Source organism: Actinokineospora baliensis (assembly GCF_016907695.1).
Taxonomy (GTDB): Bacteria; Actinomycetota; Actinomycetes; order Mycobacteriales; family Pseudonocardiaceae; genus Actinokineospora; species Actinokineospora baliensis.
Map to the genome: position 1 here is coordinate 4,252,253 of NZ_JAFBCK010000001.1, position 57,671 is coordinate 4,309,923.

General features: G+C 71.1%; 45 protein-coding genes and 1 pseudogene (2 of these 46 running past the window's edge). 28 read left to right on the forward strand and 18 right to left on the reverse strand.

Translation table 11 applies throughout. From position 1 onward, the window contains the following. From JOD54_RS19625 to JOD54_RS19635, 3 genes are all read right to left on the reverse strand, one after another. Positions 1–151, reverse strand: partial view of an ATP-binding SpoIIE family protein phosphatase gene (locus tag JOD54_RS19625; protein WP_307860176.1) — the 5' end (the start) only. The gene continues 2,210 nt to the left of window position 1, outside the view; the window shows 151 of its 2,361 coding nt (coding positions 1–151); it begins with the start codon at positions 149–151; its stop codon lies beyond the left edge, outside the window. Continuing rightward, positions 148–483 (reverse strand): STAS domain-containing protein, encoded by a 336-nt coding sequence (locus JOD54_RS19630; RefSeq protein ID WP_204451926.1) that lies wholly within the window; start codon positions 481–483, stop codon positions 148–150. Before JOD54_RS19630 ends, JOD54_RS19625 begins: the two co-directional genes overlap by 4 nt. A 182-nt stretch (positions 484–665) precedes the next feature. Further along, positions 666–4,262, reverse strand: coding sequence for a SpoIIE family protein phosphatase (locus tag JOD54_RS19635; protein ID WP_204451927.1), 3,597 nt, complete (start codon positions 4,260–4,262; stop codon positions 666–668). A 147-nt stretch (positions 4,263–4,409) separates the two neighbouring features. Here JOD54_RS19635 and JOD54_RS19640 point away from each other — a divergent pair, with 147 nt between their 5' ends. The 7 genes from JOD54_RS19640 (at position 4,410) to JOD54_RS19670 (ending at position 18,057) form a co-directional block, all read left to right on the forward strand. Then, positions 4,410–4,868: an ATP-binding protein gene (locus tag JOD54_RS19640; protein WP_204451928.1), complete on the forward strand. Its 459-nt coding sequence runs from the start codon at positions 4,410–4,412 to the stop codon at positions 4,866–4,868. 38 nt (positions 4,869–4,906) lie between these two features. Beyond that, the gene (locus JOD54_RS19645) at positions 4,907–5,725 is read left to right on the forward strand and encodes an oxidoreductase (protein ID WP_204451929.1); all 819 of its coding nucleotides are present in this window, start codon (positions 4,907–4,909) and stop codon (positions 5,723–5,725) included. Positions 5,726–5,800: 75 nt separating this feature from the next. Next, on the forward strand, positions 5,801–6,952 hold the full coding sequence (locus JOD54_RS19650; protein ID WP_204451930.1) for a class I SAM-dependent methyltransferase: 1,152 nt from the start codon (positions 5,801–5,803) through the stop codon (positions 6,950–6,952). A gap of 141 nt (positions 6,953–7,093) precedes the next feature. After that, positions 7,094–11,872, forward strand: a complete 4,779-nt coding sequence (locus JOD54_RS19655) for a hypothetical protein (protein WP_204451931.1) — start codon at positions 7,094–7,096, stop codon at positions 11,870–11,872. After that, positions 11,869–12,999 carry an ATP-binding protein gene (locus JOD54_RS19660; RefSeq protein WP_204451932.1) on the forward strand — a complete coding sequence of 377 codons (1,131 nt, stop codon included), beginning with the start codon at positions 11,869–11,871 and terminating at the stop codon, positions 12,997–12,999. Before JOD54_RS19655 ends, JOD54_RS19660 begins: the two co-directional genes overlap by 4 nt. 7 nt (positions 13,000–13,006) lie before the next feature. Continuing rightward, positions 13,007–16,366: a DUF5682 family protein gene (locus JOD54_RS19665; RefSeq protein ID WP_239573438.1), complete on the forward strand. Its 3,360-nt coding sequence runs from the start codon at positions 13,007–13,009 to the stop codon at positions 16,364–16,366. Then, positions 16,363–18,057, forward strand: coding sequence for a hypothetical protein (locus JOD54_RS19670; RefSeq protein ID WP_204451934.1), 1,695 nt, complete (start codon positions 16,363–16,365; stop codon positions 18,055–18,057). The genes JOD54_RS19665 and JOD54_RS19670 overlap by 4 nt, the downstream gene beginning before the upstream one ends. On the opposite strand, the gene JOD54_RS19675 is transcribed toward JOD54_RS19670, so the two are convergent. The 4 genes from JOD54_RS19675 to JOD54_RS19690 form a co-directional block, all read right to left on the reverse strand. Next, positions 18,054–18,554 (reverse strand): hypothetical protein, encoded by a 501-nt coding sequence (locus JOD54_RS19675; RefSeq protein WP_204451935.1) that lies wholly within the window; start codon positions 18,552–18,554, stop codon positions 18,054–18,056. The two genes, JOD54_RS19670 and JOD54_RS19675, sit on opposite strands and share 4 nt — an antisense overlap. Positions 18,555–18,595: 41 nt before the next feature. After that, the gene (locus JOD54_RS19680) at positions 18,596–19,111 is read right to left on the reverse strand and encodes a hypothetical protein (RefSeq protein WP_204451936.1); all 516 of its coding nucleotides are present in this window, start codon (positions 19,109–19,111) and stop codon (positions 18,596–18,598) included. Between the two features lie 143 nt (positions 19,112–19,254). Continuing rightward, complete coding sequence (locus JOD54_RS19685) at positions 19,255–21,054, reverse strand: chitinase (protein ID WP_204451937.1); 1,800 nt, start codon at positions 21,052–21,054, stop codon at positions 19,255–19,257. A 607-nt stretch (positions 21,055–21,661) separates the two neighbouring features. Then, complete coding sequence (locus JOD54_RS19690; protein WP_204451938.1) at positions 21,662–22,735, reverse strand: alpha-hydroxy acid oxidase; 1,074 nt, start codon at positions 22,733–22,735, stop codon at positions 21,662–21,664. A gap of 384 nt (positions 22,736–23,119) precedes the next feature. Here JOD54_RS19690 and JOD54_RS19695 point away from each other — a divergent pair, with 384 nt between their 5' ends. From JOD54_RS19695 to JOD54_RS19735, 9 genes are read left to right on the forward strand one after another with little or no spacing between them, the layout of a single operon-like run. Beyond that, entirely contained in the window at positions 23,120–24,496 is a 1,377-nt protein-coding gene (locus tag JOD54_RS19695) for a class I adenylate-forming enzyme family protein (RefSeq protein ID WP_307860177.1), read from the forward strand. A gap of 31 nt (positions 24,497–24,527) precedes the next feature. Beyond that, positions 24,528–24,797, forward strand: coding sequence for an acyl carrier protein (locus JOD54_RS19700; RefSeq protein WP_204451940.1), 270 nt, complete (start codon positions 24,528–24,530; stop codon positions 24,795–24,797). 1 nt (position 24,798) lies between these two features. Continuing rightward, the gene (locus JOD54_RS19705; protein WP_204451941.1) at positions 24,799–25,041 is read left to right on the forward strand and encodes a hypothetical protein; all 243 of its coding nucleotides are present in this window, start codon (positions 24,799–24,801) and stop codon (positions 25,039–25,041) included. Next, entirely contained in the window at positions 25,034–26,077 is a 1,044-nt protein-coding gene (locus tag JOD54_RS19710; protein WP_204451942.1) for a beta-ketoacyl synthase N-terminal-like domain-containing protein, read from the forward strand. The genes JOD54_RS19705 and JOD54_RS19710 overlap by 8 nt, the downstream gene beginning before the upstream one ends. Next, a complete protein-coding gene (locus tag JOD54_RS19715; protein ID WP_204451943.1) occupies positions 26,074–26,571 on the forward strand; it encodes a beta-ketoacyl synthase chain length factor in 498 nt (165 codons plus the stop codon). Before JOD54_RS19710 ends, JOD54_RS19715 begins: the two co-directional genes overlap by 4 nt. Further along, on the forward strand, positions 26,568–28,181 hold the full coding sequence (locus JOD54_RS19720) for a class I adenylate-forming enzyme family protein (protein ID WP_204451944.1): 1,614 nt from the start codon (positions 26,568–26,570) through the stop codon (positions 28,179–28,181). Before JOD54_RS19715 ends, JOD54_RS19720 begins: the two co-directional genes overlap by 4 nt. Next, complete coding sequence (locus tag JOD54_RS19725) at positions 28,178–29,452, forward strand: beta-ketoacyl-[acyl-carrier-protein] synthase family protein (protein ID WP_204451945.1); 1,275 nt, start codon at positions 28,178–28,180, stop codon at positions 29,450–29,452. Before JOD54_RS19720 ends, JOD54_RS19725 begins: the two co-directional genes overlap by 4 nt. A 16-nt stretch (positions 29,453–29,468) precedes the next feature. Beyond that, positions 29,469–30,488 carry a 4-hydroxyphenylpyruvate dioxygenase gene (gene hppD / locus JOD54_RS19730; RefSeq protein WP_204451946.1) on the forward strand — a complete coding sequence of 340 codons (1,020 nt, stop codon included), beginning with the start codon at positions 29,469–29,471 and terminating at the stop codon, positions 30,486–30,488. Then, on the forward strand, positions 30,485–31,396 hold the full coding sequence (locus JOD54_RS19735; protein ID WP_307860178.1) for a phytanoyl-CoA dioxygenase family protein: 912 nt from the start codon (positions 30,485–30,487) through the stop codon (positions 31,394–31,396). The genes hppD and JOD54_RS19735 overlap by 4 nt, the downstream gene beginning before the upstream one ends. 403 nt (positions 31,397–31,799) lie before the next feature. Here JOD54_RS19735 and JOD54_RS19740 read toward each other — a convergent pair whose 3' ends face one another. Genes JOD54_RS19740 through JOD54_RS19755 form a run of 4 tightly spaced genes read right to left on the reverse strand, consistent with a single transcriptional unit; the run spans position 31,800 to position 34,965 of the window. Then, positions 31,800–32,564, reverse strand: a complete 765-nt coding sequence (locus JOD54_RS19740) for an ABC transporter permease (protein WP_204451947.1) — start codon at positions 32,562–32,564, stop codon at positions 31,800–31,802. A gap of 9 nt (positions 32,565–32,573) precedes the next feature. After that, positions 32,574–33,527: an ATP-binding cassette domain-containing protein gene (locus JOD54_RS19745; RefSeq protein ID WP_204451948.1), complete on the reverse strand. Its 954-nt coding sequence runs from the start codon at positions 33,525–33,527 to the stop codon at positions 32,574–32,576. After that, positions 33,524–34,702, reverse strand: coding sequence for a glycosyltransferase (locus JOD54_RS19750; protein WP_204451949.1), 1,179 nt, complete (start codon positions 34,700–34,702; stop codon positions 33,524–33,526). Before JOD54_RS19750 ends, JOD54_RS19745 begins: the two co-directional genes overlap by 4 nt. Beyond that, entirely contained in the window at positions 34,699–34,965 is a 267-nt protein-coding gene (locus JOD54_RS19755; RefSeq protein WP_204451950.1) for an acyl carrier protein, read from the reverse strand. The genes JOD54_RS19750 and JOD54_RS19755 overlap by 4 nt, the downstream gene beginning before the upstream one ends. Positions 34,966–35,135: 170 nt before the next feature. Here JOD54_RS19755 and JOD54_RS19760 point away from each other — a divergent pair, with 170 nt between their 5' ends. The 12 genes and pseudogenes from JOD54_RS19760 to JOD54_RS36040 form a co-directional block, all read left to right on the forward strand. Next, positions 35,136–36,494 carry a condensation domain-containing protein gene (locus tag JOD54_RS19760; RefSeq protein WP_204451951.1) on the forward strand — a complete coding sequence of 453 codons (1,359 nt, stop codon included), beginning with the start codon at positions 35,136–35,138 and terminating at the stop codon, positions 36,492–36,494. After that, positions 36,491–37,423, forward strand: coding sequence for a 3-oxoacyl-[acyl-carrier-protein] synthase III C-terminal domain-containing protein (locus JOD54_RS19765; protein WP_204451952.1), 933 nt, complete (start codon positions 36,491–36,493; stop codon positions 37,421–37,423). The genes JOD54_RS19760 and JOD54_RS19765 overlap by 4 nt, the downstream gene beginning before the upstream one ends. A gap of 17 nt (positions 37,424–37,440) precedes the next feature. Beyond that, positions 37,441–37,758 carry a phosphopantetheine-binding protein gene (locus JOD54_RS19770; RefSeq protein WP_307860179.1) on the forward strand — a complete coding sequence of 106 codons (318 nt, stop codon included), beginning with the start codon at positions 37,441–37,443 and terminating at the stop codon, positions 37,756–37,758. Then, complete coding sequence (locus tag JOD54_RS19775) at positions 37,758–38,600, forward strand: hypothetical protein (RefSeq protein WP_204451953.1); 843 nt, start codon at positions 37,758–37,760, stop codon at positions 38,598–38,600. Before JOD54_RS19770 ends, JOD54_RS19775 begins: the two co-directional genes overlap by 1 nt. Continuing rightward, a complete protein-coding gene (locus JOD54_RS19780) occupies positions 38,597–39,244 on the forward strand; it encodes a 4'-phosphopantetheinyl transferase family protein (RefSeq protein ID WP_204451954.1) in 648 nt (215 codons plus the stop codon). Before JOD54_RS19775 ends, JOD54_RS19780 begins: the two co-directional genes overlap by 4 nt. Further along, the gene (locus JOD54_RS19785) at positions 39,241–40,128 is read left to right on the forward strand and encodes a class-II aminoacyl-tRNA synthetase family protein (RefSeq protein ID WP_204451955.1); all 888 of its coding nucleotides are present in this window, start codon (positions 39,241–39,243) and stop codon (positions 40,126–40,128) included. Before JOD54_RS19780 ends, JOD54_RS19785 begins: the two co-directional genes overlap by 4 nt. After that, on the forward strand, positions 40,121–41,188 hold the full coding sequence (locus JOD54_RS19790; protein ID WP_239573439.1) for a thiamine pyrophosphate-dependent dehydrogenase E1 component subunit alpha: 1,068 nt from the start codon (positions 40,121–40,123) through the stop codon (positions 41,186–41,188). Before JOD54_RS19785 ends, JOD54_RS19790 begins: the two co-directional genes overlap by 8 nt. 20 nt (positions 41,189–41,208) lie before the next feature. Next, the gene (locus JOD54_RS19795) at positions 41,209–42,186 is read left to right on the forward strand and encodes an alpha-ketoacid dehydrogenase subunit beta (protein ID WP_204451956.1); all 978 of its coding nucleotides are present in this window, start codon (positions 41,209–41,211) and stop codon (positions 42,184–42,186) included. A 2-nt stretch (positions 42,187–42,188) separates the two neighbouring features. After that, the gene (locus JOD54_RS19800; RefSeq protein WP_204451957.1) at positions 42,189–43,589 is read left to right on the forward strand and encodes a condensation domain-containing protein; all 1,401 of its coding nucleotides are present in this window, start codon (positions 42,189–42,191) and stop codon (positions 43,587–43,589) included. A gap of 120 nt (positions 43,590–43,709) precedes the next feature. Then, complete coding sequence (locus tag JOD54_RS19805; RefSeq protein WP_204451958.1) at positions 43,710–45,530, forward strand: FAD/NAD(P)-binding protein; 1,821 nt, start codon at positions 43,710–43,712, stop codon at positions 45,528–45,530. 8 nt (positions 45,531–45,538) lie between these two features. Beyond that, positions 45,539–46,864 (forward strand): class-II fumarase/aspartase family protein, encoded by a 1,326-nt coding sequence (locus JOD54_RS19810; RefSeq protein ID WP_204451959.1) that lies wholly within the window; start codon positions 45,539–45,541, stop codon positions 46,862–46,864. A 26-nt stretch (positions 46,865–46,890) separates the two neighbouring features. Further along, a pseudogene (locus JOD54_RS36040) lies at positions 46,891–47,091 on the forward strand (DnaJ family domain-containing protein); the annotation flags it as partial. 103 nt (positions 47,092–47,194) lie between these two features. Here JOD54_RS36040 and JOD54_RS34310 read toward each other — a convergent pair. The 7 genes from JOD54_RS34310 to JOD54_RS19845 form a co-directional block, all read right to left on the reverse strand. Next, positions 47,195–49,804 (reverse strand): NACHT domain-containing protein, encoded by a 2,610-nt coding sequence (locus JOD54_RS34310; protein ID WP_239573440.1) that lies wholly within the window; start codon positions 49,802–49,804, stop codon positions 47,195–47,197. 25 nt (positions 49,805–49,829) lie between these two features. Continuing rightward, the gene (locus JOD54_RS19820; protein ID WP_204451961.1) at positions 49,830–50,759 is read right to left on the reverse strand and encodes a TAXI family TRAP transporter solute-binding subunit; all 930 of its coding nucleotides are present in this window, start codon (positions 50,757–50,759) and stop codon (positions 49,830–49,832) included. Then, a complete protein-coding gene (locus tag JOD54_RS19825; RefSeq protein ID WP_204451962.1) occupies positions 50,759–52,102 on the reverse strand; it encodes a sensor histidine kinase in 1,344 nt (447 codons plus the stop codon). The genes JOD54_RS19820 and JOD54_RS19825 overlap by 1 nt, the downstream gene beginning before the upstream one ends. A 1-nt stretch (position 52,103) precedes the next feature. Beyond that, complete coding sequence (locus JOD54_RS19830) at positions 52,104–52,763, reverse strand: response regulator transcription factor (protein ID WP_204451963.1); 660 nt, start codon at positions 52,761–52,763, stop codon at positions 52,104–52,106. A gap of 2 nt (positions 52,764–52,765) precedes the next feature. Beyond that, positions 52,766–54,052, reverse strand: a complete 1,287-nt coding sequence (locus JOD54_RS19835; protein ID WP_204451964.1) for an MFS transporter — start codon at positions 54,050–54,052, stop codon at positions 52,766–52,768. A 101-nt stretch (positions 54,053–54,153) separates the two neighbouring features. Beyond that, positions 54,154–56,664: a BREX system ATP-binding domain-containing protein gene (locus JOD54_RS19840; RefSeq protein WP_204451965.1), complete on the reverse strand. Its 2,511-nt coding sequence runs from the start codon at positions 56,662–56,664 to the stop codon at positions 54,154–54,156. A 70-nt stretch (positions 56,665–56,734) separates the two neighbouring features. Further along, positions 56,735–57,671, reverse strand: the 3' portion of a protein-coding gene (locus JOD54_RS19845) for a condensation domain-containing protein (protein ID WP_204451966.1). The gene runs 767 nt beyond the window's last position; the window shows 937 of its 1,704 coding nt (coding positions 768–1,704); its start codon lies beyond the right edge, outside the window; its stop codon occupies positions 56,735–56,737.

The window sequence follows — 57,671 nt, forward strand, 5'->3', positions numbered from 1 at the left end:
GCAGCCGAGTCACCACCGCCCGCGCCGCCGCGCTGAAGTCGACCGCCAGTTCCGCCAGTCTGCGCAGGTCGGCGGCGGTGCGGACCATGTCGGAAAGCCCGAACCGGGTGATGTCGTAGGTCCGCGCGTCCGGCACCCGGTCCGGGCTCACGGCCGCGGGACATCGTCGGCGATGGTGAACAGCCGGTCGAGCGCGGTCGCCGAGATCGTCGCCGACACCTGGGGCCGCAGCCGGGCCAGGGTCAGCGCCCCGCCGCCCGCCACCGCGGCCTTGTGCAGCCTGACCAGGGCGCTGAGCCCGCTCGAATCGCAGAACGACAGCTCGCCCAGGTCCAGTACCACCGGCCGACCGCCGGCCACCACGGCCTCGGTCGCCCGCACCAGCTCCGGCGTCGTCCCGAAGTCCAGTTGCCCGACCACCGACACCACCACGGTGGCCGCCCGGTCGTCCACGGTGATCGTCAGCAGTGCCGGATCACTCACCCCAGGCTCCTTCCACCCGCTCGTCGGGTGCAGATCGTAGCCCGCGAGAACCCCCAGCACGCAGTGCGCGCGTATGTGACCTGGCTACCCGGGGTGAACCCCGTCGATGATGGCACTGACGGCGGTGTGCAAGGGCTGGGTCGCGCCTTTAGGAGTCGCGCCTAGGGAGTACAGCCCCCACGTCAGTGCTCCGCCCTATAGGCGACTACCGCCACGTCGTCGTCGTACCCCGATGCTGGGCGTAGGTCGTCGAATACGCGGTCGATTACGGTCGCCAGAGGGACGTTCGGGGCTGCTTGGCGCGACAAGCTGAACCGCAGTCGGTCGAGGCCCACGTCCCACGGCTCGTCCCGGCGCTCCACCAAGCCGTCGGTGTAGAGCAGGACTGTCGATCCTCGCGGTAGCTCGGTGAGTGCGTTTGTCCGGTTCGTGTTCGGCATTACCGCCAGCGGCAGGGAGCCTGCTGCGTCCAACACGTGGGTATCCCCATCGGTTGTCACCACGACTGGGGGCGGATGCCCTGCCCGGCTGTACCGAAGCGTGCCATTGGCCGGATCGACGATCCCGCAGAACACAGTCGTACAACTTGCCCCGGGCACATCTTCCGCGTAGGCGTCCAATTGGGACAACGCTTGCGCGGCGCTGTCTGCCTGCTGGAGCAATGCCCGACAAGCACTGCGGAGCTGACCCATCACTGCTGCCGCCGCCAGCCCGTTGCCCACGCAGTCACCTACGACGATCCCGATCCGCCCCTGTGGCAGTTGAACCACGTCGTACCAGTCGCCGCCGACCTCCAAGGGGAGCACCGCGGGCTCGTAGCGCACAGCCAGCCCTATAGGCAGGTCGGTTGGGCCCAAGAGGGCGTGTTGCAGGGTCAGCGCCACCCCGCGCGTCTCGTCGAAACTACGAGCCCGTGCCGTCGCCAGCGCCAAGTGCTGTGACATCAGTGCGAACAGGGACCGGTCCGCCGGGTCTGGTGCGGACTTCGGCCGTACGACCAACACAGCGTCCGCTGCGCCTAGGGCCGTGACCAGTGCCAGGCCCGTCTCATCGCGCAGCACCGCCACCGCGCCCGCACGGCGACGCATGGCATCCGCGATGGCCTGCCTCAGGTCGGGCGACCACTGCTCCCACCCCACCGCGGTCGGATGTGCCACCACGCGCGGGTCAGGCGACCCCGTCCGCCACAGCACCACCGCCGCCGACCACGCCCCGAACGCGTCAGCCAACGCGGGCAGGCCCGCCCCGAGCACACCGTCGACGTCAACCGCGGACGCCAGCGCCGCGGTGTAGCGGGCCAGGGTGGCTTCCCGGTCGGCTGCGGTGACCCGGGCCGTCACGTCGCGGATGGTGCCGACCGACATCCGCGCCGCCCCCGTGCGGTCCGGCAGGGTCGCCACCAGCGACGACACCCACACGCGGTGCCCGTCCCGGTGCCGGATCGGGTAGAGGAACTCGCCCTCGCCCTGCCGCAGGAACTGCGCGTGCACCCGCCCCTGCCGGTGGCGGTCCTCCCCCTCGGACAACCACGGATAGGGCCAGCGGAACGGCAGCCCGCTCACCGGGTAGCCGGTGATCTTCCCGAACGCGGCGTTCGCCTCGATCACCGTCCCCTCGGCATCGGCCAGGTAGAACCCCTCTTGCAGGGCCTCCACGAGCGTCTTGCGGAACCGTGCCGCGCGGGTCCGCAGCCGGGCCAGCTCAAGGGTGGATCGGACGCGTGCCACCAGTTCAGCGGGCGAGAACGGCTTGGGCAGGAAATCGTCGGCGCCCGCGTCCAGGGCCTCTATCGCGGCGTCTTCGCCTGCCCGTGTCGACAAGAACACAACGGGTAGCTCCGCGGTCGCCGGATCGGCGCGCAACGTGCGAACCAACTCGAAGCCGTCCATCCTCGGCATCATCACGTCGCTAAGAACCAGGTCAGGGGCCTCTTCGGCTATCCGGGCCAAGGCCGCCGTACCGTCCTCGGCTTGCGCAACGTGCCAGGTCGGGCTCAACAGGGCGGTGACGAACCGTCGCAGGTCCGGGTTGTCGTCGACGACCAGGACCGTCGGAGCGTCCTTCGGGGCCTGTGGCACCGGTTCGACAGCGGCGTCCGACCACCGCAGCGCTTCCGTCAGGTGAGCCGTCCGCCCGGCCGGGATCGATACCCCGGCCTCGGCAGCCACATCTCCATAGGGGATGCGAACGTGGAAGGCACTACCCACCCCCACGGCTGAGATGACGCTAGTGGAGCCACCGTGCAGCTGGGCGAGTTCGTCCACTAAGGCCAGCCCGATCCCAGCCCCCTCGAACGAACGCCCTCGCCTGTCGGTGACTCTATGGAACCGCGTGAACACCTGAGGCAGCTCTTCCGGTGGCAGCCCCACGCCCGAATCGCGAACCACTAGTTCAACGTCGTCGCCTAGGTCGACCAGTTCCACCTCTATATGCCCGGCGAAGGTGTACTTGACCGCGTTCGACAACAGGTTCAGCACGACCTTCTCCCACATGCCCCGGTCCACCGCGACCAACCGGGGCAATGCAGGGCATCTCAGGACCAGCGATAGGCCTGCCTTGCGCACAGCGGGCGCGAAGGACGTGGCCACCTCTTCCGTCAACGCCGACAGGTCGGTCCACCTGAGATCCGGGGTAAGAGCCCCCGCCTCCAACCGGGCCAGATCCAGGAGGTCCTCAACGAGCCTGCGCAACCGTTCCGCGTTGCGCAGGACCACCTCGGCCCGCTTCCGCTGCGTAGGCGCCAGAGGCGTCGCCTGGTCGGCCACCGCGTCCGCGGCTTCCCCCGCGATCAGCGTCAACGGTGTTCGGAACTCATGGCTGACATTGGCGAAGAAGTCCGACTTGATGCGGTCCAACTCCGCGAGGTCCGTGATCTGCCGCCGCTGGTCCTGGTACGCCCGCGCGTCCGACACCGCCGCCGAGATCTGCCCACCCACCAACACCAGGAAGTCGTGGTAGTCCTTGTCGAACTCCCGGTGCTCGGACACCCCCAGCACCAGCACACCGGGGGAGTCCCCGCCGCTGCCCGGCTGCAACGGCACCAGCAGTTCGCGGCTGCCCCGCCGCACCGACTCCCGTGCCTCCCACGCCGCCGCCACCGCGGCGCCCCGCTTCTGGTCCTGCGGGGCTTGCCCGCACTCGGCGGCCACGAGCAGCTCGCCGTCCGCCGAGACGAGGTGGAACCGGGTGTAGGCGATCTCGGCGGTGTGCTCGGCCAGCACCCGCGCCGCCGCCGAGCACACGGCCTCGACCGAGTTGTCGGCCGAGCGGGGCAGTCCACCCAGGTCGCGCAGCGCCGCGAGCCTGCGCGCGGCCACCACCCGCGACGTCGTGTCGGTCGTCGTGCTGAACACCCCGGCGATCCGCCCGTCGCCCTCGCGCACCGGGCTGTGCGAGTAGGTCCAGAACGTCTCCTCGGCGAACCCGCGCCGGTTCATCACCAGCCGGTGGTCGTCCACCCAGGTACCGGAACCGGTCCGCAGCACGTGGTCGATCTCCGGGCCGATGGTCGGCCAGACCTCGGCGAACACCGCCCGCCCCGACACCCCGAGGCCCCCGGGGTGCTTGGTGCCCGCCAGCGGCGCGAACGCGTCGTTGTAGAGCACCGTCAGCTCGTCGCCCCACCACAGCAGCATCGGGTGCCGCGACTCCAGCAGCAGGCCGACCGCCGTGCGCAGCGCCTCCGACCAGCCAGAACGCGGTCCCAGCGGCGTCGTCGACCAGTCGAAGGCCGCCACCAGCCCCGCCATCTCCCCGGCCACCGGCTCGTCGACGCGCACACCGGTGACCTTGCCCCATCACCGCGGTGGACGCGACCTCTTCCCCCGGTCCGCCCAGCCCGTCAGGATGAACCCGCGGTAACGGATACATTGCCGGAGGCGACTCGTTCGATGACGTGTGAATGGCGTGACCAAGGGGGTAGCACGGTGCCGACCGCTCCGGGCGCAGGCGAGGCGGGTGTGCCGACCGCCGTCTCGGCTGTGGCCTCGACCGAGGGCGACGTGCTCACCGTGCGCATGCCACCCCGGTTGGACCTCCTGGTCACCGTGCGCAACCACGTGCGCGGCTGGCTCGCCGACCACGGCGTCGTCCTCGAGACCGCCCGCAACATCGTCATGGCCACCGACGAGGCCATGACCAACGCCGTCCAGCACCGCGTGCGCGTGGACTCGGCCGAGGGCGCCGTGATGCTCACGGTCCAAGCGCACTCCACCGCCATCGTCGTCACCGTCGCCGACAACGGCCCTTGGCAGCTGCCCGTGCAGGGTCTCCCCATCGACGGCGGGTTCAACCTCCCGCTCCTACGCGTTCTGGCCGACGAGGTGCACCTGCGCCACCAGGACGGCAGGAGCACCCTTGTAGCGCACTTCCCGCACCGCGGCTGACCGCACGCGCGCGGCCCGCTCCGGGCATAGTTGGCGCCATGAGCGTGCTGCGAAGCGTCAAGAGGGTCGGATACGGGGCGATGCAACTGGCCGGGCCAGGCGTCTTCGGGCCGCCCGCCGACCCGGAGGGCGCCGTCGCCGTCCTGCGCCGCGCCGTCGAGCTCGGTGTCGACCACATCGACACCTCCGACTACTACGGCCCGTACGTCGTCAACGAGCTCATCGCCCACGCGCTCAAGCCCTACCCGGCCGACCTGGTGATCGTGACCAAGATCGGGGCGCGTCGCGACGACACCGGCAACTGGCTGCCCGCGCTGGCACCCGACGAACTCCGCTCCGCCGTCCACGACAACCTCACCCGCCTCGGTGTTGAGCGACTCGACGTGGTCAACCTGCGCGTGATGGACGAGTCACCGCTGGAGGAGTCGTTCGCCGTGCTCGCCGCGCTACGCGAAGAGGGCCTGGTCGGCGAACTGGGCGTCAGCAACGTGACGCTCGCCCAGTTGGAAAAGGCTCGTGAGGTGGCCCCGGTCTCTTGTGTCCAGAACCACTACAACATCACCGAGCGCGGCGACGACTCCTTGATCGAACGCACCAATGAGCTGGGCATCTCTTATGTGCCGTTCTTCCCCCTAGGCGGATTCCAACCGATCCAAGCCGACGTTCTGCACACCGTCGCTTCCCGCCACGGCGCCACCGACCGGCAGATCGCGCTCGCCTGGCTACTGGCTCGTTCACCGAACATCCTGCTCATCCCCGGCACGAAGACACCCGCGCACCTGGAACAGAACCTGGCCGTCGCCGACATCGCCCTCACCGCCGAGGACGTGGCCGAACTCGACGCCGTCGCGGGCTGATCCCGGGGGCGGGGCACCGGCGGTCGCGTCGTCACTTCGTGGTGATTTGTCGGCCCCCGCTGATATCCTGGGCCGGTGACGGGGCAGAAAGCCGACTGGGGCGCCTTCGGGCGGCGTTACCGGACGTTCTTCCGCAAGCGGGCCGAGGTGCCGTTCCGCGTCGAGCCCCCCACCGGGGACGGTCGCACCCTGGGCTCCGGCGACCCGGTGTTCACCCTGATCGCCAACAACAGCAAGGGCATGGCCGCGCTGAACTCCCTGGACCAGGTCCAGGTCGGCCTCGCCTACCTGGCGGGCCACCTCGAGATCGAGGGCGACTTCCTCGCCGCGATGTCGGTGCGCAAGTTCTTCGGGGACTTCCACCCGCTCTCCTACGCCAACCGGTTCCTGCCCGCGTTCGTGCGCGGCAAGACCGAGCACGACCGGCGGTCCATCACCGCGCACTACGACCGCGACCCCGAGTTCTTCCTGTCCTTCTTGGACGATCGGCACCGCTGCTACACGCAGGGCTCCTTCAAGTCCGACGACGAGCCGATCGAAGACGCCATGACCCGCAAGATGGACATGGCCATCGAGCAGTTGGGACTCAACCCGGGGGACAAGGTCCTCGAGGTCGGCGGCGGCTGGGGCGCGTTCGTCGAGTACGCGGGCCGCAAGGGCATCGAGGTCACCACGCTGACCCTGTCCGAACCGTCGGAGCTCTACCTCAAGGGGCTCATCGACCGCGAGGGCCTGCCGTGCCAGGTGCTGCGCCAGCACATCTACAAGTACTCGCCGGGCGTCAAGTACGACGCCGTGGTCAACATGGGTGTCACCGAGCACCTGCCTGACTACGCGACGTCATTGCGCAAGTACGAGGAGCTGCTCAAGCCCGGCGGCCGGGTCTACCTCGACGCGTTGGCGATGCGCGCCAAGCACCGCACGTCGACCTTCATGAGCCGCTACGTCTACCCGGGTGTGTCCAGCCCGCTGCTGCTGCACGACTACCTGCACCAGGTCGCGAAGTCGCCGTTCGACCTGACCTCGGTGGACGACGAGCGGCACAACTACTACCTCACCTGCAAGATCTGGGCCGAGAAGCTCGACCGCAACCGCGAGCACGTGATCGGCAACTGGGGCGAGCCGCTGTACCGGCACTTCCGGTTGTTCCTGTGGGGTTCGGCCGCGGGCTTCAACAGCGGTCTTGTGCAGGCGTACCGCTGGGCACTGGAGCTGCCCGCTCGCTGATCAGGTCCGGTCGCGACCGGACCTGTGGACAACCGCACCCGCACTGTCGGTGCCCACCGCTACTCTTTGGCGTGCGTGGGGGGCGTTCCTCCACTTCGGACCGAGTTGTGGAGGGTACGGGGCAGTGGGGGGAACAGTCGCATGAGCACGGACACCGCGCTGCTGGCCGCGGGGGCGGTCCTGCCGAGCGCGAGCGAGGGCGCCGATCGGGACGACCTGCTGGCCAGGAGCTACCGGCACCCCGCACTCGACGACCGCGTCGTCGTGCGGCTGGTGCCCGGCGTGCTGGCCGAGGCCGAGGACCTGACCGCGGACTACCTGGGGTTCGCCCCGCCGGAGAGCAGCACCCGGGTGGGCACGGCCCGGCGGGTCGCGCTCGGCTTCCCGGCGTGGGCGCTGGTGCACGACCCCGGCAACGCGCACCACGCGTTGGCCCTGGTCAAGGAGATCGAGCGGCTGGACAGGGTGGCCAAGTCCAAGGCCGGTGCCGCCAAGGACGGGTTCACCGACCTGGCCGCGATGCTCGGCCGATCGGCGCCGCACTTCCTGCCGACCTTCTTCGAGGAGGCGGCGCGGATCTTCTTGCGGCACGGCAACGCCAACTACGCGTCCACGATGTTCAGCAAGGCGCGCGAAGCCGAACAGGTCCACGACCTCGCGGTGGATCCAGACCGGGTCCGCGCGGTCTTCTTGGAGTTCGCCTTCGCAGGCGTGCTGCCCGCCAAGGCGTTGTCCGCGTACGCCAAGGAGCTCGCCCGCCGTTACCCGCCCGCGGAGGCGTACGAGCGGTTCCGCACCCTCTGCGTCGAACGCGTCAAGGGCGGGTTGCCGCCGCATGCCGGGATGCCGGAAGACCTCCGGCGCTTGGTCAAGGCGGCCGCGCTCGACCCCCGCGCCGAGGACGAGTCGGTGCTGCGCGCGATCCTGGACACCACGGCCGTGGCCCGCGCCGCCGCCGGGTTCTGGAAGTCCTATCGCGACGCACTGATCACGCTGACCAGGAACGACTCAGCGGTCCGGGATCGGTTGTTGGTGCTCGTGCCGCGTCGACACGGCACCTTCGACCCGTGGCTCGACATCGTCACCGCCGGTGGTGCCACCGCTGTGTTCACCGGCGCCGCGGATCCGGCGGCACCGATCAGCCCGGCGCGCTGGCTCAGCGAGGTCATCAGCGCCCGGTGGGCCGAGTGGCGGGCGCCGGAGCGCACCCCGGCCCTGCTCGACCTGGTCGAGGCGATGGCCGCGCGACTGGTCGCCGACGGGGAATCCGTCACCGTCGTCGCCCGCCGCGACGACGTCGAACTGGACCTGCTCGACCTGTTGATCGCCTGCGGGGTGCCGATCAACACCGGCGATCTCCCACTCGACATGAACGTCCGGGGGTGGTTGGTCGACACGACCCCGGGTCGACGTGACCTGGCCGCGGTGGCGGGCAGCGATCTCGCCGAGCGCCTGGGCACCGAGGTATTCGGGTACCTGCGGAACCACTCGCGTGGCGGCGTCACCGATGCGGCGGTGCTGCGCGGTGCTCTAGAGGTGCCGGGGCTGCGGGCGGCTCTCAAGGACTGGATCACCACCCGCGTCGTCAAACCCGGACACACAGTCCTCGCCATCGGTGCCACCGTGAGCGAGTTGGCCGTGCTGGGCGTCCCCGAGGCGTTCGCCGACGCCCCTGAGGCGGCGGACTCCCTGGCCGCGGTCGACGTCGAGAGCGCACTCCTGCACACGCTGCGGGCCGGGGTGTTCGACGAGCTCGGGTGGGAGGCGTTGGACCAGGCCGTCGTCAGCTTCCCGGTCACCCAGGACGGCAAGCGCGCGGTCGAGGTGATCGGCGAGGGGTGGCCCGCGGTCGTGCTGGGGCACGAGAGCCGCGTCGTCGTGGTCGGACCGGACGGTGTCCTGACCGAGCACCTGGCGCAGATCCCGGCTGCGGCACGGGCGACGTGGCACTCCTCGATCAAGGGGGCGTGGTTCGACAGCGCGCTCCTCACCTACTGGCTCGGGCCGGACAAGAACCTGGCCTACTGGAGTGACGACCCGCGTCGGCACTTCACCCCGGGAGAGCTGAGCGCGTGGGGTGGGCACACGATCGCCGCGTCGATCGCCCTGCCCGGCGGCGGGAGGTTCACCGGTCGACGAGCCGTCCACCCCGGCGACACGCACCTCTCCGACCCGCGGATGACCTTCGGCGACGGGACCACGGTGTGGTGCGCCCGGTGGAGCAACGGCTGGGAGTGGTTCCAGGTCGACCCGAACACCGGCACCGCCGGTCGGGCCAGCCTGCCCGCCTTCCTCGACGACTTCGCCGAGGCGGGCGCTCAACTGGATCTTCACCAGTGCGACCTCCGGCCGACGGCCCCGGGCACCGAGGCGAGTCCTCTGGGCGCCGCGGGCGGGCTGCACGGGTGGCGGTTGCGCCGGGAGGAGAACGGGTCCTGGACGGGGGAGGGCACCGACGGGCGACGCGTTAGCTCGGCTGTTGCCGTGAACGGGCTCCTGGAGGTGCCCGGCGGCAGGCTTGCCGTGGTGCGCAGTCATCGGCTCATGACGCTGCGCGACGCGGAAGACGTGGCGGTGGCCACGATCATCGACGGCGAGAACCACCCTGACTACGCCGCGGGCACGCCCCTGGTGGTGCCCTTCCTGTGGTGGCACCTCTTCCGCCCGCGTGACTTGGCGGGTTCGGCCGCGCTGCGTGCGGTGACCATCGATGCCGTGCGCGCAATGCTGGCCGCCGCGGCCGCCGAAGTCGGGACTGAGGCCGCGCCCGACAATCAGACTGCCTATTGCGACATCGTGGCGGGCAAACGCGATGCCGTCGCCATGGCCGTCCTCGCGGGCTTGCCCGGTCTCAGCCATCCTGGCCTCCTCGCGGGGGTTGTCGGTGTGGTCCGCGCCGCCGCTCGCCACCAGGTCGGGCTGCGCGCGTTCGGTGACCTCGCTGTCCAGGCCAGGGCGCTCGGGGACTGGTTGGGCGCGGCCGCTCCCGTGGTGACCGATGACGAGGTCAACACCGCGCTCAACTGGTTCGGTGACTTCCAGGGGGGACGCCAGACCGGGGCTGCGGCCACGCTGCCCGCCGTCATCGACGCCTTGCGCGCCGCCGCGGCCCAGCCCAGCCCGGTCGCTGCGGCCCTGCCCGAGTGCACGAGCACGGCGTGGCTCAGCTTCTTGCCGCACCTCGGTGCGCTGGCGCACCGGGCCGCCTCGCCGTTGACGCCGGAACCTGACCGGGCCGCGCTGGGGCACGTGCTGCGGTGGACGGCCGACAGCGGCATCCTCGACCGGCCCGGCCACTGGCGGACCCTGTCGATCAGGGTGCCGGTCCAGGAGACCATCACCCGCAACGCCGTGACACCGGTGCCCGGCGGGTTCCTCGACGTGGTCGACGGCGGCTGGTATGGCCGCCCGGCCACCGTCATCCAGTTCGCCGCCGTCCCTGGCGACTTCGCGATGCCCGCGACGTGGTCAGCCGAGCGCGAGTGGGTGTTGCCCGCGACCCCGGATCGCGGGTGGATCCACCGGTTCCTCGACACCCTCGCCGCTCGAGGGCCGTTGTCCTGGCGACCGGAGACCGCGGCGGAACTCGTCGAGGCGACCGGGATGGGCAGCGCGGAAGCGGCCTACCTGCTCGGGGGCATGCCGGGCGTCAGCACATGGGGCCGGACGTTCATCAGCACCCAGGACCGCACTCTGCTCGGCCTGTCCGCTCCCGCGGCGAACGCGGCGCGGGAGCGGATGCGGCGCCTCGACGAGGACGTCCGCGGTCGGTTGCTGGCCGCGTTGGTCCCCGCGGACCCCGAGGACCTGTGGACCGCCGGGCCGGATGTCGCGGCAGCGGCCCAGGTCTGGAACGAGGTGGTGGGTCGGTCGCGGCCCGTTGACGACGCCATCCTGGTCGACGCGGCCAAGCTGCTGGTGCAGGCTCCGGTCGAGCAGGTCGTCGGTTTGCTCAACCCGGCCGGTTCGAGTGCCCTCACCACCGACGCGGTGATGCGGCACGCGGGACGGCAGGTGGTCAGCCAGAACCCGGACGGCTTCGGCGTCAACGACTTCGACGCGGTACCCCGCGTGCTGCAGTGGCTGGCGCAACGCCTCCCGGCCGGGTCGCCGCACCGGGCCACCCTGCCCGAGGCGCTGGCGTTGGCCAAGCAGCGGGCGAGCCACCCGGACTTCGGGATCGCCCTCGGCGGCGCGGTCGACGAGGCCGACCTGCGCGGCCTGCTGGGTGCTGACCTGCCGCCACCCGGGGAAACCGGCAGGATCCGCGACTGGCTGGGCGTGTACGTCTCGGAGCGCTCCCACCACTACCTCGCACTGTGGCCCGGCCGCCTCAGCCCACAAGATCGGGATCAGTTGGTGGCGGTGGTCGAGATGACCGGTTCCCGTGAGGTCCTCGCGGCCTGGGACCTGCTCGGCAGCGAGGGGTTGACGGCGGCCTGCGCCGTACCACCGACGGGTGGCCCCGATTCCCACTTCCAGGACCCCGGCTTCTCGGTGCCGCACCTGGTGGACGAGGTCGCGGGCAAGCACGGCCTGGAGCCGGACGCGGCCACCGTCTACTTGCAACTGTTGGCCTTGCCGGACCCGACGGACGCCAACGTGGCGCGCTGGACCGGGTGGAAGCCCGCCCGCTTGCGCGCCGCGCGGACGGCGCTCGCCGAGACCGACCTGGTCCTCACCGCCAAACGAGCTCGCGCGGGGCGGTCGCTGTTCCTGCCCGGCGGGTGGCTCGCACTGCCCACACCCCACGTGCCCCTGGAGACCTGGAAAGCCCCCATGTTCGGCTTCACTGACATCCCCACCCGGGTGATCGCCGCGAGAGAACCGATCGCCGACCTCTTCGCCCGCGCCTGGCGCCGCGTGCTCGACGGTGACGCGCCCGCCTACGAGGAACTCCGGACTGGACGGCGCCGATGAGCAGGCAAGTCGATCCCGCCGAAGACGCCTACCGCGACGAGTTGGCGTTCCTCGCCGCCTACGACGACGGCCGCAAACCGCCGGGCTGGCGGCTCACACCCCGTGCCGCGGTCACCTTCATCATGGGCAGCGACCCGCTGACCCTGCCCACCCCCGTGGCCGGTCTCCCCGCGCGGTTGGCGATCAGCCAGAAGTTCGTCGGGGAACGTGCGCTCGTGGAACGCGCCGTGATCACACTGGCAGGCGAGCGGGGCCTGTTGCTGGTCGGCGAGCCCGGTACGGCCAAGTCGATGCTGTCGGAACTGTTGGCGGCGGCCGTGTCCGGCACGAGTCAGCTGGTGGTGCAGGGGACGGCTGGCACCACGGAGGACCAGCTCCGCTACGGCTGGAACTACGCGCTGCTCCTCGCCGAGGGGCCGAGTCCGCGGGCGCTGGTCCCGTCCCCGGTCCTCACCGCGATGCGCGACGGTGGCGTCGTGCGCGTCGAGGAGATCACCCGGTGCTTGCCGGAGGTCCAAGACGCGCTGGTGTCGATCCTGTCGGACCGGCGCATCGCCGTGCCGGAGCTGTCCGGCACGGACGACGCGACCGTGCACGCGGCTCCCGGCTTCACGGTCATCGCGACGGCGAACCTGCGCGACCGGGGCGTGTCCGAGATGTCCGCGGCGCTCAAGCGCCGGTTCAACTTCGAGGCCGTGGGCCCCATCGGCGACCTCGGAGCCGAGATCGCGCTGGTGCGCAGGCAGGCCACCGCCGCGCTCGACCGGGTCAACGCGACCTTCGCGATCGACGACGTCGTGCTCGAGGCGTTGGTGACCGCGTTCCGGGACCTGCGCGCGGGCACCTCGGTCGAGGGGTGGGCCGTGGAGCGGCCCAGCACGGTCATGAGCACCGCCGAAGCCGTCTCCGTCGCGACGTCCCTCGGTCTGGCCAACGCCTACTTCTCCAGCGACCGCGACCCGCTGTCGCTGCTGCCCGGTCACCTGCTCGGGGTCGTTCGCAAGGACGATCCCGCCGACGCGGCCCGGCTCCTGGCCTACTGGGACGGCGCGGTCCGCCGCCGCGCCGAGTCCGGCACGCACACCTGGCGCCGCCTCTGGGACTTGCGTGATGTCCTCGACCAGTGATGTAGCGATGCTCGAGGAGCTTGTGGCGCACCGGGTCCCGCACCTGATCGGCGTCCGGCACCACTCGCCCGCACTCGCCGCGGTGGTGCCCGCGTTGTTGGCCGCCGCCGAGCCGGACGTGGTGCTGATCGAGCTGCCGGAGGAGCTGGGGGAGTGGTTGCCGCACCTGGCGGACCCGGGGTTGGTGGCCCCGGTTGCGCTGTCGGGTGCCGATCGCGACGGCGGCGGGCTCGCGTTCTACCCGTTCGCCGACTTCTCTCCCGAGCTGGCAGCGATCCGGTGGGCCTATAGGGCAGGAGTGGAAGTAAAGACCTGCGACCTGCCGCTGTCACGCCACGGCGACGGGTACCGCAGACGGCAGGCCAGGCCGACGCCCTTGTCCGATGCGTTGCGCGGCAAGGTGACCGGCCGCGACGGTGACGACCTGTGGGACCGGCTCGTAGAGGCAGCGGCCCCCGGGCAGTCGCCAGAGGCGGTCCGGCGCGCCGCGCTGTTCGTCGGCTGGGCGATGCGCGCGGAGGGGCCGGTCGACCCGTTCGACGCGCGTCGGGAAGCGTGGATGCGCCAGGTGATCGCGGAGACAAGAGGCACGTGTGCCGCCGTCATCGGCTCGTACCACGCGGCGGGGCTACTGGGCGGCGACGAGATCGCCCAAGAGCCGGCCAGCTCGCGCGAGACGATCACCTCGCTCGTGCCGTACACCTTCGCCATGCTCGACGAGCGTTCCGGGTACCCGGCGGGCATTCGTGATCCCGAGTGGCAGCAGGCTGTCTTGTCCGCGGCCGGTGATCCCGCCGAGGTGGAAGCCGCCGCGGCGAGCGTGATCGTGCGGATCTGCGTCAGGGTGCGCGAGCTCGGCCACCACGCCGGGCCCGCCGAAGCCCGCGAGGCGCTCCGACTCGCCGTCGACCTCGCGCGGCTGCGCGGACTTCCCGCTCCCGGCCGGGGCGAGGTGGTCGAGGCCGTGCAGACCGTGCTGACGCACGCCGAACCCCTGGGGCGTGGCCGGGTTGTCGCCAAAGCCGCCGGGGATGTCCTGGTCGGGCGGCGCACGGGCGGCCTCGCACCGGGTACGCCCAGGTCCGGTTTGGCGCCCTCGGTGGAGGCACTGCTCGCCCAACTGCGACTTCCCGGCCCGGCCGACCGAGACCCGGCAGATCTCCGCCTGGATCCGCTGCGCTCCGAGCGGGACGCGCGCCGCGAGGTCACCCTGCACAGACTCGCCCTGCTCGGCGTGCCGTACGGGGAGCCGACAGCCACCACGGGAGTCGGCGGCGCCGATGCGCTCACCACCCGCTGGCGGGCCACCTGGACCCCGGCCACCGCGGCAACCCTCCCCGTCGCCGGGCTGTGGGGCCCGACGCTGGCCCTCGCCGCCGGAGGCCGACTCGGCGCGCGGCGAGCCGATCGCGACGGTCACACCGCCCAAGACGTCGTCACCGACCTCGCCGACGCCGCGCGCTGCGGGCTCGACGACGTGCTCGCCGACATCCTCACCGACGCCGCCACCATCCTCCCCGCCTCGGCGACCCTGCCCGACCTGCTCTCCGCGCTGGACCTGCTCGACCGCCTCCGCGCGGGCCACCTGCCCGGCATCACCGGCGACCCGGTACCGCCGGACCTGCCGCGCGCGCTGGAAACCGCCGCTGTGGCGCAACTCGACGGTCTGGCGGGCTCGCAGTCCCCGGCCGACGCCCGATCCCTGGTCGAACTCGGGCAACGCCACGACGCCCACGGCACCGGTCTGCGCCTCGGCGTGGCTCTGCGCGGCCTCACCGACCACGGCGCCCCGCTGATCGCGGGTGCCGCGGGGGCGACCAGAGTCCTGCTCGGCCTCCTCCCGCCCCAGGACCTGGGCGACCGTGCGGCCTCTCTCACCGACAACGCCACCACCGCGTCCGGCCGCGACACGCTGCGCGGGTTCCTCACCGGTGTGCTCGCCGCCGCGGAACCGCTGCTGGAGGCGCCGGAAGCTCTGACGCCGCTGCTCGACCGCGTCGCGACCCTCACCGACCGCGAGTTCCTCGACCGGCTCCCCGCCCTGCGCGCCGCGTTCGCCACGGTCGGCCCTACTCCCAGGCAGCGCATCACCGCCGTCGTCGAGCAGCACACCGGCACCCGGATCGACACCGCGCACGACCCCGAGTTGTTGGCCCGCTGGGTCCGCGCCGAGCGGGCCGCCCTCGACGTCCTCGCCGCACACGGCCTGCGACCGGGCGCACCGGTCACACCGATCCCCGCTGAGTCCGAGCAGCGGGCCAGGGCGGGCGACATCGACCCCACGACCCGGTGGCGGCTGGTGTTGGGATCGCGCGATGAGCAGACCGATGGCGCGAGCAGGCGGTACGCCGCGGCACTGGACGAACTGTACGGAATGGACAGTGGAGAGGGTGCCGACCGGCACGGGGTCGGGGCGGGCCGGGGCACGCCGTTCCCGAACGCCCGCGACTGGTCGGTCGAACTCGGCGAGCTGTTCGGCGAGCGCGTCCGCGAGGAGGTCTTGGCCGCGGCGGTCGAAGGCGGTCGGGTGGAAGCCGCCCTGCACCTCGACCCCGATGCCGTGCGCCCGTCGGTCGAACTGCTGCGCGACGTGCTGTCCCTCGCCGGTGGTCTCCCCGAGGCCACCCTGGCGCGGTTGCGGCCCCTGGTCGCCCGCATGGTGCGGGAACTGGCCGCGCAGCTCGCCGTCCGGCTGCGGCCCGCGCTGACCGGGATCCAACTCCCCGTGCCCAGCAGACGTCCAGGTGGTGGCCTCGACCTGCAGCGCACAGTGCGCGCCAACCTCGGCACCGCTCGCCGGGGTGCCGATGGTCGGGTGGTGGTCCTGCCGGACAAGCCCGTTTTCCGCACCCGCGCCCGCCGGACCAGCGACTGGCGGCTGGTGCTCGTCGTCGACGTGTCCGGCTCGATGGAGGCCTCCACCGTGTGGTCGGCGCTCACCGCCGCCGTGTTCGCGGGCGTCCCCTCGCTGACCACCCACTTCCTCGCCTTCTCCACCGAGGTCATCGACCTGTCCGAGCACGTGGCGGACCCGCTCGCGCTGCTGGTGGAGGTGCGGGTCGGTGGCGGCACCGACATCGCGGGCGCCCTCCGGCACGCCCGCACCCTGGTGGCGGTGCCCGAACGCACCATGGTGGTCGTGGTGAGCGACTTCGAGGAGGGCGGGCCGGTCGGTCCCCTCTTCGCTCAGGTCAAGGAGTTGGTGGCGGCCGGGGTCACCGTCCTCGGGTGCGCCAGCCTCGACGACACCGGTACCGCCAGGTACTCGGCCGCGATCGCGGGTGGGCTCGTCGCCGCCGGGATGCCGGTGGCGGCGTTGAGCCCGCTGGAGTTGGCGCGGTGGGTGGGGGAGAAGGTGCGCGGATGACCCTTCCGCCGGTGGCACCCGCGGTGGTGCCGGACGTGTTGGACGCCTTGCCGCCTCGGTTGCGCAAGCGGATCGACGGTGCGCTCGAGCGGGCGAGCACGTGGGTGGTCGAGGCCACCGAATCGGGCGCGCGGGCGGTGCTCGACGCCGACACGACACTGACGTGGACGCTCCACAGTGGAGTGTTGATCGCTGCCGACGACCTGGTGTGCGGTTGTTTGCTCGCGCCCAAGTGCCTGCACCGCGCGGTGGCGGTCGCCGCTGTCCCCGTGGGCGACGTGGGTGCTGTGGACGATGTGCCTGTCGCCGTCGAGGAAGCCCCTGTCGCCCAAGGGGATCCGATCCGCGATGAGGAACGTGCGGCTGCCGTGGTGCTGTGGGCGGCGTGCGCGGAGGTGCTCCGGGTTGGGGTGACCGCGAGCGGTGCTGTGGTGCGCGGTGAGGTCTTGCGCGCGGTGCACAGCGCGCGGATCGCGGGTCTGCACCGCGCGGCGGCGGGTGGTGTCCGGATCGCGACCGGGCTCGCCGAGGCCAAAGCGGGGGCATCGTCCTTCGACCGGGAGACCTTGGCCGACGACCTCGTCGAGGTGATGCTGCTGTGCCACGACCTGCGCGACGGCGTTGGTGACCCGGTCCTGCTGCGGGGGACCGCGCGGCGCGAGTACCAGCCGATCGGGTCGCTGCGGTTGTACGGCTTGTGCACCGAGGCGATCGTCTCCGACACCGGACATGCCGGTGTCGTCACCCACCTGGTAGACGCGCAACGGTCACTGTGGACGGTCAACGCCGTGCTGCCGGGTGGTCAGGAGCGGGTGGCTGTCGCGGCGAACGGGCCGGTCGCGCTGGGGGAGACCGGGCTGACGCACCGGGAACTCGGCCGTGCGGGTCTGGTGCTCACCGGGGCCACCGCCTCCGCCGACCGCAGGCTGGGCGCGGGCAGCGGCGTCCGCGCTGTCGCCGCCGCGGGCGGCGGGTGGGACGAGCCGCCCGTCTCCGAGTTGTGGGAAGAGCCGCTGGCCGCCCAACTCGCCCGCGAAGACCTCTTGTTCCTGTCCGGCACCGTCGTCGGGGCGACCTCCACGGCCCTCCGCTTGCGACTGGCCACCGGCGACATCAACCTCCTCGGTGCCACCGAAGCCGCCCGCGACAACCTGCGCCTACTGGCCGAACGCCCGGGTATGTCCCTGCGGGTGATCGCCCGCCTGGCGCCGGACCAACCCACGACCGCGGTCGCCATCGCCGCCTTGGCTCCCCTGCACCGCCCAGGTCACGTCGACCTCACGCTGGACCGCTTGCAACGCGCCCACCTGCCCGACGGGGAACCCGGCACCCCGCTGCCCGCAGCACGGCCCGAACCAACCCCGTCGAGCCTGGTCGCGACCGTCGTCCAGCGCGTGGTCATCGGCGGCCGCGCTGTCGCCGCCCTGCCGTCCACCGCGCGCGACGCGGGCAGCCTCGCCCGCCTGGGGTTGACCGCCACGGCTGGACTCCTCAACGACCTCGCTTCGACCGCGCGCGACCGTGAGCGTGACGCTTTCGGCCGGGTCGTCCCGGATGCGACGGACGCGTTCCCGACCGCGTGGTTGACCGCCGCCGTCCACGGTAGGGAGTTCACCCGCGCCCAGGCCCGGCTCAGCTGGCTCTTACCCGACGACCAGGACAGTCCTCACCCACGACCAGCACCGTCCTAACCCACGACCAGCACGGTGAGGACGCCCGCCAGGGCCAGACCGGCCGCGACCGCGGAAGCGACGAGCGCCCAGATCACGGCCACCCCGATCCGCCACTCGTCGTCCCGAACGGCCAGGTAGACCAGGTATCCGCCCAAGCCGACGAGTGTCGCCAACGCGCCCGCGATGAACACCAACTGGACGGCGGTGATGCCCTCGCTCGGCACGAACACCTGGTCTCCGACCCGGCGGGCGGTGAGCTGGGCACCCCTCTCGTGGCTCTCCCGCGCCGGGTCGAGCACCACCGTGCCTGAGGGCGCGGTGCTGCCGTCCGGGCGGAACGCACCGGTGCACCGGTGCACGTCCCCATCGGGGGTCGACCGGCTCGTGCACCTGTCGACCTCGAACACGCCCGGCTCACCGTCGTACCCGGACGCCGTCCGGACCCCGCCCCAGGCCAGGACGAACAACACGACCGCGGCGCCCACCAGCACCACCGCGGCCACCACCTGCGCCACCCTCAGCACCACACCCCCCGTTCTCGCACGGGGAGTATGTCTCATCCGACGAGGTAGAGGACCACTGCCAGCACCAAGACCGGCACTCCGACCCCGAGCGCGGTCGCGAACCCCCGCCCCAGGGCCTCCCAGGTCCGCCACGGTTGCCGCCGCACCGCCTGCAACCCGATCGACACGGCGATCACCACCAGCGCCGCGACGCAGATCAGCAACGCGCTCAGCAGCAGCACCAGCCGCCACACCTCGCGCTGGCTGGCCGTGGTGCCCTCGCGGTACACCGTGACCCGCTGGCCCTCGTCGATGCCGTGCGGGTCGGCGACGCTGACCCGGGTCAGCGGCGCCAGTGCCCCGTCGGGGGTGAACTCGCCGAGGCAGCCCCGCGGTCCCGCTTCGTCCTCGTCCGCGCACTGGTCGACCGCGACCGTTCCGCGCTCACCGGAGAACCCCGACATCACCAGCGCGCGCGGTCCGAACAGCAGCACCAGGCCCACCGCGAGGGCGGCGACCACGAGCGCCACGCTCGCCTGGGCCAGTCGCCGTCGCCGCCGGTGCGTCATACCTCCATGGTTACCACGGCACGCCGACGAAACCGCGCCCGTCGCCGAAGATCGTCGTGCGGTGTGATCACACCGGTATTGGCCCACGACAAGGTGATGGCCCCTCTCCGGGCACGAGGAGAGGGGCCATCACCGGTGCGGGACTACGGCAGGGAGTTGAGGAACGGCCGGTGCGCGTTCTGGAATTCCCAGTTGTAGTAGCGGTCCCAGTTGATCGACCAGGTCATCAGCCCGCGCAGGTTGGGCGACGCCCCGCCGCGCAGGGTGTAGCCGCCGCAGTTCTGGCCCTTGGCCAGGCAGGTCAGCGCCTGCTGCACGGCGGCGGGCGCGGTGTGCCCGTTGCCCGCGCTGACCGCGGCGGGCACGCCGAACGCGATCTGGTCCTCGCGCAGGCCGGGGAAGGTGAAGCCGGTGTTGGACACCGGGAACCCGGCCTTGAGCATGTCGGTCATCGCGATGTGGAAGTCCGCGCCGCCCATGGTGTGGTACTGGTTGTCCAGACCGGTGACCGGCCCGGAGTTGTAGTCCTGCACGTGCAGCACGGTCAGCGCGTCGCGCATCGCGTGGATGACCGGCAGGTACGACCCGGTGCGGTTGTCCCCGGCGCTGGTGCCGCCGTAGAACTGGTAGCCGACCTGGACGAAGAAGGTCTCCGGCGCCATGGTGAGCACGAACTTGGCGCCGTACTTGGCCTTGAGCGCCTTGAGCGCGGCGATCAGGTTCACCACGACCGGGGTGGTCGGGTTGCGGAAGTCCTTGTCACCGGCGTTGAGGTAGAGCGAGTGGCCCTCGAAGTCGATGTCGAGCCCGTCGAGGCCGTACTTGTCGATGATCGCCGACACCGAGCTGACGAACTTGTCCCGCGCCGCGGCCGAGGTCAGCTGCACCTGGCCGTTCTGGCCGCCGATGGAGATCAGCACCTTCTTGCCCTTGGCCTGCTTGGCGCGGATCGCGGCGGTGAAGTCGGCCTCGCTCTCCACCGACGGGCACTCCGCGACCGGGCACAGGGTGAACCGGATGTCGCCGGAGGTCACCGAGGTGGGCTCGCCGAAGGCCAGGTTGATGATGTCCCAGGTGTCCGGGACGTCGGCCATCTTGATGTAGCCAGAGCCGTTGGCGAAGCTCGAGTGCAGGTACCCGATCAGCGCGTGCTTGGGCAGGCCGGTGTCGGGGCAGCCGGTGGTCGTGCCGGTGACCTCTTGGCTGCGCGTCGACTCGCCCTTGTCGTTGTACGCGGTCACCGCGAAGCTGTGCGTCGAGCACGCGAGCAGTCCGCTGACCGTGGTCGACGTGCCGGTGACGGTCGCCTTGAGCGCCGAGCCCTCGTAGACCTTGTAGCCGGTGACGGTCCCGGTGGCCGCGCCCCACGACAGCGCGATCGAGGTGGCGGTGACCGCGCCCAGCGTCGGGTTGCCCGGGGTGCCGGGGCCGGTGCCCGGGTTGTCGCCGCCGCCCCCGGGGCCGTCGAGGACGAGGTCGTCGACGTTGAAGGTGCCCGCGCCGTACCAGCCGTGCACGTAGAGCTCGGCCGAGGTCTGGGTGGCGCCGCTGGTGAACGACAGCGACAGCTGCGTGTAGTTGGTGGCCGCGGTCCAGGTCGAGCCGCCGCCGGTGATGCCGAGGTAGACCGGGTTGCCGCGCACCCACGCGGAGACCGTGTACTTGGTGTTGGGCAGGACCGAGACGGTCTGCGAGCAGCGCCCGTTCTTGGCGCCCGCGGCGGTCGAGGCGAGCGCTTGGGTACCGGAGTGCACCGGGGTGGTGACCACGGTCGCGGAGTCGCAGGTCCACCCGGCGGTGGTGCCGGTCTCGAACCCGGGATTGGTGAGCAGGTTGGCCGCCGCCGCGGGACCGGCGGCGAGCACCCCGGCCGCGACCGCGGCGACGGCGGCCAGCCCGGCCACCACCACCCGCCCACGCCGGCGTCGGGGAACGACTGTCATCTCGACAACCTCCATCGCGCGGTGCGCAGGGGGGACACCGCTGCCTATTGTCTAGACCAATCATCCTGGGTTGTCCAGACCTCTGCGGCGCTGGTCGGAGCCGGTCGCGACCGGCTCTCCGCGCGCTTGGGCGGATCATCCGATGACCTCATCGACCCGCGCGCGGGCCCGGTCGCGGTCGGCGCCGTGAAGTCTGAAGTGGACTAGACTAGTGAGCAGGCCACAGTGGACAGATGTGTCGTGTGAGGACAGACAGGAGTGGTGGCCGGATGGGGAAGGTTGGGCCGTTCGGAGGTGTGTCCATTCGGCCTAGTCGCGGGTTGGCGCCTTTTGGCGTATCGACGTCCCGCTCGGGACGGTCATATGCTCACGCGAAAATCGGCGGTCCCGTCGGTGGTCGGAGAACAGGGGAGGGGGTTCGACCATGCGCAACGTCCGCGAGCTCTGATGTCCCGGTAGTACGAACGGGTGCCTGATCGGGGATCGACCCGAGACGGTGTGAGCGGGCGCGGCCGTCGAGCCTGGACGGCCGCGCCCCCTCGGGTGGCAGGGGTTCTGCCACCCGGGTGATCACCACTGCGCCGACCGGCCGACCCGGTTGATCGACTCAGCCCAACAACGACCGGTCCACCCGCGCGATCGACGGTCGGCCGCACAACGCCATGGCCTCGACCAGTTCCTCGCGCAGCAGGGTCAGCACGTGCTCGGCCCCGGCCGCGCCCGAATGCGCCAGACCCCACAGCACCGGCCGACCGACCAGCACGGTCGCGGCGCCCAGTGCGACGGCCTTGAGCACATCGGACCCGGTGCGCACCCCGCCGTCGACCAGCACCGGCAGCCGACCCGCCACCGCGTCGACCACCTCGGCCAGCACGTCCACCGCGGCGGCGACCCCGTCGAGCTGGCGACCGCCGTGGTTGGACACCACCACGGCGTCCACCCCGTGCTCGGCGGCCAGCACCGCGTCCTCGGCGGTGAGAATTCCCTTGAGCACCAGCGGGAGTCGGGTGCGATCGCGAAGCCAGGCCAGGTCCGCCCAGGTGATCGTCGGGTCGAACCGCTCCCGCGAGTGCCGCTCGATCGCCGACACCCCGGCCTCGGCGAGGTGGCTCTCGGCCATCAGCTCCCTGGTCAGGTTCACCGCGCGCACGTGCGGCGGCAACGTGAAACCGCTGCGCAGGTCCCGGTGCCTGCGCGCGACCTTGGGCGCGTCCACGGTCAGCACCAGCGCCGAGTACCCCGCCCGCTCCGCCCGTCCGACCAGCTCGAGCAGCGCGGCGCGGTCGCGCAGCCAGTACAGCTGCATCCACAGTGGACCTGATGCGGCCGCGGCCATCTCGGCCAGGTCGGTGCTGGCGAAGATGCTGGCCACGAACAACGCGCCCGCGGCACCCGCCGCCTCGACCGTGGCCAGTTCCCCTTCTTCGTGCACCAACCTGTGGTACGCCATCGGCGCGACCCCCAGTGGTGCGGCCAACGTCGAACCAAGCAGGTCAACGGTGGTATCGCAGGACTCCACGTCCACAAGAACCCGTGGCCGCAGCCGGATCCGCTCGTAGGCGCGGGTGTTGGCCCGCAGTGTCCACTCCGCGCCGGACCCGCCGTCGAGGTAGCCGAGCACATCGCCCGCGAGGGTGGATTTCGCGTGGTCGGCGTAGTCGCCGACCCGGGTTGGATTCACCAGCGCACTCCAGGGTATCGCCCGAGTTTCCCCCGAGTTTCGCCGCCGCTTTGCGCCGTTCGGGGTATTGGGTCGGCATATCCTGTCATCCGCTCACCGCAATTTCCAGCGCCGGGTCAGATCGGTCACCGACCGCGTTTCCGGGCCTTCTCCCGTGCGCTCCGCGTAGTCATCGCTGAGCCTGATTCGCCTGTGCACACAGTGAGAACGCCTGGTAGTGGGCTTGTTGGCGCGACCGCGATTAGTCCTTTTGGGCGACCTTGACTCCCGTTGAGCCCGTATGCGATTGTTTCAGCCAGTCAGGGCGGCTAATGGACTCTCGCTACGGCGTTCGGCCTAGCAAAAAATGTGAAGGAACCAATGGCGGGCGTAGAACTTCCGCTGGTGAATCAGCCTGCGGTGAACCCGGAATGGGTCGCCGACCTGCTGCTGCGCGGGCCGGGGGACAGCGTGCGGCTGCGGCTCGATCGGCCGATCGACACCGCGGCGCTGCGCCGATCGGTCGCGCGGGCGCAGGACCGGTTGCGCACCGCGGGGTTGGTACCGGGTGGCACTGTCGCATTGCGACTGCCGCCGTCGCTGGCCTACATCGCTTTCCTGCTCGCCGCGTGGCGCGTCGGGGCCCAGGTCGGCCTGATCGACCACCGGCTCACCCAGCACGAGGTGGACGGCGCGCTGGAGCGCCTCGGTGCGCAGTACGTCGTGGACGCCGAGTCGAGCGAGGGCCACCGGCTGTGCGGGTACGCCGAGGTGGTCGCCGGGGTGTCCGCCAGGGAGGGTGGCCGTCCGGCCGCGACGGACCACGCACTGGTGCAGTTCAGCTCCGGGTCGACCGGCGCGTCCAAGGTGATCGCCCGCACGTCCGATGACCTGATCGCCGAGTTGTCCCGCTATGACCGGCTTCCCGAGTTCCCGCGCGCGGGGGAGCGCGTGGTGTTGCTGTCGTCGATCGTGCACGTGCTCGGTCTGGTCGGCGGTCTGCTCAACGCGTTGCACACCGGCGCGGAGCTGGTCTTCCCGCGCAGGCTGACCGGCGAGGGCATCCTGGCCGCCGTCGCCGAGTCGGACCTGCCCACGACCATCATCGGCGTTCCGTTCCACGCCGAACTGCTCACCTCGATCCCCGACCCGATCCCGCTTCCCCAGCTGCGCCGGATGATCGTCGCGGGTGAACTGGTCCGCCCGGCTGTCCCGCCGCGCTTCCGCGAGCGCTTCGGCGTGCCGCTGGGGACGATGTACGGGATGACCGAGATCGGCGTCATCGCCACCGACCTCGACGGCACCCGCTGGCCGTCGGTCGAACCGGCGCACGGCATGGACCTGCGGGTCAGCGGCGGCGAGCTGTGGATCGCCATGCCCGCGTCGCCGTACCTGGGCGCCCAGGACCCGACCCGGTTCGTCGACGGCTGGCTGTGCACGAAGGACGCCGCCGAACTCGACGGCGACCGGCTCACCGTGCTGGGCCGGCTGGACTCGCAGGTCTCCATCGGCGGCCTGAAGGTGGACTTGACCGAGGTGGAGCAGGCGATCGCGGCTCTGCCCGGGGTCCGCGAGGCCGTGGTCCTGCACGACGGCGGGATCCAGGCGTACCTGAGCCTGGTCGACGGCGCGACCGTCGAGCGGGTCAAGGCCGCGCTCACCGAGACGCTCGCGCCGTTCAAGCGGCCGCGCAGGCTGGTGGTGCTCCCGGCGTTGCCCAGGACCGCCACCGGCAAGGTCGTGCGGGCGCCCGCGGCGCTCGCCGCGGCCGAATCCGCTTAAGCACCAACCGCACAAGACAGGGGAGTCAGCGATGAGGGATCAGCTCCGGGAGTTCGTGCTCGACACGCTGCGCGAGATGAACTACGACGTCAGCGAGGTCACCGGGGACACCGACCTCGGCCCGGCGGGCCTGGACCTGGAGTCGTTGGCGCTGGCCGACCTCGCCGTGCAGATCGAGGACAAGTACCAGATCAAGTTCGGCGACGACGACATGGAGTCGCTGGCGCTGATGAACCTCGACGAGTTCGTCGACGCGCTCGCCGGGCGGCTGGCCGCCAGCCCCGCCGAGACCACGTCCTGACATGGCGGTCCCCCCGGACCGGGCCGAGGTCGTGGCCATGCTCAGCGGGTTCGGCGACCGCGCGACCGGCGAGGTCGGCGAGTCGCTCGACTCCCTGGAGCTGACCTGGCTGATCGCCCAGGTCGAGCAGCGCTACGGCGTGGAGCTCGACCTGTCCGACGAGGTGTTCGCGGGCATGGCGACGGTCACCGGCGCGGTGGACACCCTGGCCAAGGTCCTCCCCGGGGCCGACGGCCATGGCTGATCGACCCGTCCTGCTCACCGCGGTGGCGGCGCGCACCGCGTTCGGCGACCACACCGCCCTGCTGGCGCGGGGGTTCGCCGGGGTGCCCGCGTTCACCCCGGTGACCCGCTTCAGCACCGCGGGCCGCCGTACCGAGCACGCCGCGACGTTGCCCGGGTCTCCTTCCCTGGTGGACGAACTCGTTCGCGTGCTCGAACAGGTATACCCCGCAGACGGCGCGCAGGTTCCACTCTTGTTGGCCGCGCACGCCGACGCGGGGAACCGGGCCCTGGCCGAGGAGGTGGCGGCCAGGACCGGGTCACCGGAGGTGCCCCGGGTCTACACCGGAGCGTGCGTCGCGGCGACCTCCGCGGTGGCCGACGCGGCGACGATGATCGCCACCGGGCGGGCCGAGCGGGTGCTGGTCGCCGCGGGCTACCTGGTCGAGCCTTCGACCTTCGCGTTGTTCGACGCCGGGCGGGCGTTGTCGCGCGACGGTCGGGTGCGGCCGTTCAGCGCGGGCAGGCAGGGGATGCTGCTCGGCGACGGTGTGGCCGCCGTGCTGCTGGAGGCCGAGAACCCGCGTCCGCTGGCCAGGCTCGCCGGATGGGCGCGTTCCGGGGACGCTTACCACGTCTGCAAACCGCGCCCGGACGGGACCGGCCTGGCACGGGCGATCCAGGGCGCGGTCGACCGGGCGGGATTGTCCACATCGGACATCGATTACATCAACGCGAACGGCACCGGTACCGGCTTCAACGACGCCGCCGAGGTGGCCGCGCTGCGGTTGGTGGGGCTCGACCGGGTGCCGGTGAGCTCCACCAAGTCCGTGCACGGCCACGCGCTGGAGGCGTCCGGGCTGGTCGAACTGGTGGTCACGGCGCTGGCCATGCGGACGGGCACGTTGCCGGTGAACTCCGGGTTCCTCGGTGCCGACCCGGAGTGCGCGGTGGAGTTGGTCGTCGACGGGCCGCGTCAGGTGAGTGTGGGCCACGCGCTGACCGTGAACTCCGCGTTTGGCGGCGCCAACACGGCCTTGCTGCTGGAGGCCGCGTGAACGCCCCCGTCGTCCCGGTCGTGGCGTCGGCGCGCTGGCCGGAGTCCGATGTGGACACCGTGACCCCGGTGACCGGGTTCGTGGTGTCCACCTTCAACCCGCTGGTGGCCGAGGTCGCGGCCCGGTGCCTGGCCGGGCACCCGCTCGCCGAGCGGACCGCGATCGTGCTGGCCAGCGCCACCGGTGACCGAACCAGCGCCGAGGCCGTCGCCGAGGCGGTGGCCGCGGGCACCAGGGTGGCGCCGCTGCTGTTCTTCCAGTCCAACCCCAACGCGGTGCTCGGCCACGTCGCCGCGCGGTGGGGGCTGACCGGTCCGGTGGTGTGCACCAGCCCCACCGGGGACCCGATGGCGGACGCGCTGGCGTGCGCCGACCTGCTGTTCGCCTCGGGTGAGGCGGACGCGGCACTGGTGATCACCGCCGAACTGGCGGACGACCGAGGCGGAACCGACCGGGCGCACGCCGTCCTGGTCACGGCGAGGGAGCGGGCATGACAGCCACGAGCATCCGGGCCACGATGGCCCGCGATCCGGAACTGGGCGCGGGCAGCGTGCTGACCACCCTGGTGGCGCTGGGCGGCGATCTGGACCGGCCGACCTTCACCTTCGACACCGCCGTCGAGCAGATCCCGGCGTGGACCGCGCTGACCGTGCGCCAACTCGACGAGCGGGTGCGCGCGCGGGCGGCTGCGCTGCACGCCATCGGCATCGGCAGGCGCGACCCGGTCGCGGTCACCGCCACCAGCGCCGCCGACAACATCCTCACGTTCCTGGCCCTGGCCAGGCTCGGTGCCATCCCCGCGCTGATCAACGCCAAGCTCGCACCCGAGATCACCGCGCTCTACGTCACCCGGCTCGGCGCCGTCGGTGTCCTCGCCGACGCCGCCCGCCGCGAAGCGCTCGCCCCGCACGGGCTGACGCTGCTCACCCCGATCGAGGAACTCGGCAACGCCGACCCGTCGGCGGCCCCCGAGCCCTACCGCTTCTTCCGCGACGACCCGGTGGCCATCACGCACTCCTCCGGCACCACCGGTGTCCCGAAAGCCGTGCTGCACTCGCATTCCAGCCTGTTCGCCGCCAACCGGCACCGGCTGCGGATGCCCAAGGCGCAGGGCACCGACCGGATCCTGTCGGCGCTGCCCGCCCCGCACGCCGCGACCCTCATCGCGCTCAACCTGGCCCTGGCCAGCGAGAGCCAGCTGCTCGCGCTCTCGGCCCAGACCGGGGCGACGGTGGTGGACGCCATCGAGAGGTGGCGCCCCAGTGGCGTACTCGGCTTCGCGGCCACCTGGTCGGAGATGGCCAAGACCGACCTGCGCGGCCGCGACCTGGACTCGGTCGCCCTGTGGTGGAACACCGGCGACTGCGCCCACGAGGCCCACATCCGCAGGCTGATCTCCCTCGGCTACCGCGAGGTGTCCACAAAGGAAGGTCGGGTGCGCAGGCCGGGTTCGGCCTTCATCGACGGCCTCGGCTCCAGCGAGATGGGCCACTCGCACTTCTACATCACCCACACCACCGAGACCAACCGGTACGGCCGTTGCATCGGCCGCCCGCACACCTTCGCCGAACCCGTCGTGCTCGACCCGGACGGCAACGAGCTGCCACCGGGCGAAGTGGGGGAGTTGGGCACGAAGTCCCCGACGCTGTCGCTGGGCTACTGGAACGACTCGGTGACCACCTACCGCACCCGCGTCCGCGGCTACTTCCTCACCGGGGACCTGGTCTACCGCGACGAAGAGGGCTACTTCTACCACGTTGACCGGCTGGTCGACTCCGTCGACCTCGGCGGCGGCAAGCGCTTGCACACGGCCCTGTCCGAGGAGCGCGTCCTCAACGCGTGCCCCGACGTCGCCGACTGCACCGTGGTCGCCGTCCGCACCGACAGCGGTGTCGTCACCGATGTCCTGCTCCAACTCGATGCCGCGGGCGACCCCGACGCCGACCGGGCTGAGGCGGTCCGCGCGGCTCTGGGGCCGGACGTCGCCGCGACGGTGCGCGAGGTCGTGGTCGTCGACGAGGACCGGATTCCGTTGGGCCCCACCGGCAAGGTCCGCAAGGTCGCGCTGCGCGAGCAGTACCTGCAGAGCCTGGGCGCGAGATGAGACCGGCCGCGGCGATCACCGGGATCGGACTGGTCACTCCGCTGGGCCGCAAGCCCGCTGACGTGTTCGACGCCCTGTGCGTCGGCCGTTCGGGCGTCGTCACCCCACCCGAGGGGCACCCGCTGGCCGGACTGCTCGACGCGGCGGGCATCGCGCCCGACATCGACCCGACCGAGGTCATGGACGCCAAGTCCGCCAAGGCCGTCGACCGGTTCGTGCTCCAGGCCATGGCCGCCGCCGATGACGCGCTTGCCGACGCCCGGATCACCGTGGGCACCGATGTCGACCCGGAACGGGTCGCTATCGTCGTGTCCACCGGCGGTGCGGGACTGGAGACCTACGAGCACTTCGCCACGCAACGCCAGGAACGCGGTCGCGCCAAGGTGAGCCCGTACCTGCTGCCCGGGATGCTCGCCAACATGGCCGCCGCCCGGATCGCCATCAAGCACGGCATCCGCGGCCACAGCGCGTGCATCGCCACCGCGTGTGCCGCCGGTGCGCAGTCGATCGCCGAGGCGCTTCGGCTCATCCGCGGTGGTGAGGCCGATGTGGTGGTGTGCGGCGGCAGCGACACCGCACTGCACCCGACCGTGGCCTCCGCGTTCGCCAACGCTTGGGCGCTCGCCCGTGGCTGGGGCGCTGATCCTGCGGCCGCGAGCAGGCCGTTCGACAAGCGGCGCAACGGGTTCGTCCTCGGCGAGGGCGCGGGCGTCCTGGTCGTCGAGCGGGCCGACTTCGCCGATGCCAGGGGCGCGGCCGCTTACGCGGACCTGCTCGGCTGGGCCGTCACCACCGACGCCCACCACCCGACCACCCCCAGGCCCGACGGCGAGGGCGCCGCGGCGGTCATGCGCCGCGCCACCGCTGACGCGGGCCTCACACCGTCTGATGTGGACTACATCAACGCGCACGGCACGTCGACACCACTCGGCGACGCCGCGGAGGCCGCCGCTGTGCGCGCGGTCTTCGGTGGCGACGGCCCCGCCGTCAGCTCCATCAAAGCGCTCACCGGACACATGCTCGGCGGTTCCGGCGCCGTCGAGGCCGCCGTGACCGCGTTGTCGGTCGCGGGCGGTGTCCTGCCACCCACGTACAACCTCGACGAGCCCGACCCGGACTGCGCGCTCGACCACGTGCGGGGCGCTCCGCGCGTGGGGCCGGTCCGCGCGGCCCTGTCCAACTCCTTCGCCTTCGGCGGCCACAACGTGAGCCTCGCGATAGGCACCCCAGGCACCCGACTGACCCGCCAACCCACCCGTCCAGCGCAGTAGCCGCAGAGGTCAAACGATGCACGTACAAGCCATAGACCACGTCGAGTTCTACGTCGGTGACGCCGATGAGGTGGCCGCCACGCTGCGCGCCCAGTACGGCTTCCGGCTGCACGGGTGGGTGCGCGACCAGCCCGACCACTACTCCGTCCTGCTGCGCCAGGGGTCGATCCACGTGCTGCTCACCAGCGCGCGCGCCGACACCCACCCGGCGGCGGCCTACGTCGCCGCGCACGGCGACGGCCTGGCCACGGTCGCCCTGTCCACCGACGACCCGGCCGCCGCGCTGGCCGAGGCGCTGACCAGGGGCGCGACCGAGGACGGCACCCGGATCACCGGTTTCGGCGACGTCGGCCACGTCTTCGTCAGCCCGGGCGCGATCCTGTCCACAGTGGAGCTCGCGGACGAGGTCGACGACACCGCGCTGGACCTGCTCGACGCCGTCGACCACATCGCCGCCTGCGTCGGCCCCGGCGAGCTGGACCCGACCGTCGAGTACTACGAGCAGGTCCTGGGCTTCAAGCAGATCTTCGAGGAGCACATCGAGGTCGGCGGCCAGGCGATGAACTCCAAGGTCGTGCAGAGCGTGTCCAAAGAGGTCACGCTGACCCTGCTGGAGCCCGACACCACCGCCGAACCCGGTCAGATCGACGACTTCCTCGCCGCCCACCACGGGCCCGGCGTGCAGCACCTGGCGTTCCGCACCGACGACATCGCCACGGCCGTGCGCACCCTGCGCGAGCGCGGCGTCGGCTTCCTGAGCACCCCGGGCAGCTACTACGACGCGTTGGCCGAGCGCTTCGACCACGTCGCGGTGCCGGTGGAGCAGTTGCGCGAGCTCAGCATCTTGGTCGACCAGGACAACGAGGGCGAGCTGTTCCAGATCTTCACCCAGACCACCCACCCCCGCCGCACGCTGTTCTTCGAGGTCATCGAACGCCTCGGCGCGCTCACCTTCGGCAGCGCCAACATCAAGGCGCTCTACCAGGCCGTCGAGCGCGAGCGCAACGGGGAGAACGCGCGAGGAGCAGCCCAGTGACCGCCGAGTTGACCGACCAGTACGCCCTCACCGACGCCGAGCGCGCCCTGCTGCCCACCGACGACGAGGTCGCCGAGTACGCCGCCCGCGGCTGGTACCTGACCCGCAAGCTGTTCTCCGACAACGAGATGGACGCCCTGGTCGAGGCAACCGAGCGGTTCTACGCCGGGCACACCGACCGCCGGTTACCGCTGCGCCCGCCGAACCTGGCGTACTGGACACCGGAGAAGGGCGATGTGCAGCGGCACAACGACTACGTCCACTTCGAGAACGACGAGGTCGCCGCGATCCTGCGCAAGCCGCTGCTCGGCGCGGTCGCCGCGCGGCTGGCGCGGGCCGAGGAGATCCGGGTCTGGCAGAGCACCCTGATCTTCAAGCCGCCGCGCCCGGAGGAGCAGTCCAACCAGGTCCCCTGGCACATGGACCGGCACTACTGGCAGACCTGCACCTCCGAGCGGATGCTCACCGCGTTCATCCCGTTCCACGACTGCGGCGAGCGCATGGGCACCATCACCATGGTCGACGGCAGCAACACCTGGGAAGAGATCCCCGGCGACGACTCCACCCGGCACTTCGCCCACCGCGACAAGGCCGAGCTCGAGCAACTGCTGGCCGCCAACGCCGCGCACAACGGCGCCGAGGTCCGCAAGATCCCCATGATCATCCCCAAGGGCCACGTCAGCTTCCACCACTGCCGCACCTACCACGGCAGCGGCGCCAACCTCGCCGACCTCCCCCGCCGCGCCATCTCCCTGCACCTGCAGGACGGCGACAACCGCTTCCGCCCCTACCTCAAACCCGACGGCACCCCCGTCTTCTACAACCACGACGTCCTGGTCCGCCGCAACGACGAGGGAATGCCCGACTACACCGACCCCACCTACTGCCCCACCCTCTGGCGCTCCTAACAGTTCCGCACCCTGCGAAATAGCCCGGACCTCCACCTCCGGGCTATTTCGCATGCCTAAACAATCAATTCACCCCACCGCCAAATCACCCTACCCGCTCACCAAACCCACTCACCAAACCCACTCACCAAACCCACTCACCCCTGTTCCTGCTCGATGGGGCGAACTTGTTTTGCGTGGGGGAGCGCCACCCGTAGCGTTACCAGCTGCAGGGCCACGCTTTTCGGCCCCTGCTTTGCGGACCTGCCACGGGTGGTGCAGGGGCCCCGCGCAAAACAAGTTCGCCCCATCGAGCCCCACCACCCACTCGCGCCCCTCCACCCAGCCCCCCGCGTCCCGCCCTGAGCGCCAAGCGCGCAGAAGGCCCCCGGGAGCATCCCCGGGGGCCTTCAAGCAGCACCGATCACCGCACCTGACGTGCGAACATCCGCGTAGCCCAGGTCACCGTCAACGCCGCCAGCGCGATCACGATGATCATCCCCACCCACACCGACACGTCCCCCGGGTTCCCGGTGAACAGCGACCGGGTGCCGTTGGTGGTCCAGTAGATCGGGTTCCACTCGGCGATCGTCACCAGCCACCCAGGGGCCAGGGTCAGCGGCAGCAGCACGCCCGAGAGCAGCGACAACGGCTGCGACACGCTGTTGATCAGCGGGCCGAGCGCGGCCGGGGACGGGATCAGCATCGCCATCGCGTAGGACAGCGCGCAGGCCATCAGCGCCATCAGGGCCAGCATCACGTAGGCCAGCAGCAGCCAGCCGACGTGCACCGTCAGCCCGAACGGCAGCGCGACCAGGGTGATCACCACGGCCTGGCCCATCAGGGTCACGACCTCGGAGAACGCCCGGCCCAGGATCAGCGCGACCCGGCTGACCGGGGTCACCCTGGAGCGCTCGATCACCCCGGAGCGCAGCTCGCCGAGCAGGCCGAACCCGGCGAAGAAGCCGCTGAGCAGCACCAGCACCACCAGCAGGCCCGGCACGTACACCCGGTAGGCGTCGGCGTAGGTCTGCGCGCCGGTGGGGGCCAGCGCGGTCTTGAGCAGCGGGGCGAAGAGCACCAGGTAGGCGATGGGCTGCACGAACCCGATCACCAGCCGGGCCGGGGTGCGCCACACCAGCAGCATCTGGCGGGTGAAGACCAGCCAGGTGTCACGGAGGAACTTCATGTCGGACTCCTACTTGTCCCGCAGCGAGCGACCGGTCTTGATCAGGAACACGTCGTCGAGGCTGGGCCGGTGCAGCTCGACGGTGTCGAAGTGGATCTCGCCCGCGTCCAGCACCCGCATGATCTGCGGCATCGCGGTGGTGCCGTCGTCGACGTAGAGGCGAAGGCCGTCCTCGCCGAGCTCCAGCTTGCGCACGTACTCGTGCCCGTCGAGCAGCTCGGCGGCCTTGGGCCCGCTGCCGTTGAGGCCCACGGTCACCACGTCCCCGGCCACCCCGTGCTTGAGCTCGGCGGGGGTGCCCAGCGCGACGATCTCACCGTGGTCGATGATCGCGATCCGGTCGCACAGCGCGTCGGCTTCCTCCAGGTAGTGCGTGGTGAGGAAGACCGTCATGCCCGCGTCGCGCAGCCTGCGCACCTCGTCCCACAGGTGCGCGCGCGACTGCGGGTCCAGCCCGGTGGTCGGTTCGTCGAGGAAGAGCACCTTGGGCTCGTGGATGATGCCCATCGCGATGTCGACCCGGCGGCGCTGGCCACCGGAGTAGGTGCGGCACTGGCGGTCGGCGAACTCGGTGAGCTCGAAGGCGGCCAGCGCCTTCTCCGCCCGTTCGACCGCGTCGGCCTTGCCGATCCCGTACATCCTGGCCTGCAGCACCAGCTCCTCGCGGGCGGTGACCTCGTCGGTCGTGGTGCCGCCCTGGGGGACGTAGCCGACCCTGGTGCGCACCGCCCCGGGGTCTTTGCGCAGGTCGGCGCCCGCGATGACGGCCTCGCCGTCGTCGGGTTCGAGCAGCGTGCACAGGATGCGGGCGGTGGTCGTCTTCCCGGCGCCGTTGGGGCCGAGGAAGCCGAAGATCTCCCCCTCCGCCACCGACAGATCGACGCCGCGGACGGCCTCGACTGTGCGGGTCTTGCGCCGTTTGCCCAGCGTGAAGGACTTGCGCAGTCCCTTGACCTCGATCATGACGTGCTCCTGCTCAGGCCGGCGGGGGCCGGCGACCGGGTGGTCAGCTCCAGCAGCGCCGCCGCGGCGGCCGCTGCTCCGCCCGCCTCGGCGAAGGAGGCGCTGACCGTGGCGGCGGCGGCCCGGTGGCCCGGGTCGCCGAGGACGTGGGTGATGGCGGCGCGCAGCTGACCCGCGTCCGCCCTGGCGAACCCGACCCGCAGGCCCGCACCGGCCGCGACCACGCCGTTGGCGTTGATCGGCTGGTCGTGCCGGATCGGCGCGACCACCAGCGGGACGCCGTGGGCCAGTGATTCGCAGACGGTGTTGAGGCCGCCGTGGGAGACGACCAGGTCCATGTGCGGCAGCAGCGCCAGCATCGGCACCCTGGTGCGCGCCAACAGGTGCGGCGGCGGGTCGGGCAGCGTGTCCGGAGGGGCGATGAACACCGCCTGCAGTTGGTCGCCAAGCGGCGCCAGGGCTGCCGCTGTCTCGCGCAGGAAGCGGGTGGACACATCGTCGGCGAGGGTGCCGACGGACACCAGGACGTGCTGTTTGTCCTGGTCCAGCCACTCGAACGGGAACTCGGGCTGGCCGTGCCGGGGCGCCAGGATCGGGCCGACACCGAGGATGTCCTCGGGCAGCGCGCCGGTCAGCGCCCGCGTCGTGCAGGCCAGCACCAGGTGCGGCGAGTAGCGCAGGTCGAAGTACTCCTCGGCGGGCATCCCGGCCTTGTCCCACATGTGCCGCAGCCGCCCGCGCAGCCACTCGTGCACCCGGGGCAGGTCGGCCAGCGGCTCGCCGAGCTCCATGGTCGAGCAGGCCAGGGTCGCCCAGGTGACCCCGAGGCGGTGCGCGGCTATCGCCCCCGCGGGGGAGTGCTGGTCGACCACCACGACGTCCGGCCCGGCCGCCTCGATGGCCTTCTCCACCGCGGGCAGGCTGAACCGGGCGAACGGCACGATGAACCGGTCCCACACCGACCGCACCGCGGCCAACCCGTGGTCCGACTGCGGCCGGTGCAGCCGCGTCCCGGTCGGGTGCACCACCGCGTCCGGGCCCAGCATCGGGCGAAGGTGCAGCTCAGGGCCGCACCAGGAGACCTCGTGACCCGCCTCGACGAGCGCGGCGGCCAGCCCGATGGTCGGGTTGACGTGGCCCGCCAGCGGGGGGACGACGAACAGGAAGCGGCTCATCGGGCCGCTCCGGCGACGTGGTCGACGACCTGCCCGACGGTGAACCCGGTGATCTCCTCCAGTGGGAGCCCGCGCACGTGCCTGGCCAACCCCACCTCCTGGCCGAACCGCCCGGTCAGCGCGGCGTCGACCCGGATCAGGTCGAGGCTGTCGAATCGCAGATCCCCTTCGAGCGTGGCGTTCGGCGTAATCGCGGGCGGGCATCCGCCGCACGGGCCGACGACCTCTCGGAGTATTCCCGCGACTTCCTCGAATAGCGCCACCGCGCTCCTCCAAACACCGCCCCAGATGCGCGCCAAGGTACCGCACCCCGGCCTGCCCGTCACGAAGTATCTCGGTACGGGTGAATGGTCGGCAGGTGGAGTATTGACACTTTCCGATGCGCTCCCAACAATGCCCGCTAGAAGCTCAATGCGGCGGGGAGTAAAGCGGGATGACGGAGAAGATCCTCGTCGATTTCCACGGGACCGGCTCCGGGGTCGGTGACCTGACCTGGGGCCAGCGCACCGTGTGGCGCACGGTGGTCAAGACCGGGCACTCGGAGACGATGGGCGGCATCACGCCGCTGCCACCTGGCACGACGGTCGAGCAGTCGGCGATGGTGCTGCGGTACGTGATGGCCAGGCACCAGTCGCTGCGGACCCGGATGGTGTTCGACAAGCCCGATGGTGGTCCGCGCCAACAGGTGCACACCTCGGGGCAGGTCGGCTTGGCGGTGGTCGAGGCGGGCGAGCAGGACCCGGCCGAGGTCGCCGCGCGGGTCAAGCTCGAGTACGAGGACGCCAACTTCGACTACGCCGACGAGTGGCCGGTCCGGATGGCGGTGATCACCAAGGACGGCGAGCCGACGCACTCGGTCGCGGTCTACAGCCACCTGGCCATCGACGCGCACGGCCTCGACGCGCTGGTCACCGATCTGGCCACAATGGACTGGACGACCGGCGAGCCGACGGTGCCGCAGGCCGCGACCCAGCCGCTGGAGCTGGCCGAGCAGCAGCGCAAGCCCAACGTGCTGCGCAACAGCGAGGCCGCGCTGCGCTACTGGGAGCGGGTGCTGCGCACCGTCTCGCCCAAGCGGGTCGAGGGCGAATCCGACGACCACAGGTCACCGCGCTGGGGCGACCTGTCGCTGCGGTCCCCGGCGGCGTGGTTGGCGACCAAGGCCATCGCCGTGCGGCTGGGCACCGACACCTCCCCGGTGCTGCTGGCCGGGTACGCCTGCGCGCTGGCGCGCACGGTCGGCAACAACCCGGTCGCGGTGCAGATCGCGGTGAACAACCGGTTCCGCCAGTCGCTGGTCGGGTCGGTCAGCACCATGGCGCAGACCTGCCCGCTGATGGTCGACCTCGCCGACGCCACCTTCGGCGAAGCGGTGCACCGGGCCAGGCAGGCCACCATGGTCACCTACAAGTACGCCTACTACGACCCCGAGAAGCGCGCCGCCATGGTCGACCGGGTCGCCGAGGAGCTCGGCGGGCGGGTCGAGATGGACACCTACTTCAACGACCGCCGCCCACCGGGCCGCGACGAGCACGAACTGGTGGCGCCCTCGGCGGAGGAGATCCTGGCCGCGCGGGCCGACACCAGCCACGAGTGGGTCATGTGGACCGATGTGGACAGTCCGCTGCTCTACCTCGACGTCGACGCCGAGCCGGACGCGGTGGTGTTCACCCTCACCGGTGACACGACCCGGGTCTCGCCCGCGTCCATGCTCGGTCTGCTCACCGAGATCGAGACCGTGCTGGTCGACGCCGCGCTCGACCCGGGAGCCACGACGGGGATCCACTCGTGACCGCGTTGCGCGAGGTGGCCGCGTACCTGCCGCCGGACCGGGTGCCGCTGGAGGAGTTGGCGCCGCGGTTCGGGCTCACCGAGCGGCAGGTGCGGCTGTTCCGCCGGTTCCACGGTCTCGACGAGGTGTGCCTCGACAACGACGGCACCCTGCTCGACCTGCTCGTGGCCGCCACGGACCAGTTGGACACGCTGCGCGGCGACGAGCACCGCGTCCGCTACGTCATCTACGCGCGGGGGATGCCGGTCGCCGTGCCGTACCCGCGCAACCCCTTGCGCGAGTTGTGCGCCAAGCTCGGCCTGGAACACGCGCTGACCTTCACCGTGACCCACCAGGCGTGTGCTACGGGACTGCTCGCGCTCGACGTCGCGGGCCGGTTGCTGGCCAACGACCCCGACCCGGACGCGTTGGCGCTCATCGTCTCCGGTGAGAAGACCTTCACCCCCGATGCCATGCTGGTGCCCGACACCGCGGTGTTCGGCGAGGGTGCCGCGGCCGCCTTGGTCAGCGCCGACGGTCCCCGCGACCGGTTGCTGTCCTACGCGTCCAGCGTGCGCGGCGACTTCGACGGTAGGCTGATCATCGACCCCGAGCTCGCCGCGCGGTTCCAGAACGAGTACCCGGAACTGCTCGCCGAGGTGCTGCTCGCCGCGGTCGACCGGGCCGGGCTCACCCTCGACGACATCGCGGTGTTGTTGCCGCACAACGTGAACTCGGTGTCGTGGCGGCGGGTCGCCAAGCGGATCGGGTACCCGGTCGAGCGGGTCGTGCTCGACAACGTGGCGGTCACCGGGCACAGCTTCGCAGCCGACCCGTTCCTCAACTACCGCACCGCCCTCGACGGCGGACGGCTGCGGCCGGGGGAGCGGTACCTGGTCGGCGCGGCCGGACTGGGCGCGACGTTCTCCGCGATGGTCTTCGAGCACTAGTGTGATGGGAGGGCCCCGTGGGCTCTGTTGAGGCGATCGATGCGGCGGCAGGCACCGCCGAATCCACTGTGGACCCGGAGTTGCTCGACCGGGTCACCGGGAGCATGGCCGAGCTGCTGCCGAGGGTGCTCAAGCGCGAGGTCACCGGGTTGACCAGCGACACCAGGCTGTTCACCGAGCTCGGGCTGAGTTCGGCGAGCACGCTGGAGCTGCTGCTGGAGCTGGAGGACGAGCTGGAGATCCAGATCGACGTCGAGGAGATCGACCAGAACGACCTGGAGACCGTCGGCACCCTCGCGGCCTACATCGCCGCCCACACCGTCGCGGACGAGTGATGTTCACCTCCGGTGCCCCCGGCGCGACCACCGGGCCCGCCCGGTTGGTCGCGGCGCACGCCAGGGTGTTCGCCGAGACCTCGCCCACCGCGCTCGACCCGGCGCTGCGGCCGTTCCTGGCCGACCTGGTCCGCCCGTACGGCAACGCCTTGCGCGAGGACCTGCTGACCGAGGGCGTCGGGCACTCGTTCGGCGAGATGGCCGAGGCGATGCTGCCCTCGATCGTCGGACCGGACGAGCCGGTTGACCTGCTGGTGCTCGCCTTCGCCATGCACGACCTGCGCCTGGGGCGGGCCACGGCCTGCTACCTGAGCGACCAGTGCCCGGGCAGGCCGATGGCGTTCGCGGTGTGCGACCAGGGCAGCGGCGCGGCGTTCACCGCTCTGCGGCTCACCGAGGCGTACCTGGGATCGGGGGAATGCTCGCGGGCGCTGGTGTTTGTCGTCGAGCAATCCGCGCTGCACTACGAACTCCACGAACCGGCGCCCGTCCCGAACCGCCACACCGCGGTCGCCCTGCGCCTGGAGCGCGAAGGACGTCCGGTCGGTCTTCGCCAGCGCACCGGTGTTGACGCGTACCGCGTTCCCGGGCTGCTGCGCGCGGATCTCTCCGGGATCGACGCCACGGTGATCGCCTCCGCGCGGTTGGCCGAGGTCGCCCCCGGTGTCGCGTCCGTCGTCGCCGAGCCGGGGCAGCCGTACACGGGCATCTGGTGGGAACTGGCGCAGGGTGGCCACGAAGGCCCCGTCGTGCTCGCCGACTACGAACCCGCGCACGGTCTACTGTGTACCTCCACTGTGGATCATCTGGCCCTGGCGCAGACGGTCCCGGCGGTGGCATGATGGACACCGTCACCGTCTGGCTCGTCGATTCGGTTCTCCCGCAAGGGGTTCTCGACGAACTGCACGGCTACCTCGACGCCCGCGAGCGGGAGCGGGCCGGGGAGCTGGACCCGCCGCGGCGGCGGGAGTACGTCGCCGCGCACGGGGCGGCCAGGGTGCTCACCGGGCGGGCGCTCGGGATCGCCCCGGACCGGGTGCGCTACCGGTTCGGGCGGCACGGCAAACCCGAGGTCGACGGCCTGCGGATGAGCCTGTCGAGGTCCGAGGGGCTGGCGATGGTGGCCTGCACCGCCGACCGGGCGGTCGGGGTCGACCTGCAGCGCGTCGACGAGGGCATGCCGGTGGCCCGCACCGCGGCCAGGTTCTACCCGGGCGAGGAGGCCGCGCACGTGGCCGACTGCCCGGTGCGGTTCACCGATCTGCTCGCGCGCAAGGAGGCGTGCGTGAAAGCGGCGGGTGGGCGGCTGTTCCCCGGTTTGCGGTTGCCGGTGCACGGGCGCCGGGTGGTCCGCCAGGCCGACGGGCCCTACCGGGTGCGGGACCTGCCCGCGCCACCCGGCTACGCGGCGGCGGTCGCGTTGGCGGGCGAAGACGACTACCAGGTGCGCGAGCACCTCTGGCCAGGACAGGGAGTGGCGCCATGAGTTCGGGACTGGGTGCGGGTCTGCCGCTGGACACCGGCGTCCCCGGGGTGTTCCTGTCGCCACCGGGCTTCGAGCGGGTCATCGGCCTGCTGCGCGACGGGGTCGCCGCGCTCGCCGCCGACGAGCCCTTCCACCGGCTGGTCATCCCGCCGGTGATCTCCCGCAAGACCATCGAACGCGCCGGGTACGTCGCCGCGTTCCCGAACCTGCTCGGCACCGTGCACGGCTACGGCGGCACACCCAACGGCTGGGCCAGGCTCAAACCGCTGGTGGAGCAGGGCGGTGAGTGGTACGCGCAGCAGCAGATCGGCGATCTCGTGCTGCTGCCCGCCGCCTGCTACCCGGTCTACGCCGCGCTGGAGGGCAGCTCGCTCGACGAGCCCGCGAAGGTGACCGTCGAGGCGTCGTGCTTCCGGCAGGAGGCCACCAGCGAACCGGGGCGGATGCGGTCGTTCCGGATGCTGGAGCTGGTGACGGTCGCCACCGACGAGCACTGCCTGAAGTGGCGCGCCGCCCGGCTGGAGCAGGTCGAGGGCTGGTTCACCGACCTGGGGTTGGCCGTGTCGGTCGAGGTGGCCGACGACCCGTTCTTCGGCCCGGGGCGCAAGGTCTACCAGGCCGCGCAACGGATGCAGGAGCTCAAGTGGGAGCTCAAGGTCCCGGTCGCGGACGGCACCGTGCAGGCGGTGGCGTCGGCGAACTACCACAAGGAGCACTTCGGCGAGACGTTCGGCATCACCGCGGGCGGCGAACCGGCCAACACCTCGTGTGTCGCTTTCGGACTGGAACGGCTCGCGATGGCTCTGATAGCCAGGCATGGCGAGGATTCCACCCGATGGCCCGCCGATGTGCTCGCCGCGTTGGGCGGTGGGCGCAATGGCTGACGGCGTCGCGGTTCCCGCCGCGCTGGACGGCCTCGCGGTCGCCGGTGTCGCCGCCGTCCCGGCGAGTGCCACCGTGCCCGCCGGGGTGACGACCCCCGACAGCCTCGACCTGTACCGGACCATGCGGTTCATCCGCCGGTTCGAGGAACGCGCGATCGACCTGGTCCGCGCCGGGGAGATCTTCAGCGGGATCCACCCGTGCATCGGGCAGGAGGCCGTGGCGGCTGGGGCTTGCGCCGCGCTGGACCCCGATGACATCGTGCTTTCGAGTCACCGCGGCCACGGCCACCTGCTGGCCAAGGGCAGCGACCCGGGTCGGGTGATGGCCGAGATGGCGGGCCGGGTCACCGGTATCGACAAGGGGCGCGGTGGGTCGTTCCACCCGTCCGACTTCACCTCCGGCGTCTACAACGCGACCGGCACCGTCGGCCACGGCGCGGGCATCGCGGCCGGGATCGCCTGGGCCGCGGCGAAAGCCGGTGAGCCCAAGGTCGTGCTGAGCTTCTTCGGCGACGGCGCGGTCACCCAGGGCGCGTTGCTCGAGGGGTTCAACCTCGCCGGTCTGTGGCAGCTCCCTGTGGTATACATCTGTGAGAACAACCGTTACGCCACAACGCTTCCGGTCGAGACGGCGGTAGCCGGGACGATCACCGGCCGCGGCGAGGCGTTCGGCATCCCGTCGTCTGTTGTGGACGGTCAGGACGTCGAGGTGGTGCACGCCGCGGTCGCTGAGGCGGTCGCGCGGGCCCGCTCCGGCGGCGGTCCGTCGCTGCTGGAGATGCGGACCTACCGCTACCACGGCCACCACACGTTCGAGATGCTCGTCCGGCTGCGCTACCGCGAGCAGGCCGAGATCGACGCGTGGAAGGAACGCGACCCGCTCGACATCCAGGCCGCCAGGGTCGACGCGGCGGCCAGGGAGCGGGTGGACGCCGAGGTGGAGCGCGAGCTCGACGAGGTCGTCCGGTTCGCCGTGGACAGTCCGCGGCCGGACCCGGCCGACGCCATGGACCACTACTACGCCGACGGCTTCCGACCGAGGCCTGGCGTGTCGCTCTAACACCGGGAAGGAGGTGTGCCGTGCCCAAGCTGTCCTACCTCAAGGCCCTCAACCGCGCGCTCGGCGACGAGATGGACCGCGACGAGTCGGTCTTCGTCCTCGGCGAGGACATGAACTTCGCGCTCACCAACGTCACCGCGGGGTTCCTCAAGCGGTTCGGCCCGGACCGGGTGGTCGAGGTCCCGCTGACCGAGCAGGGCTTCACCAACTTCGCCACCGGCGCGGCGATGGCCGGGCGCAGGCCGGTGATCGAGTTCCAGATCCCGTTCCTGCTGCTGCTGGTGTTCGAGCAGATCACCAACCAGGCCAACAAGTTCCTGATGATGAGCGGCGGCCAGCGCAGCGTGCCGGTCACCTACCTGATGCCCGCGGCGGGCTGGCGGGCCGGGTGGGGCGCACAGCACTCCGACCAGCCGTACAGCATGTTCGCGCACATGGGCGTCAAGACCGTGCTGCCCGCGACCCCGACCGATGCCTACGGCCTGCTCACCACCGCGATCCGCGACGACGACCCGGTGGTGTTCTTCGGCCCGCTCGCCTCGCTCAGCGTCCGCGAGATCGTCGAGTACACCGACCTGGCGCCGATCCCGCTGGGCAGCGGCCGGGTGCACCGGCCGGGCACCGACGTCACCGTCGTCGCGCTGGGGCACCTGGTGCACGAGGCGCTCGCGGTCGCCGAGGAGTTGGCCGACGAAGCCTCGATCGAGGTGTGGGACCCGCGCTCGGTGTACCCGTTCGACTGGGCCGGGCTGGCCGAGTCGGTCGCCAAGACCGGGCGGCTGGTGGTCTTCGACGACTCGAACCGCTCCTGCGGGATGGGCGCGGAGATCCTCGCCACCGCGGCCGAGGAGATGCGGCTGCAGGCCCCGCCCAAGCGGGTGACCAGGCCCGACGGCGCGATCGTCGGCGCGGTCCCCGAGCTCGACGCGGTGCTGCAGCCGACACGGCAGCAGCTGGCCGAAGCGGTCCGCTCGGTGCTCAAGAGCACGGGTTGGTGATCATGGAGCTGGAGCGCGTCCCCGTTCCGTTCCACGGCGATGGCAGCGGCGAGGCCGAGCTGACCTGGGGTCAGATCGGCATCTGGCAGGCCATCGCCCGCTCGGGCGAATCACGGACCATGGGCGGCGCCATCGCGCTGCCACCCGGGGTCGAGGTGGAGCAGGTCGTCGCCACGCTGCGGTCGGCGGTGAGCAGGCACCAGGCGTTGCGCACCCGGCTGGTGTTCACCGACGGCAGGCCCCGGCAGAGCCTGGCGTCCTCCGGTGAGGTCGTGCTGGAGGTCGTCGACGCGGGCGGGTCGGACCCGGCCGCGGTGGCCGAGGCGGTGCAGGAGCGGTACGCGAGCGTGCCGTTCGACTACGAGCACGAGTTCCCGGTGCGGATGGCCGTCGTGCGCACCGACGGGCGGATCACCCACATGGTCGCGGTGTACCTGCACCTGGCGATGGACGCGGGCGGCCTGGAGGTGCTGATCGGCGAGCTCGGCAGCGACCCGGCCACGTTGCCGCCGGTCACGGCCGTGCAGCCGCTCGCCCAAGCGCAGGCCCAGCAGCAGCCCGCCGCGCTGCGGCAGTCGGCGGCGTCGCTGCGCTACCTCGAGCACGTGCTGAACACGGTGTCGCCGCTGCGCTTCGGCGAGCCCCGCGAACAACGCGACCCGACGTTCCGGATGATCCGCTTCCGCTCCCCGGCCACCCGGCTGGCGGTGGACGCGGTGGCGCGGCGGGCCGGGATCAGCACCTCCCCAGTGCTGCTCGCCTGCTTCGCGGTCGCGCTGGCCAAGGCGGGGGCGAGCAACCCGGTGATGGCGATGCTCATGGTGAGCAACCGGTTCCGGCCGGGCTTCGCCGACTCGGTGAGCACGATCGTGCAGATCAGCCCCTACCTGATCGACGTAGCCGACATCACCCTCGGTGAAGCGGTCGCGCGGGCGGCGCGCAGCACGATGAACGCCTACAAGCACGCCTACTACGACCCGGACGCCCAGGACGAGGTGGTCGACAAGGTCGTCGCCGAGCGCGGCGAACCCATCGACTTCTCCTGCTTCTTCAACGACCGGCGCACCTCCGACCGCGCGCCCGCCGAGGGGGCGGACCCGGACGCGGACGCGCTCACCGCCGCCCTGGCGCGCGCCACGGTCCGCTGGGAGGACGAGCCGGGCATGCCGAGGCAGAAGCTGTACCTCAACGTGGACGACCCCGACGACTCCATCGAGTTCACCATGTCGGTGGACACCCGCTACTTCACCGCGGCCGAGACCGAGGCCGTCGTGCGCGGCGTCGAGTCCGTCGCGGTGCGCACCGCCCTCGACCCGGACACGCCGACCGGCGTGCGGGGCGAGACCAGGCTCCCGGCCACCGCCGGTGCCCGGGCGGACACTGCAGAGGGAGGTGCCCGATGATCGAGATCAAGTGAATCGCGCGGTAGCGCGGGAACACTCCCGCGCTCGCTGAACAGTTGGCTGCGGGGGCGGGCCGTTGGTGGGCCCGCCCCCGCACCCATGTCCACCCGGGAAGTACGCATGCACAGGTCTGGTCGAACCGTTTGTGTCATCGGCGCTGGTCCGCGCGGGCTCAGCGTCCTGGAGCGGCTGTGCGCCAACGCCGGGGGGCCGCTGGTCGTGCACCTGGTCGACCCGTTCGCTGGCCGGGGTGGGCGGGTGTGGTCGACGAGCCAGCCCGCGTCGCTGCTGATGAACACCATCGCCTGCCAGGTGTCGATGTTCACCGACCTGACCGTCGACTGCGCCGGGCCTATCCGCCCTGGACCGTGCCTCTATGACTGGGCGGCCGCTGGGCTGACTCCTGCCGCTGTCGCCGCTGAAGCCGCTGCGCTGACACCGGACTCTTACCCCACCCGGGCGTTCTATGGCCACTACCTGGACTGGTTCCTCGACCATGTGCGGCGCACAGCGCCCCCTGGCGTAGAGGTCGAAGTTCATCGTCTTACCGCTGTGGCGGTCGATGACTTCCTCGACGGGCAGTGCGTGACGCTGTCTGACGGTCAGGTTCTCTCCGGGCTGTCCGCGGTGGTCTTGGCGCAAGGCCACGTCGACATGCCTCTTGGCGCCATGGAGTCGCGGTTGGCCGGTTTCGCCGACTCCCGCGGCCTCGGCTATGTGCCGCCGGGGAATCCGTCCGAGATGGACCTGTCGGGCATCATGCCCGGCGAGGTCATCGCGGTGCGGGGGATGGGTTTGGCGTTCTTCGACTACCTCGCGCTTCTTAGCGGCGACCGGGGAGGGCGGTTCAAGGAGCGAGCAGACGGTTCTCTGGCCTATGTGCCGTCGGGGCACGAACCCATGATTGTCACTGGCTCTCGTCGCGGGTTGCCCTATCACGCGCGCGGGGAGAACGAGAAGGGCGCCTTTGGGCGTCACGAGCCGGTGTTCCTGACCTTGGAGGTCATCGCCGACCTGCGTGCGCGGGAGGCCGTGTCGTTCCGCGAGGACATCTGGCCGCTGGTCGCCCGCGAGGTCGAGCTGGTCTACTACCGGACCCTGCTGGGGGACGAGTTCGCCGAGCGGTTCATCGCGGGGGAGCCCGGACTGGTCGAGGCGTCCGGTGTGGAGCCGTGGGACTGGGGGCTGATCGCGCACCCGGACGGTGGACGGCGGTTCGGATCGCCCGCGGAGTTCGACGCGTGGTTGGTGGAGTTGCTGCGCGCGGACATACCGGGCGGCAACGTGACGCACCCGGTCAAGGCCGCCCTGGATGTCTTGCGGGACATGCGCAACGAGATCCGCCTGGCGGTGGACCACGGTGGCGTCACCGGCACCTCCTACCGCAACGACCTCGACGGCTGGTACACCCCGCTCAACGCCTACTTGTCCATCGGCCCGCCCGCTCAACGGGTGGCTGAATTGGTGGCTCTTATCGAGGCTGGGATCGTGCGGGTAGTCGGACCGGGTATGCGCGTGGACTTGGCCGACCGCGGGTTCCTGGTGAGCTCGCCGCGCGTCGGCGGATCGGCTGTCCTGTGCACGACGCTGGTCGAGGCGCGGCTGCCGGAGGTCGACATCCGCCAGACCAGCGACCCGCTCATCGCGTCCATGCTCGAACGGGGCGACTGCGTGCCCTACCACATCCCGGACCCCGAGGGGGCGGTCGAGACAGGTGGGCTCGCCGTCACCCCGCGCCCGTACCGGCTGTTGCGCGCCGACGGCACCCCCCACCCCGGCCGCTTCGGATACGGTGTTCCTACCGAGTCGGTGCACTGGGTCACCGCGGCGGGCATTCGCCCTGGGGTGAACTCGGTGATCCTGGCCGACGCGGACGCCATCGCCCGGGCGGCGCTGGCGGCGACCAGCACCGTGCGGCCCCCGGTCGCGCGACCGGCCTGAGGAGCCCCGTGACCGGTACCGACAGTGGCCTGCTCGCCCCGGTGTGGGCGGGGGCCGAGGCGGCCGACCTGGTGACCGACGAGGCCTGGGTGGCCGCGATGGTCGAGGTCGAGGTGGCCCTGGCCCGCGCGCAGGCCAAGCTGGGGGTCATCCCGGCCGCTGCCGCGGAGGCCATCGCCGACACTGTCGCCGATCTCGACGTGGTCGACCTGGCCGTGCGCTCGCGTGGTGGCGCGAACCCCATCGTGGCGTTTGTCACCGCGTTCACCGGCCGTGTCCCCGAGGACGCCCGCGAGTACGTGCACCGCGGCGGCACCAGCCAGGACATCCTCGACACCGCCGCCATGCTCATCACCCGCCGCGTCTTCGAGGTCGTCACCCGCGACCTGCTGCGCGTCGCCGCCGCCCTGGCGCGGCTGGCCGAAGACCACCGCGACTCGGTGATGGCCGGGCGAACTCTTACTCAGCACGCCGTGCCAGTCACCTTCGGGCTCAAGGCCGCGGGCTGGCTGTCATCGGTGTTGGACGGCGTGGACCGCGTGCGCGGCGTGGCGTTGCCCGCCCAACTCGGAGGCGCTGCGGGAACCCTGGCGTCCTATGTGGAGTATGCGGGGGATCCTTCGCACGGGCTCTTGCTCTCGGCAGAGTTCTCAGCGGTGTTGGGCCTACCTGAGGCTGTTGTCCCCTGGCACGCTTTGAGAACCCCTTACGTCGACATCGGTTCCGCGGCCTCTATCGTCACCGGCGCGTTGGGTAAGTTCGCGCTCGACGTCCAGGGCATGTCCCGCACCGAAGTGGCCGAGGTCGTCGAACCCTCCGCCGAAGGCCGCGGTGTTTCTTCTGCCATGCCACAGAAGCGCAACCCGGTCCTGGCCACCCTCATCATGGCCGCGGCCCGCCAAGTTCCCCTCTATGCGACGGTCCTGGCGCAGTCCATGGTCGCCGAAGACGAACGAGCCCCCGGCGCCTGGCACGCCGAATGGCAGCCCCTCCGCGAACTCTTGCGCTGCCTGGGCGGAGCCGCCGCCACCGCCGCGGAACTGGCCGAAGGCCTAGAGGTCTTCCCCGCACGCCTACGCGAAAACCTCGCCATCACCGGCGGCACCATCGTCTCCGAACGCCTCAACGTCGCCCTGGCCCCCGTCCTCGGCAAGGTAGAGGCCAAGAAGCTCCTAGCTCGCCTCTCCCGCGCGGAGAACTTCGCCGAAGCCCTCCGCGCAGCCCCGGAGTTGGCGTCGGTCGACGTGGAAGCCCTACTAGACCCCTCCGCGTACCTGGGCTCCACCGACGCCCTCATCGACCGAGCCCTGTCCCGCTACCGGTCCCTCTCATGACCCGCCGCAAACCCCCAGACACCTCCATGGAGTCCTGGGTAGAAGGCCAAATCGTCGAAGCCGCCAACCGCGGCGACTTCGACAACCTCCCCGGAGCGGGCAAACCCCTCCCCAACCTCCACGACCCCAACGCCTGGCTAACCGCCTACCTCAAACGAGAAGGCGTCGAGACTGAGGCACTGCTGCCCGAACCTCTCCGCCTGCGCAAGGAGATCGAACGCTTGCCGGACGTCGTTCGCGGAGCCCCGACCGAACGCTTAGTCCGGGAGCTGGTGACGGACCTGAACGACCGCATCAAGCTGTGGATGCGCAACGGCCAGGACACCCACTTCATAGTGCCCCTGGTGGACGAGGAGGATGTGGTGGCGGCTTGGCGCCAGGCCAGGCCCGCAGAGCCTGCCGCTGCTCAGCCGACAGCTTCGAGGCGCCGCTGGTGGCATCGAGGAACCTCACGAACTCCCTGACCAGTTGCTGCTTCCCCATGTGCATGAACTGGATCCGGAGCTGCTCGAGGAACACCTCCTTGTCGACGAGATCGCGGTCGCGCAGGACATTCGCCATGTGGTAGTCGAGCGACGCGGCCGTGGTGTTGTTGCCCATGCTGAGCCACTCCATCGCGTAGGCGCAGTCGGGCTGCGTTCGCCACAACCGGACGGTGGGTTCCCACAGCGCGGGGTCCATGTGCTCCGAGACGTGCCGAAGGCCGCCGAACAGCCTGGCCAGCGTCGCGAGGTTCGCCGAGTACACGGCGAGTTGGCGCACGTGGTCCACCTCTGTCGGCCGGTAGGCGTCGTACTGCGTGGAGTGCGTTCGGTTGTGGTACGCCCGGAGCAGTGTCAGCACGGTCCGCTCGACCTCGGCGCGGTTCTCAGCGCTCAAGAGTTGCTCGAAGCTCGCCAGGATGGTCGACCGCTGCGCGAGGAACTGGTGCGAGAGCAGGGCGAAGAGCATGGCGTCGTTCGGGTCGCCCCGGTTGTACTTGGCGACCTGGGCCGCTCTGGTCAACTCGTGCAGCAACTGCCGCGCGATGAGGAACTCGCCGAATGTCGCGTGCAGGAACTCGTAGGTGCGGGTTCGACGCTGGGTCAGCGCCTCGGCCGAGTGGATGAAGAAGAACTTGCCCAGCAGGCGTTCACCCGAGCGGCCGGAGTAGTCGGTCAGCGCGGTGAGGTCCGCAGTGAGGCCGTCCTCGCTGATGCTCTGCGTGCCCCGGTTGAACATGCCGAACGCCGCGATCGAGAGCCGTTCGAGTTGCGTGGCGACGGCGTCGTCCAGCGCTCCCGCCACCTTGTCCTTGCGGGCTTCCCGACGGGTGAAGTTGTCGAAGATGCGTTCGTACAGCGCGCTCTGGGACAACCCCCTGTCCAGGTTCGGGGTCGACGGGTCGGCCAGGTACAGCGCGACCATGAGCAGCAGCAGCGGCTGTTCGGCGAGGTGGTTCGGCAGGGTGCTCGGCTCGCGCACGCCCGGGTTGGTCGCCTGCCACCTGGCGAGCCAGTCCCGCACCTGGTCCAGGTTGAACTCGGCGAGCCGGATCACCGTGGTGTCGGCCGGGGTGGCGACCCGATCGGCGACGACGGTGCGCGAGGTGACCAGTACCGCGACCGGCCGCTCCTGCTCGCGTTCGACCCGCTGGAACTCGCGGACCTCCCGCAGGTAGTTGGGGCGGTCGACGGCCTGGAGCAACTCGTCGAGGCCGTCGAGCAACACCACGCGCACCGTGTCGGCGCTCTGGTGCGCCAGCCGTGGCCACGACGTCCGCAGGTGCGTCGACTTGTCGAGCGCCTGCTGGATCTGGTCGATGATCGGTGCCGTCGCGTCCACGTTGCGCAGCGGGACGCGGACCACGGTGTAGTTCGAGGTCGGCAGCCGAGCGGCGATCACCTTCGTGAGCAGGGACTTGCCCGCGCCGGGATGCCCAAGGACGAGCAGCGGCGTCCTCGTCGCGGTCGCCGAGGTGAGGTGTGCCGCCAGCATGACGTCCAAGTCGACCTTCCGCGGCTGGTCCTCCCACCTCTTGCCCTTCACCTGGTAGTGCGGGGTGACGAAACCGCGTTCCACGGTCGGGAAGACGACGTCGACGCCGTAGCGCTCCGCATCGGCGTCCAGGATGGGGTGCGACAACACGGCGCGGTTCGCCAGGTGCAGCGCGCGCAGGTCCTCGTTCAGCTCGGGGCCGCTGGTGGTGAGCGAGAGCAGGCTCTCCAGGCGGGACAGCGTCTCGGTGTGGGCAGCGAGGATGCCCCTCGTCGCCGCGTGCTCGTTGAGCGAGGACCACAGGGCGAACTCGGGGATGTCGGCGGCCAACTCCAGGAACCGGCTCTCGTACCGTGCCAGGACGTTCTCGATGAAGCTGGGTATCGCCAGGGTGAAGTCGGCCTTGAGCCGGGCGAGGACCTCGGCGGTTCGGCCCGTGGCCACGAAGAGCCACGACCGGACCGCGGGCAGGTTCTCGACGAAGCCGCGGGATGGCGCTGGGATCTGCGCCCGGTAGAGAGCATCCAGGGCCGACTCGGTCTGCGCGGCGATGGCGCCGGTGGCGATGTGGGTGCGATCCGCCTTGGTGATGGCGAGCCGTTTCACGGTCTTGGGTCCCAGTGTCTCCACCAGCACCTCGAGCAATGAGGACGCCACCAGCAGACTGTGGGCGGATTCGAGGAGGTCACGGCGCTCGCGGCCGCGCTTGTCGACGAAGCGGGCAGGCTTCAGCGCCGCCCGGAGCAGCTTGATCCCCTCGTTCTTCTGGTCGACCCAACCCCAAACGCAGGCGAGCACGGCAAGCGGGGCGAGCGGTGTGCCCAGTGCCGCCAAGCCCGCGACCACCCCCGAGCCGAGCACGGCGACACCGAGCGCCTTGTCCAGTTTGTCGACGAACCCGGGCGCGTCCCGGTCCAGGAGTCGCAGGGCCTCGGCGAAGGTCAGGTCCGGCTGTGGGCGCACCTCAGCGAACATACACCGTACGGCATCAGCCGCGGAGGTCTCGGTACATCTGGGCGGCGGCGGGGTGGAGGGGGGCTGGGGCGGTGTCGATGAGGGAGCGGACGTCGAGGTATTGGGTGCCTAGGGCTTGTTGGGGGACGAGGGTGGTGGCTCGGTCGACCAGGACGCGGACTGTGGTGGCGATGGTGGGCGACGACAAGCCGGGGGAGGGGATGAGGAGGTTGGGGACGCCGATGGTCGTGATGGGGGTGGGGTCTCGGTAGGTGTTGCCGGGGATGGTGACGTGGTCGTAGACGGGGCCGTAGTGGCTGCGGAGCGGGGCGATGTAAGAGGCGAGGTCTAGGAGGCGGATGCCGATGGCGTTGTCCAACTCCGACAGCGCGGGGGTGGGTAGGCCGCCGGACCAGAGGAGGGCTTGGACGCGGTTCTCGCGTAGTGCGGCGACAGCGTCCGCGAGGGGGTGGTGGTCGATGATGACCCGGACTTCTGCAGCCTCTATGAGCCTGCCGCCGAAGAGGGCTGCGCCGGAACCAGACGCCCCTAGGGAGACATGGTGACCTGACAGGTCCGGCAGGGTGCGGATGGGGCTGTCGGCGCGGACGACGAGTTGCATGTAGTTCTCATAGACCCGCCCAAGCGCGGTCAGGTCTATAGGCGCGGTGAAGGGCTCGCTGCCGGATCGCGCCGCGGCCAAGGCATCCGCCAACGTCAAACCGAGCTCCGCCTCACCCGCCGCCACCCGCGAGAGGTTCATGACGCTCCCCAACGTCTCCACCACCTCCACCTGCCACTCAGGCTCAACCGCGCGCATCTCCCCGGCCAACAACCGCGCGAACTCGACGTAGAACCCGCCCGGCTCTCCGGCCGCGATCCGCACCCGCCCGGTCGGGCTGCTGTACGAGCACCCGGCCACTGCCAACGCGCCGAGTAAGAACCCGCGCCGTGATAGAGCCATCACGCACCCCCAGGAAGCGAGACGGTCACTGCCAACCCGTGCGGCTCCGCGACGGCGATTCGCATCTCGCCGCCATACGCGGTCACCAGACGATCAGCGATGGCCAGCCCAAGACCCGAGCCCGGCGCCGACCCTGGCGCGCGCCAGAACCGGTCCGTCAGCTTCGGCAGGTCCTCCGCGGCGACCCCCGGACCGTCGTCGGTCACCGCGACCACCCCCGGATCCCGCACCGACACGCGGACGGTCCCGCCGGGGGCGTACTTGATGGCGTTGTCCAGCAAGACGTCCACCACCTGCGCGAGGTCCGACTCCGAGCAGCCCACCGCAACCGCTGCGATGTCCTCGACCACCGCCACCCCAGCCCGGTCGGCGGCTGACGCCCACGCGTCGACCCGCTCGCGGACCACAACCCCCGCGTCGCACCGCGCGTCCGACCCCACCGCCAACTCTGTCGCCGCCGTGTCCGCCGAAGCCAGCAGCAGCATCGAGTCCAGCAGCGACTCCAACCGGTCCAGCTCGGCGACCATCGACGCGTACGCCGGTTCCGCCGCCGACGACACCCTGCCCGCCAGGGAGTCCATCCGCAGCCGCAGCGCCGCCAGCGGGTTGCGCAGCTGGTGGGAGGTATCGGCCACCAGCGCCCGCTGCCGGTGCGCCGAGTCCGCCACCGCGTCGGACATGCGGTTGAACGACTCGGCCAACCCGCGCAGCTCCGGCGGCCCCAGCACCGGTGACACGTGCGCCCCCGGCGACCCGCCGCCGACCGCGCGCACCCCCCGCTCCAGTTCCGCCACCGGCCGCAGCACCCACCTGGCCAGCAGCAGCGCCAGCGCCACGAACGCCAGCGCCGCGCTCACCACCCCGGTCAGCGCGATCGCCCACCGCGTCCCCACGTCCGCCGCCGCCTGGTCCACAGTGGACCGCAACGCGACCGCTCCGGTGACCCTGGTGCCGCTGCCTATAGGCCTGGCGAACAGCACCGCCCCCGACGACCACGGCAGCACGGCCGGTGCTGCGGCCGCGGGCTGGTTGCGCAGCGCCGCGTCCAGCGCCGCCCGCACCGCGGGTTCGTCGGCGCGCATACCGGTCTCCAACACCGGCGTTCGGCGCGCGTCGATCACCACGACGGCGTCGCCGTAGAGCTCGACGTGCGCGCGGACCTCGGCGACCAGCCGGTCACCGCCGACCGAGGCCAGTTCGGCGAACCGGTCCAGGTCGGCGGTGCGGCTGAGCGCGAACCGCTGGGTCCGCTCGGCGGAGGTGCTGTGCAGCAGCGGACCGGCGAACCCGGCCAGCGCCGCCAGCGACAACCCCAGCAGCACCAGCAGCAGGCGCCCGCGCACGTCAGTCGCCCAGGCGGAAGCCGAAGCCACGGATGGTGCGCACCAGCTCCGGCCGCCCCAGCTTCGCCCGCAGCGCCGCCAGGTGCACGTCCAGCGACCGCGACACCGCCAGGTACGCGTCGCCCCACACCTCGTCGAGCAGTTGCTGCCTGCTCACCGCGGTCCCCGGGTGCCTGGCCAGCGCGGCGAGCACCTCGAACTCCAGGTTGGTCAGGCCGACCGCCTCGCCAGCCACCGTGACCCGCCTGGCGTTGAGGTCCACCGCGACGTCGTCGATCTCCACCACCGCGGGACGCACGCCCTCGGCCGCCAGCGCCCGCCTGGTCACCGCCTCGATCCTGGCCAGCAGCTCGATCAGCCGCACCGGCTTGACCAGGTAGTCGTCGGCGCCCAGCCGCAGCCCGCGCACCACCGTGCGCTCGTCGCCGTGCGCGGTCATCACCACCACCGGGGTCGAGGCGAGCTTGCGGAGCTTGCGCAGCACCTCCAGGCCGGGGATGTCCGGCAGCCCCAGGTCGAGCAGCACCACGTCGGCGTCGCGGTGCCGGATCAGCGCGTCGGCGCCCCGGGTGACCCGCTCGACGGGGTGCCCGTGGGTGGTCAGCACGTCGTGCACGGCCGCCGCCACCCCGTCGTCGTCCTCGACCAGCAGCACGCGCATCGTCAGTCCCGGTCCTCGAGCGGCGAGTCGGTGGACGTTTCCCCCATCACCGCGTAGACCACGAGGGAAACCAACACACATCCCGCCACATAGTAGAAGAACACCGACTCGTGCCCGGCTTGCTTGAGCCACAGGGCGACGTATTCAGCCGTTCCGCCGAAGATCGCCACGGTGAGCGCGTAGGGCAGGCCAACACCGAGGGCGCGGACCCGCGTGGGGAACAGTTCCGCCTTCACCACCGCGTTGATGGACGTGTACCCGGTGACGATGACGAGAGCGCCCACCATCAGCAAGAACGCGGGCACGGCCGAGTTGGTCTTGGCCAGGGCGGTCAGCAGAGGCACCGTCAACAGCGTCCCCAGCACGCCGAAGCCCAGCAGCAGCGGCCTACGACCGATCCGGTCCGACAGCGCCCCGGCGATCGGCTGCAGCACCACAAACACCACCAACGCCAAGAAGTTGATCCAGGCGACCGTGGCCTTGTCGATGTGACTGGTGTTCACCATGAACTTCTGCAGGTAGGTCGTGTACGTGTAGAAGGCGACCGTGCCGCCCAGCGTCAGGCCGACCACCAGCAGCAGCGATCGGGGGTGCTTCAGGAGCGCCTTAAGCGTTCCCCGAGTCTCGTTGGACCGCTCGGCCTCGAAGCTGGGGGACTCGTCCATCGTGCGCCGCAGGTACATGACGACAAGAGCCCCGAGCGCCCCGACCGCGAACGCGATCCGCCAACCCCAGGAGTCCATCTGCGCGGGCGTCAACACGTTCTGCAGCACGATCTGCAGCGCCAACGCGGTGAGCTGACCCGCAGTGAGCGTGACGTACTGGAAGCTGGAGAAGAACCCGCGCCGACCACTCGCGGCCATCTCCGAGAGGTAGGTCGCCGAGGTCGCGTACTCGCCGCCGACAGACAGCCCTTGGAGTAGCCGTGCCAACACCAGCACCACCGGTGCCGCCACGCCTATAGACGCGTACCCGGGGGTAAGAGCGATCATCAACGACCCGAAGGCCATCAACGTCACCGACAACGTCAACGCCCTCCGGCGGCCGAACCTGTCGGCGAACCGCCCCAGCAGCCACCCCCCGATCGGCCGCATCAAGAACCCCACCGCGAACACTGCCGCCGTGTTCAGCCACTGCGCGGTCTGGTCGCCCTTGGGGAAGAACGTCGCCGCGAAGTAGATGGAGAACGCCGTGTAGGCGTACCAGTCGTACCACTCGATCAGATTGCCGATGGACCCCTTGGCGATGTTGGCCACCACTCGCCGATCGGCCCGCTCCTTGACTGCCATGTCCCCTCCCGTGGATCCCGTGATCGGGACCACAGTGCGGTGCGTAGTCGGACGGCGACAAGCGGAGGCCCGGCAACCTTACAGACTCTTAGGGGAAGCGGCTAAGAGGAGCGGGCGGCCAGCCGTTGCGCAACTCCCATGCGGGACTTGACGCCCAGCTTGGTGAACACACGCGCGAGGTGCCCTTCGACCGTCTTGCGGCTGAGGAACAGCCGGGTCGCCACCTCGCGGTTGGTCAACCCGGACGCCACGAGTTCGGCGACCTCGAGCTCGCGGCCGGACAACGCCTCCACCGTCCCGTGTGGACGACGTGGTCGGGGCGCGCGGGCTCCCAGCCGCGTCTCGGTGAACCTGACCCGAGCCGACAGCCACGTCGCGCCGCAGGCGAGGTAGCCCTCCTTCGCCTGACCCAACTCGGCCCGCGCCGCGGTGAGATCACCCTCGGCCGCGAGGTGCTCGGCCAGCAACTCCCTGGCGCGAGCCCGCCGCACCGGGCTACCGGTGATGGCGCGGGCGGCCTCGTCCCGCGCGGCGGTCGACCGTCCCAGCGCCGCGAAGACGTACGACTGGGCGAAATGCCCGATCACGCTCGACCCCCGCACGGCTTCCTCGGCGAACCCGGCGGCTTCCTCGGCCCTGCCGAGCCCGACCATCGCGATCGCCAGGTGCCCCGCCCACGTGCCCCTGGCCTGCCCGCTGGCCCGGGAGAGGTCGGTGCCCACCGAGGCCGTGATGTGGCCGACGCAGGCGGTGAAATCGCCCATCGCCAGGTGGGCCTCGGCGACCGTCAACCCCGCGATCTCCGCCCACCACGGCGACCTCGGTGATGGCGCCGCCGCCAGCGCGTCTTCCGGACCGTTCTGCCACAGGATCGCGGGCAACTCCACCGCTGACGCCAGCGCCGCCAACTCCACGCTGCCCATGGCCACGGCGACGGCGTGCGCCTCCCGGCAGCTGACGCGGACCTGGTCGAGGTGACCGGAACGCAGCGCCAAACCCGCCTCGACCGCCAGGAGTTCGGGCAAACTCGACCGGCGACCCGTGGCCCGAGCGATGTCCACGCCACGCTGGACGTGCCTGGCCGCCTCGGCGGTCCGGTCCAGTGCGAGCTCAACCCAGGCCAACCCGGCGAGGTGGTCGCCGACAGCGGCATCCGGCAGCCCGTCCACCAGCCGAACAGCGGGCCACGCGGCATACGCGCTCGTCTCACCCGCCCGGACCGAGCCGAGCGCGAGCAACACGTGCCCTGCGACTTCATCGCCCTCCGCGATGGCATGTCGGGCATGCCCGACGCACCCCGCGGGATCTCCCAGCAGTAGCGCCACCGCGGCTCGTTCCGCCGCGACCCCTGCCGTGCCTGCCCTGGCCAAGAGCGCCTCAGCCTCGGTGTAGCGACCTAGGAGACGCTCGGTTCGTGCGCATGCCCGCACGACCTCTGGGCCAGACTGTCCATTGGCTAGAGACGTGTGCAGTACGTCCCTGGCGCGTAGGAGGTTGCCGCCGAGCCCTAAGGCGCGCCCCAGTAGCGGCAGCAACTGGTCGCCTGTGCCGTAGGGGAGGACCTGAATGGCGCGGTCCACCCACGCCGCTGCGGTGGTAGGCGCTGAGTCGAGTACGACCTCCGCCGCGCTCGCCAACGTCCGGGCTGCCTCAGCATCGCCGTAAGAGGCCGCGCGGGCCGCGTGGAACGCTTGCAGCGGTAGGGGGCCGCCCTTGAGGCGTAGGTACTCACCGGCTCGCCTATGGGCCCTTGTCCGCCAAGTGACACCAGCGGACTGGTACGCGGCCGCGCGGACCAACGGGTGCCGGAACGCGATCCGCGAGCCGTGCGCGCGCACCAACCCACTCGCCACAAGGTCGTCCAGAGCGCGAAGCACGACCGCCTCCGGTAGGCCCGCCACCCGAACCACCACGTCCACATCGGCAGGGGCGCCTGAGGCGGCCACCGCGTACGCGACTTCTCGTCGCACCTCGTCTAACGCGAGGACCTCGCTGGCTGCCACCGCGAGCACGCCATCCGGCAGCGGTGTCTCGCCGATCCCGCGCGGGTCGATGGCTAAGAGGACTGCCTCAGGCGAGTGTCCTGTCAGTGCCGAAAGGTAGAGGGGGTTGCCGCCGCTCGCAGCGACCAACTGGGCGCACATGTGCCTCGGCGTACCGGGCAGCAGGGCCGCCACGTCGGCGGCATCGAGCGGTCCCGGGGACAACCGGGTCACCTGCCACGGCGACCGGGCCAACGCGGCGGGCAGCCAATGGCACCCGTCGCGGTAGGCCACCGCGACCAGCACCGGCCCCGGCGACGGCGCCCGCAGCAGCGTTTCCAGCCATTCCGCCCATTTCACCGCGTGCGCGTCGTCAATCACCAGCACCGACGGACAATGCTCGGAGATCCGTTCGCTCGGCGGTCGAGACACCGCCGCGAATCGCACGTCGACCCCGAGGGAATCGGCCCGCTCGGCGAGTTCGGCCAGCAGCCGGGTTTTCCCGGTGCCCGGCTCCCCGTGCACCGCCACCACTACCGCCTGGCCCGTGACCAGCGCGTCCAGTGACCGCTGGAGTGCGGAAAGTTCCCGTTCGCGACCGACGAGGGGTTCGCGAGCGGGTCTTCCCATCCGCCACCCCCAGAATCGCCAAACGACCGGTGGAATCACCGGTGTCGATTGTCGATCTTAGGTTACCCGGTTAATCGGCAGAAGCGGTCGGACGGCCCGAACCGGTGGTCAGAACGGCCCCCTGGATGTCGTGGATCACATAGCGGTGCGGGGCCATCGCCCCCGGCTTGCCCGGCAGCGCGGCCATCACCGCGGTGTGCAGCGCCTCCGGATCGGGGGCAGGCGCGGTCACGGACGCGGTGATCTGTCCGTCCTCGACGGTCACCCGCACCTGCTCCGTGCCCGCGGCCCCGCTCACCGCTGCCCGCACGTCGTCCAAGCTCACCCACGACGAGTCGAGCAGTCGCCACGATTCGTCCCGCACCACCGGAACCACCCCGGTCACCGAGCCGATGTCACGCACCCGGACCTCTCCGGTCGCGGCTGTCACTAACAGGCGCTCTAGCGCTAAGAGCACCGTGTCAACCTCCGCGGCCGGGAAGCGCGCGGTGTCCACGTGCAACCGGATGTCGGCCTCTGTGTCGCTCACACCGCCTAACGTGAGCAGGAACGCCGTAGGCAATGTCCGATCCGGCATCGGCTCCAGCTTCGTGTCCGCTAAGGCAGCTACCGGGTCGGCCGGGGCGTTGGTCGCGGCGGCGGCCGTAGTGGCGCCGAGGTCGTTGAAGACCGCGTCGCGGTGGAAGTAGGTGCCGCGTTCCCGGCCCACGCTGTCGATGACCTCCCACAGTTCTATGGAGTCGAACTGCGCGTAGCGGTAGGCGTTGATGGTGGTGGCCTGCACCTGCCGGACGACGTCGTCGAAGGTGGCGTCGTCGTCGAGCGTGTAGGGCACCAACGCGTCTTGCGCCAAGGGGCCTACGTACTCCCGCCACGCCGAGCGGAACCGGTTACCGCAAATGGACACGATGACCCCGTCCGGCGTCGCGGTCCGCACGCTGAGCAGCGCGGCCGCCGCGGCCAACACCGCGGTGGAGTAGCTGGCGCCGGTGCGGTCCACGATCATC

Bases quoted from the DNA above. Each gene is read 5' to 3' on its own strand.
- JOD54_RS19655 (WP_204451931.1), top strand. From the start codon at position 7,094: ATGAGCACGGACACCGCGCTGCTGGCCGCGGGGGCGGTCCTGCCGAGC.
- JOD54_RS19780 (WP_204451954.1), top strand. From the start codon at position 38,597: ATGATGGACACCGTCACCGTCTGGCTCGTCGATTCGGTTCTCCCGCAA.
- JOD54_RS19745 (WP_204451948.1), bottom strand. From the start codon at position 33,527: ATGATCGAGGTCAAGGGACTGCGCAAGTCCTTCACGCTGGGCAAACGG.
- JOD54_RS19835 (WP_204451964.1), bottom strand. From the start codon at position 54,052: ATGGCAGTCAAGGAGCGGGCCGATCGGCGAGTGGTGGCCAACATCGCC.
- JOD54_RS19820 (WP_204451961.1), bottom strand. From the start codon at position 50,759: ATGGCTCTATCACGGCGCGGGTTCTTACTCGGCGCGTTGGCAGTGGCC.
- JOD54_RS19840 (WP_204451965.1), bottom strand. From the start codon at position 56,664: ATGGGAAGACCCGCTCGCGAACCCCTCGTCGGTCGCGAACGGGAACTT.
- JOD54_RS19705 (WP_204451941.1), top strand. From the start codon at position 24,799: ATGGCGGTCCCCCCGGACCGGGCCGAGGTCGTGGCCATGCTCAGCGGG.
- JOD54_RS19660 (WP_204451932.1), top strand. From the start codon at position 11,869: ATGAGCAGGCAAGTCGATCCCGCCGAAGACGCCTACCGCGACGAGTTG.
- JOD54_RS19685 (WP_204451937.1), bottom strand. From the start codon at position 21,054: ATGACAGTCGTTCCCCGACGCCGGCGTGGGCGGGTGGTGGTGGCCGGG.
- JOD54_RS19830 (WP_204451963.1), bottom strand. From the start codon at position 52,763: ATGCGCGTGCTGCTGGTCGAGGACGACGACGGGGTGGCGGCGGCCGTG.
- JOD54_RS19800 (WP_204451957.1), top strand. From the start codon at position 42,189: ATGGAGCTGGAGCGCGTCCCCGTTCCGTTCCACGGCGATGGCAGCGGC.
- JOD54_RS19760 (WP_204451951.1), top strand. From the start codon at position 35,136: ATGACGGAGAAGATCCTCGTCGATTTCCACGGGACCGGCTCCGGGGTC.
- JOD54_RS19740 (WP_204451947.1), bottom strand. From the start codon at position 32,564: ATGAAGTTCCTCCGTGACACCTGGCTGGTCTTCACCCGCCAGATGCTG.
- JOD54_RS19725 (WP_204451945.1), top strand. From the start codon at position 28,178: ATGAGACCGGCCGCGGCGATCACCGGGATCGGACTGGTCACTCCGCTG.
- JOD54_RS19665 (WP_239573438.1), top strand. From the start codon at position 13,007: ATGCTCGAGGAGCTTGTGGCGCACCGGGTCCCGCACCTGATCGGCGTC.
- JOD54_RS19790 (WP_239573439.1), top strand. From the start codon at position 40,121: ATGGCTGACGGCGTCGCGGTTCCCGCCGCGCTGGACGGCCTCGCGGTC.
- JOD54_RS19700 (WP_204451940.1), top strand. From the start codon at position 24,528: ATGAGGGATCAGCTCCGGGAGTTCGTGCTCGACACGCTGCGCGAGATG.
- JOD54_RS19775 (WP_204451953.1), top strand. From the start codon at position 37,758: ATGTTCACCTCCGGTGCCCCCGGCGCGACCACCGGGCCCGCCCGGTTG.
- JOD54_RS19680 (WP_204451936.1), bottom strand. From the start codon at position 19,111: ATGACGCACCGGCGGCGACGGCGACTGGCCCAGGCGAGCGTGGCGCTC.
- JOD54_RS19805 (WP_204451958.1), top strand. From the start codon at position 43,710: ATGCACAGGTCTGGTCGAACCGTTTGTGTCATCGGCGCTGGTCCGCGC.
- JOD54_RS19645 (WP_204451929.1), top strand. From the start codon at position 4,907: ATGAGCGTGCTGCGAAGCGTCAAGAGGGTCGGATACGGGGCGATGCAA.
- hppD (WP_204451946.1), top strand. From the start codon at position 29,469: ATGCACGTACAAGCCATAGACCACGTCGAGTTCTACGTCGGTGACGCC.
- JOD54_RS19785 (WP_204451955.1), top strand. From the start codon at position 39,241: ATGAGTTCGGGACTGGGTGCGGGTCTGCCGCTGGACACCGGCGTCCCC.
- JOD54_RS19720 (WP_204451944.1), top strand. From the start codon at position 26,568: ATGACAGCCACGAGCATCCGGGCCACGATGGCCCGCGATCCGGAACTG.
- JOD54_RS19750 (WP_204451949.1), bottom strand. From the start codon at position 34,702: ATGAGCCGCTTCCTGTTCGTCGTCCCCCCGCTGGCGGGCCACGTCAAC.
- JOD54_RS19670 (WP_204451934.1), top strand. From the start codon at position 16,363: ATGACCCTTCCGCCGGTGGCACCCGCGGTGGTGCCGGACGTGTTGGAC.
- JOD54_RS19710 (WP_204451942.1), top strand. From the start codon at position 25,034: ATGGCTGATCGACCCGTCCTGCTCACCGCGGTGGCGGCGCGCACCGCG.